43 protein-coding genes, 1 tRNA gene and 4 pseudogenes are annotated in these 50606 nt (G+C 42.9%); 25 read left to right on the top strand and 23 right to left on the bottom strand.

Features of this window, described 5'->3' with window-relative positions:
• Positions 1 to 125: 125 nt before the first annotated feature.
• Positions 126 to 539, bottom strand: a complete 414-nt coding sequence (locus OO184_RS17125; protein WP_265380205.1) for a fascin domain-containing protein — start codon at positions 537 to 539, stop codon at positions 126 to 128.
• Positions 540 to 998: 459 nt separating this feature from the next.
• The gene (locus OO184_RS17120; RefSeq protein WP_265380204.1) at positions 999 to 1412 is read right to left on the bottom strand and encodes a fascin domain-containing protein; all 414 of its coding nucleotides are present in this window, start codon (positions 1410 to 1412) and stop codon (positions 999 to 1001) included.
• A gap of 852 nt (positions 1413 to 2264) precedes the next feature.
• Here OO184_RS17120 and frdA point away from each other — a divergent pair.
• The 6 genes and pseudogenes from frdA (at position 2265) to OO184_RS17090 (ending at position 6638) form a co-directional block, all read left to right on the top strand.
• Positions 2265 to 4061, top strand: coding sequence for a fumarate reductase (quinol) flavoprotein subunit (frdA, locus tag OO184_RS17115; protein ID WP_265380203.1), 1797 nt, complete (start codon positions 2265 to 2267; stop codon positions 4059 to 4061).
• Positions 4054 to 4788 (top strand): succinate dehydrogenase/fumarate reductase iron-sulfur subunit, encoded by a 735-nt coding sequence (locus OO184_RS17110; protein ID WP_265380202.1) that lies wholly within the window; start codon positions 4054 to 4056, stop codon positions 4786 to 4788. The genes frdA and OO184_RS17110 overlap by 8 nt, the downstream gene beginning before the upstream one ends.
• Positions 4789 to 4803: 15 nt before the next feature.
• Positions 4804 to 5196, top strand: a complete 393-nt coding sequence (gene frdC / locus OO184_RS17105; protein WP_265380201.1) for a fumarate reductase subunit FrdC — start codon at positions 4804 to 4806, stop codon at positions 5194 to 5196.
• Between the two features lie 16 nt (positions 5197 to 5212).
• Positions 5213 to 5566 (top strand): fumarate reductase subunit FrdD, encoded by a 354-nt coding sequence (frdD, locus tag OO184_RS17100; protein ID WP_265380200.1) that lies wholly within the window; start codon positions 5213 to 5215, stop codon positions 5564 to 5566.
• Complete coding sequence (locus tag OO184_RS17095) at positions 5556 to 5690, top strand: hypothetical protein (protein WP_265380199.1); 135 nt, start codon at positions 5556 to 5558, stop codon at positions 5688 to 5690. Before frdD ends, OO184_RS17095 begins: the two co-directional genes overlap by 11 nt.
• 143 nt (positions 5691 to 5833) lie before the next feature.
• Positions 5834 to 6638: pseudogene (locus tag OO184_RS17090) on the top strand (transposase).
• A gap of 739 nt (positions 6639 to 7377) precedes the next feature.
• Here the strand turns inward: OO184_RS17090 and OO184_RS17085 are convergent.
• Positions 7378 to 8391: an Abi family protein gene (locus OO184_RS17085; RefSeq protein WP_265380198.1), complete on the bottom strand. Its 1014-nt coding sequence runs from the start codon at positions 8389 to 8391 to the stop codon at positions 7378 to 7380.
• 514 nt (positions 8392 to 8905) lie between these two features.
• On the opposite strand from OO184_RS17085, the gene OO184_RS17080 reads away from it, so the two are divergent.
• Positions 8906 to 9052 carry a hypothetical protein gene (locus tag OO184_RS17080; RefSeq protein ID WP_265380197.1) on the top strand — a complete coding sequence of 49 codons (147 nt, stop codon included), beginning with the start codon at positions 8906 to 8908 and terminating at the stop codon, positions 9050 to 9052.
• Positions 9053 to 9481: 429 nt separating this feature from the next.
• Here the strand turns inward: OO184_RS17080 and OO184_RS17075 are convergent, their stop codons facing one another.
• The 3 genes from OO184_RS17075 to OO184_RS17065 all read right to left on the bottom strand — a co-directional run bounded on the left by OO184_RS17075 (position 9482) and on the right by OO184_RS17065 (position 12199).
• Positions 9482 to 9898 (bottom strand): helix-turn-helix domain-containing protein, encoded by a 417-nt coding sequence (locus OO184_RS17075; RefSeq protein WP_265380196.1) that lies wholly within the window; start codon positions 9896 to 9898, stop codon positions 9482 to 9484.
• Positions 9899 to 10140: 242 nt separating this feature from the next.
• Positions 10141 to 10971 carry a phosphoenolpyruvate hydrolase family protein gene (locus OO184_RS17070; protein ID WP_265380195.1) on the bottom strand — a complete coding sequence of 277 codons (831 nt, stop codon included), beginning with the start codon at positions 10969 to 10971 and terminating at the stop codon, positions 10141 to 10143.
• On the bottom strand, positions 10952 to 12199 hold the full coding sequence (locus OO184_RS17065) for a Tm-1-like ATP-binding domain-containing protein (protein WP_265380194.1): 1248 nt from the start codon (positions 12197 to 12199) through the stop codon (positions 10952 to 10954). The genes OO184_RS17070 and OO184_RS17065 overlap by 20 nt, the downstream gene beginning before the upstream one ends.
• Positions 12200 to 12339: 140 nt before the next feature.
• Here OO184_RS17065 and OO184_RS17060 point away from each other — a divergent pair, with 140 nt between their 5' ends.
• Both OO184_RS17060 and OO184_RS17055 read left to right on the top strand, forming a co-directional pair.
• Complete coding sequence (locus OO184_RS17060; protein WP_265380193.1) at positions 12340 to 12960, top strand: TetR/AcrR family transcriptional regulator; 621 nt, start codon at positions 12340 to 12342, stop codon at positions 12958 to 12960.
• A 631-nt stretch (positions 12961 to 13591) separates the two neighbouring features.
• Positions 13592 to 13753 (top strand): transposase domain-containing protein, encoded by a 162-nt coding sequence (locus OO184_RS17055; protein WP_376712574.1) that lies wholly within the window; start codon positions 13592 to 13594, stop codon positions 13751 to 13753.
• Between the two features lie 432 nt (positions 13754 to 14185).
• Here OO184_RS17055 and OO184_RS17050 read toward each other — a convergent pair whose 3' ends face one another.
• From OO184_RS17050 to OO184_RS17040, 3 genes are all read right to left on the bottom strand, one after another.
• Entirely contained in the window at positions 14186 to 14407 is a 222-nt protein-coding gene (locus tag OO184_RS17050; protein WP_265380192.1) for a helix-turn-helix domain-containing protein, read from the bottom strand.
• Positions 14408 to 14688: 281 nt separating this feature from the next.
• Entirely contained in the window at positions 14689 to 14913 is a 225-nt protein-coding gene (locus OO184_RS17045; protein WP_265380191.1) for a hypothetical protein, read from the bottom strand.
• A 112-nt stretch (positions 14914 to 15025) separates the two neighbouring features.
• Positions 15026 to 15766: a Tm-1-like ATP-binding domain-containing protein gene (locus tag OO184_RS17040; RefSeq protein WP_265380190.1), complete on the bottom strand. Its 741-nt coding sequence runs from the start codon at positions 15764 to 15766 to the stop codon at positions 15026 to 15028.
• 140 nt (positions 15767 to 15906) lie between these two features.
• Here OO184_RS17040 and OO184_RS17035 point away from each other — a divergent pair, with 140 nt between their 5' ends.
• The 5 genes and pseudogenes from OO184_RS17035 (at position 15907) to OO184_RS25260 (ending at position 18110) form a co-directional block, all read left to right on the top strand.
• Positions 15907 to 16527 (top strand): TetR/AcrR family transcriptional regulator, encoded by a 621-nt coding sequence (locus tag OO184_RS17035; RefSeq protein ID WP_265380189.1) that lies wholly within the window; start codon positions 15907 to 15909, stop codon positions 16525 to 16527.
• A gap of 104 nt (positions 16528 to 16631) precedes the next feature.
• Positions 16632 to 16847: pseudogene (locus tag OO184_RS17030) on the top strand (IS66 family transposase); the annotation flags it as partial.
• 376 nt (positions 16848 to 17223) lie between these two features.
• Positions 17224 to 17565: a hypothetical protein gene (locus tag OO184_RS25270; RefSeq protein WP_376712573.1), complete on the top strand. Its 342-nt coding sequence runs from the start codon at positions 17224 to 17226 to the stop codon at positions 17563 to 17565.
• A 16-nt stretch (positions 17566 to 17581) separates the two neighbouring features.
• Positions 17582 to 17734 (top strand): hypothetical protein, encoded by a 153-nt coding sequence (locus tag OO184_RS25265; protein WP_376712572.1) that lies wholly within the window; start codon positions 17582 to 17584, stop codon positions 17732 to 17734.
• The gene (locus tag OO184_RS25260; RefSeq protein WP_376712571.1) at positions 17709 to 18110 is read left to right on the top strand and encodes a transposase; all 402 of its coding nucleotides are present in this window, start codon (positions 17709 to 17711) and stop codon (positions 18108 to 18110) included. Before OO184_RS25265 ends, OO184_RS25260 begins: the two co-directional genes overlap by 26 nt.
• Before the next feature lie 12 nt (positions 18111 to 18122).
• Here OO184_RS25260 and sugE read toward each other — a convergent pair whose 3' ends face one another.
• Together sugE and efp are read right to left on the bottom strand one after the other, a co-directional pair.
• Entirely contained in the window at positions 18123 to 18437 is a 315-nt protein-coding gene (gene sugE, locus OO184_RS17020; protein WP_265380188.1) for a quaternary ammonium compound efflux SMR transporter SugE, read from the bottom strand.
• 197 nt (positions 18438 to 18634) lie between these two features.
• The gene (efp, locus tag OO184_RS17015) at positions 18635 to 19201 is read right to left on the bottom strand and encodes an elongation factor P (RefSeq protein WP_036776062.1); all 567 of its coding nucleotides are present in this window, start codon (positions 19199 to 19201) and stop codon (positions 18635 to 18637) included.
• 38 nt (positions 19202 to 19239) lie between these two features.
• Between efp and epmB the strand changes: the two genes are divergently transcribed.
• Positions 19240 to 20268, top strand: a complete 1029-nt coding sequence (gene epmB / locus OO184_RS17010) for an EF-P beta-lysylation protein EpmB (RefSeq protein ID WP_265380187.1) — start codon at positions 19240 to 19242, stop codon at positions 20266 to 20268.
• A 59-nt stretch (positions 20269 to 20327) separates the two neighbouring features.
• On the opposite strand, the gene OO184_RS17005 is transcribed toward epmB, so the two are convergent.
• From OO184_RS17005 to OO184_RS16985, 5 genes are all read right to left on the bottom strand, one after another.
• A complete protein-coding gene (locus OO184_RS17005; RefSeq protein ID WP_265380186.1) occupies positions 20328 to 20672 on the bottom strand; it encodes a DUF4156 domain-containing protein in 345 nt (114 codons plus the stop codon).
• A gap of 867 nt (positions 20673 to 21539) precedes the next feature.
• Positions 21540 to 22427 (bottom strand): LysR family transcriptional regulator, encoded by an 888-nt coding sequence (locus OO184_RS17000; protein WP_265380185.1) that lies wholly within the window; start codon positions 22425 to 22427, stop codon positions 21540 to 21542.
• A 671-nt stretch (positions 22428 to 23098) separates the two neighbouring features.
• Positions 23099 to 24745 carry a chaperonin GroEL gene (gene groL, locus OO184_RS16995; RefSeq protein WP_049582776.1) on the bottom strand — a complete coding sequence of 549 codons (1647 nt, stop codon included), beginning with the start codon at positions 24743 to 24745 and terminating at the stop codon, positions 23099 to 23101.
• A gap of 49 nt (positions 24746 to 24794) precedes the next feature.
• The gene (locus OO184_RS16990) at positions 24795 to 25088 is read right to left on the bottom strand and encodes a co-chaperone GroES (RefSeq protein WP_036809429.1); all 294 of its coding nucleotides are present in this window, start codon (positions 25086 to 25088) and stop codon (positions 24795 to 24797) included.
• Between the two features lie 197 nt (positions 25089 to 25285).
• Positions 25286 to 25774, bottom strand: a complete 489-nt coding sequence (locus OO184_RS16985; RefSeq protein ID WP_265380184.1) for an FxsA family protein — start codon at positions 25772 to 25774, stop codon at positions 25286 to 25288.
• Positions 25775 to 26150: 376 nt separating this feature from the next.
• Between OO184_RS16985 and aspA the strand changes: the two genes are divergently transcribed.
• The 6 genes and pseudogenes from aspA to OO184_RS16955 form a co-directional block, all read left to right on the top strand.
• Positions 26151 to 27575, top strand: a complete 1425-nt coding sequence (gene aspA, locus OO184_RS16980) for an aspartate ammonia-lyase (protein ID WP_265380183.1) — start codon at positions 26151 to 26153, stop codon at positions 27573 to 27575.
• 140 nt (positions 27576 to 27715) lie between these two features.
• Entirely contained in the window at positions 27716 to 29017 is a 1302-nt protein-coding gene (locus OO184_RS16975) for an anaerobic C4-dicarboxylate transporter (RefSeq protein ID WP_265380182.1), read from the top strand.
• 184 nt (positions 29018 to 29201) lie between these two features.
• Positions 29202 to 30929 (top strand): protein-disulfide reductase DsbD, encoded by a 1728-nt coding sequence (locus OO184_RS16970; RefSeq protein WP_265380181.1) that lies wholly within the window; start codon positions 29202 to 29204, stop codon positions 30927 to 30929.
• Positions 30930 to 30945: 16 nt separating this feature from the next.
• A complete protein-coding gene (gene dicD, locus OO184_RS16965; protein WP_265380180.1) occupies positions 30946 to 31518 on the top strand; it encodes a division control transcriptional repressor DicD in 573 nt (190 codons plus the stop codon).
• 128 nt (positions 31519 to 31646) lie between these two features.
• A tRNA-Phe gene (locus OO184_RS16960) sits at positions 31647 to 31722 on the top strand.
• 163 nt (positions 31723 to 31885) lie between these two features.
• Positions 31886 to 31981, top strand: a pseudogene (locus tag OO184_RS16955) (Arm DNA-binding domain-containing protein); the annotation flags it as partial.
• On the opposite strand, the gene OO184_RS25255 reads toward OO184_RS16955, so the two are convergent.
• Positions 31936 to 32373, bottom strand: coding sequence for a hypothetical protein (locus tag OO184_RS25255; protein WP_376712570.1), 438 nt, complete (start codon positions 32371 to 32373; stop codon positions 31936 to 31938). The pseudogene OO184_RS16955 and the gene OO184_RS25255 sit on opposite strands and share 46 nt — an antisense overlap.
• 425 nt (positions 32374 to 32798) lie before the next feature.
• Here OO184_RS25255 and OO184_RS16945 point away from each other — a divergent pair, with 425 nt between their 5' ends.
• Positions 32799 to 33647, top strand: coding sequence for a hypothetical protein (locus tag OO184_RS16945; protein ID WP_265380179.1), 849 nt, complete (start codon positions 32799 to 32801; stop codon positions 33645 to 33647).
• Here OO184_RS16945 and OO184_RS16940 read toward each other — a convergent pair.
• Positions 33555 to 34274: pseudogene (locus OO184_RS16940) on the bottom strand (IS1595 family transposase). The gene OO184_RS16945 and the pseudogene OO184_RS16940 overlap by 93 nt on opposite strands.
• Before the next feature lie 130 nt (positions 34275 to 34404).
• Here OO184_RS16940 and OO184_RS16935 point away from each other — a divergent pair.
• Both OO184_RS16935 and OO184_RS16930 read left to right on the top strand, forming a co-directional pair.
• Positions 34405 to 35238, top strand: coding sequence for a hypothetical protein (locus OO184_RS16935; RefSeq protein WP_265380178.1), 834 nt, complete (start codon positions 34405 to 34407; stop codon positions 35236 to 35238).
• Between the two features lie 107 nt (positions 35239 to 35345).
• Positions 35346 to 37640 carry a hypothetical protein gene (locus tag OO184_RS16930; RefSeq protein WP_265380177.1) on the top strand — a complete coding sequence of 765 codons (2295 nt, stop codon included), beginning with the start codon at positions 35346 to 35348 and terminating at the stop codon, positions 37638 to 37640.
• A 186-nt stretch (positions 37641 to 37826) separates the two neighbouring features.
• Here OO184_RS16930 and OO184_RS16925 read toward each other — a convergent pair whose 3' ends face one another.
• From OO184_RS16925 to tnpA, 3 genes are all read right to left on the bottom strand, one after another.
• Positions 37827 to 38969: a Fic family protein gene (locus tag OO184_RS16925; RefSeq protein ID WP_265380176.1), complete on the bottom strand. Its 1143-nt coding sequence runs from the start codon at positions 38967 to 38969 to the stop codon at positions 37827 to 37829.
• 185 nt (positions 38970 to 39154) lie between these two features.
• The gene (locus OO184_RS16920) at positions 39155 to 40363 is read right to left on the bottom strand and encodes a multidrug effflux MFS transporter (protein ID WP_265380175.1); all 1209 of its coding nucleotides are present in this window, start codon (positions 40361 to 40363) and stop codon (positions 39155 to 39157) included.
• 802 nt (positions 40364 to 41165) lie between these two features.
• Positions 41166 to 41468: an IS66 family insertion sequence element accessory protein TnpA gene (gene tnpA, locus OO184_RS16915; protein ID WP_265380174.1), complete on the bottom strand. Its 303-nt coding sequence runs from the start codon at positions 41466 to 41468 to the stop codon at positions 41166 to 41168.
• 112 nt (positions 41469 to 41580) lie between these two features.
• Between tnpA and OO184_RS16910 the strand changes: the two genes are divergently transcribed.
• Positions 41581 to 41691: a SymE family type I addiction module toxin gene (locus OO184_RS16910; protein ID WP_265380173.1), complete on the top strand. Its 111-nt coding sequence runs from the start codon at positions 41581 to 41583 to the stop codon at positions 41689 to 41691.
• Positions 41692 to 41742: 51 nt separating this feature from the next.
• Here OO184_RS16910 and OO184_RS16905 read toward each other — a convergent pair whose 3' ends face one another.
• Together OO184_RS16905 and OO184_RS16900 are read right to left on the bottom strand one after the other, a co-directional pair.
• Positions 41743 to 42060 carry a hypothetical protein gene (locus tag OO184_RS16905; protein WP_265380172.1) on the bottom strand — a complete coding sequence of 106 codons (318 nt, stop codon included), beginning with the start codon at positions 42058 to 42060 and terminating at the stop codon, positions 41743 to 41745.
• Positions 42057 to 50606: hemagglutinin repeat-containing protein (locus OO184_RS16900; RefSeq protein ID WP_446500471.1), on the bottom strand; the 8550-nt coding region annotated here is incomplete at its 5' end. The genes OO184_RS16900 and OO184_RS16905, both read right to left, overlap by 4 nt.

Here is a 50606-nt window from a genome sequence, read left to right as displayed (position 1 = left end):
GTCATCTTTCAAGTTGCTTCTTTGTTGGCTGCACTCACTCACCCCGGTCACATAGTTATCTATGCTCCCGGGGATTCGCTCCTTTGCCGTCGCGATGCATCTTGAAATCCATTGGGTATATCCAATTACAATTTTATAACTTTAAACTGGCAATATATATCTAAATCGTATTTATCCGGTTTAATATAGTTAAAAATACCACCAGCATTGATCCGACTCAGATATTTCCCATTATCTGCACACAAAGCTACTACATTATCGTCGATATACTCTAAAGTAAAAGTAGAATAAACATCAATATCTGATTTTGTCGCTACTATATAATCACTACCTGCCAGAGAAATCCGACTTAAATAGAGGCCATTACTTGCACGAAGTGCTATCTTATTGGAACTAAGTTGTGTTGCAGAATATTTAGTGTAAATATCAATAATAGATTTATTAGCTTCAATAAAGTCAAATCCTCCGCCTCGATCAATTCGACTTAAATAGAACCCATTATCTGCCTGTAACGCAATAGGGCTACTTGATAATCCCATAATATTCTCCTGTTTAAATATATTTAATTTATTTTGGCCAACTATATTATTTATAGCGCATTAATTTAAATTCCACATTTTACTATTCCTGAAAATATAAAACACTTTCAATGAATATATACAACCAATATGATTGTTAAATACCAAAATATATTTTGGCATCTATTTTGAATGATATAATCATTTAAGATTTAACTATAACATTCATTAAACATAAATAATTTTCACATTTAAATTATAAAATTAAAAACTATAAACAAAATAAAAATTCATTTAAAATTATTAATTATAATATTATAAATAACAACAATTACCCGTTATTAGATAATTATATTAAAATAATTCATTGGTTTTTACATGGTATATTAAATGACGAATATTATTATCCAAAAATAAGATAAAATAATAGTGGCCAGTTTTACCTGGCCACCATAAAAATATTTAAGCAAAGATTATAATTTATGCAATCAGTGTGGTCACTTTAAAGTGGCAATACGCATCTAAATTAATTTTATCCGGCTTAATATAATCAATACCATTCAGAGTGACTCGACTTAAATATTTCCCGTTATCTGCACGTAGAGCTATCACATTACATCCGACATCCTCTACTGTAAACGTAGAATAAACATCAATACTTGATTTCGCTGCTTCAATATAATCACCACCGACTCGACTAACCCGGCTCAAATAACGACTATTATCAGCAAGAAGTGCTATCGTATTGGTGCTAAGTTGTATTAATTTATATCTTGAGTATATATCAATGGCAGATTTAACAGCTTCAATGTACTGAACTCCCGCCTGATCTACTCGACTCAGGTAGAGATTATTATCAGCTTGTAATGCAATAGTGATATTTGGTAATCCCATAATACTCTCCCATTTAAATATACCCGTCATCTTTCAAGTTGTCTCTTTGTCGGCTGCACTCGCTCACCCCAGTCACATAGTTTGCTATGCTCCCAAAGATTCACTCCCTTGCCGTCGCGATGCATCTTGAAATCCATAGGGTATATATTTTGATTTCTTAAACTAATTAAGTTAAATGACTTTAATCATGAAAAACTATTTAAATGTCACTTATCCCTATACCTGTAAAAACAAAACTCCTTTACTAAATATAGGTCATTAAAATAAAATAGCAAATTATATTTCCACATCTATTTTTAATGACATGGTTATTGTATTCTCAATTATAACATTCATAAAATAAACAGCGGTCATTTTTATATTTAATTTAAAGAATAATTATAGAAAATAAAAAAATAATTTAAAATTGCTAACTACAACATTATCAGAAAAAAATAAATCACTTGAATATCACTGAACTTACACAATTTCCAACACCGATAAAAATACCAGATAAGTTAAATTCACACTACACAGACTGTGACTTATCCCACCATAACACACCATTATTTTCCTCAAAAGGCCGTCTTGTTACCAGATCGGGATGAACGAAAGAAAAAAATAACTTATTCCTGTCTCAGATCATATTTTTGTAATTAAATCTGACAAAATACCCTTTCATATCAAATTTACCTCACCTAGAACTCGCTATACTTAATCCAATACAAATAGTAATAAATAGCTGCCCTTAATCGTTAAAGCACCAGATTTTACCTACAAAATTTTGCTATATAAAAAATAACAACAACATTGTAGGAAAGTTACGACGATTTTGCTCACTCATTAATTTAACTTAAACAATGGAGAAGCACAGTGCAAATCTTTAATGCCGATCTCGCGATTATCGGAGCCGGAGGCGCTGGTCTACGTGCCGCAATTGCCGCCGCTGAAGCTAATCCTCAAATGAAGATTGCTCTGATCTCAAAAGTTTACCCAATGCGTAGCCACACTGTGGCAGCAGAAGGTGGATCAGCAGCCGTCACCCAAGCTCACGACTCCTATGACTTCCATTTCAACGACACGGTATCCGGAGGTGACTGGTTATGTGAGCAAGATGTTGTTGAATACTTCGTCGAACATTGCCCGACAGAAATGATCCAGTTAGAGCAATGGGGCTGCCCGTGGAGCCGCAAAGAAGATGGTTCCGTCAACGTGCGTCGTTTTGGCGGTATGAAGATAGAGCGCACCTGGTTCGCCGCGGATAAAACTGGTTTCCATATGTTGCATACGCTATTCCAAACCTCCCTTAAGTACCCTCAAATCCAACGCTTCGATGAACATTTTGTCCTCGATATTCTGGTGGACGAAGGACAAGCACGCGGCTTGGTTGCACTAAATATGATGGAAGGCGCCAAAATTCAGATAAGAGCCAATGCCGTTATTATGGCAACCGGTGGTGCAGGCCGTGTATACCGTTACAATACCAACGGCGGTATCGTGACCGGTGATGGTATGGGCATGGCATTCCGTCACGGCGTACCACTGCGTGATATGGAATTTGTTCAGTATCATCCAACCGGTCTGCCTGGTTCCGGTATCCTAATGACGGAAGGTTGTCGTGGCGAAGGCGGAATTCTGGTCAATAAAGATGGCTACCGCTATTTACAAGATTATGGCCTCGGCCCTGAAACTCCATTAGGCAAACCCGAAAACAAATATATGGAACTGGGTCCCCGTGACAAAGTTTCTCAGGCTTTTTGGCATGAATGGCGTGCCGGTCGTACTATTTCAACTCCGCGTGGCGATGTGGTTTATCTCGATCTACGCCATTTGGGAGAGAAGAAATTACTTGAACGCCTGCCCTTCATCTGTGAACTGGCAAAGGCATATGTTGGTGTTGATCCCGTTAAAGAACCTATTCCGGTCCGACCTACAGCGCATTACACTATGGGCGGTATCGAAACTGATCAGAAATGTGAAACCCGCATTAAAGGGCTGTTCGCTGTCGGCGAATGTTCTTCTATTGGCCTGCATGGCGCAAACCGCCTTGGTTCCAATTCTCTGGCTGAATTAGTGGTCTTTGGCCGTCTGGCGGGTGAAGAAGCGGTAAAACATGTCCAACAAACCAAACCCGTTAATAACCGCCCATTGGATGCCCAAGCGCGTGATGTAGTTGCTCGTTTAAACAACTTACTGAAACAGGAAGGAACGGAAAGTTGGTCGAAGATCCGTGATGAAATGGGGATCTCGATGGAAGAAGGCTGCGGCATCTATCGCACCCCTGAACTCATGCTAAAAACGATCGATAAGATCGCTGAACTAAAAGATCGCTTCAAACGAGTGAAAATCACCGATAACACCAATGTGTTCAACACGGATCTACTGTACACCATTGAACTTGGCTTTGGCTTGGATGTCGCTGAATGTATGATTCACTCAGCGATAAACCGCAAAGAATCTCGCGGCGCTCATCAACGCTTGGATGAAGATTGTACTGAACGTGATGATGAAAACTTCCTAAAACATACACTCGCTTTCTATAAGCCTGAAGGTGTCCCTCACCTGGAATACAGCGATGTGAAAATCACCAAATCCACACCGGCAAAACGTGTATATGGCGGTGAAGCCGCGGCACAAGAGAAAAAATATAAGGAGCAGGAGAATGGTTGATATGAACACCCTGAGAATGGAGGTTATGCGCTACAACCCGGAAAGTGACCATAAACCCCATTTTATAACCTATGAGGTTCCTTATGATGAGCAGACTTCTCTACTTGATGCCCTAGGTTACATTAAAGACAATCTCGCGCCCGATCTCTCTTACCGCTGGTCTTGCCGTATGGCTATCTGTGGCTCTTGCGGCATGATGGTTAACCGCGTACCGAAACTGGCCTGTAAAACTTTTCTACGTGATTATCCTCAAGGGATGAAAGTTGGAGCGCTGGCTAACTTCCCTATCGAGCGTGACCTGGTAGTGGATATGACCGACTTTATTGAAAACCTGGAAGCTATCAAACCATACATCATCGGGAATGACCGCAAACCTACGGAAGGCCCAAATATTCAGACTCCAGCACAGATGGCGAAATATCATCAATTCTCCGGCTGTATCAACTGTGGCTTATGTTATGCCGCCTGCCCTCAATTTGGTCTGAACCCTGAATTTATCGGCCCGGCTGCGATCACACTGGCTCACCGTTACAATCTCGACAACCGCGACCACGGTAAAAAAGAGCGCATGCCGCACCTTAATAGCCAGAATGGGGTATGGAGCTGTACATTCGTTGGTTACTGTTCTGAGGTCTGTCCGAAACATGTCGATCCCGCAGCGGCTATTCAACAAGGCAAGATCGAAAGCGCGAAAGACTTCATGATCGCCATGCTAAAACCACAGTAAGGGGAGGAGAAAGTAATGACAACTAAACGTAAACCTTATATCCGCAGCATGGCGCCCAACTGGTGGCAGAAACTGGGCTTTTATCGCTTCTATATTCTGCGTGAAAGTACCGCAGTGACAACTATGTGGTTTAGTATCTTACTGATATACGGTCTATTCGCTCTAAAAGGCGGCGCACAAAGCTGGGATGCATTTGTCACGTTTCTACAAAATCCCGTCATCTTGCTGATTAATATCATCACTCTGCTAGGTGCTCTGCTACATACTAAAACTTGGTTTGAGCTAGCGCCGAAGGCAGCTAACGTAGTGATAAAAGGCGAAAAGATGGGACCTGAGCCAATAATCAAACTGCTATGGGCCGTCACTATTATCGTCACCACGATTATCTTAGGTATAGCCTTAGTTTAACCCCAAGGAGGATCTCATGAATAAAATACCTAAACGTTCCGATGAACCGATTTTTTGGGGATTATTTGGTGCCGGTGGTATGTGGGGAGCAATTGTAGCTCCAGCCATTATTTTACTGGTAGCCATCCTTTTACCATTAGGAGTAGCGCCGGAAGCGTTAAGCTACGCACGAATTCTGGCTTTCTGTCAGAGCCTTATTGGTCGTGCGTTCCTATTACTGATGATCATTTTACCGTTATGGTGCGGTTTACACCGTATCCACCACGGTATGCATGACCTGAAAATTCATATTCCCGCGAGTAAATGGATTTTCTACGGCTTAGCAGCAATCCTGAGTGTCGTCGCTATCATCGGCGTTTTTGCTCTGTAAAAGACGTCTGGAAGGTGAAAAACTGGCGGCATTGAAAATTGCCCGTTCAATGCCGGATATCGGCATCGAACGAGAAACAGTGATGAAAAGTCTCTATTTCTTGATTAAAAAATATTGCATATAAAAACTGCACTGCCAAAGTGTGGAGCCTTTGAAGTGCAGTTCAATATTAACTAACCTGAATTCTGGATAAGGAATTAACGAAGTGCCTGTTCCAAGAGCAAAGTTTTGGTGCACACCAAAAACCGCTCTGGGGAAGAACAGGCAATGAACAAATTAGTTGAAATTTTCTGCGATGTCGATGACTTTTTCGTTTTTTTATTCCTCAATGGGCGCAATTTTGTCTCGACAACGGGTATCGTCTGCGGCGCAGGCAAGGCCATATGTATCACAGTGAAATTATGACTATATTGATCCTCTTTCTCCTGTCGCATTACCGTAATTTGAAACATTTTTATCTGGATCATATTTGGAAATATCATCATCACAATTTTCCAACCTTGCTCAGTTATACCCGTTTTGTCAGTGTCGCGCCTTCCGTTTTGGTTCCACTGTGCAGTTATCTGACTCAATTAAAAGGAAAACCCACGGGAATTGCTTTTATTGATTCCACGAGTTTACGCGTGTGTCATAACATCCGTATTCCCCGGCATAAGGTGTTTGAGCGGGTAGCACAGCGAGGAAAAACCTCAATGGCTTGGTTTTACGGTTTCAAATGACACTTGATTGTCAACCATCAGGGCAAAATTTTTATGGTGACAAAGGCTATCTTAACCAGGAACTGGCGGACGATTTAGCGCAAACGGGTGTCACTTTCATCACGAAAAAACGCCATAACATGAAAGCGAAGGTACAGACAGAGTGGGATAGGATAATGTTATTAAAGCGTTTTATCATTGAAACCATTAATGGTCAATTAAAAGAAATTTCTCAAATAGAGCAGTCTCGCCACCGAAGTATAACAGGATTTCTGTTGACTGTTTTAGGCGGTGTGATTGCCTACTGCCTAAAATGGAAGAAACCATCACTGAAAATTTTCTACTCAGAAGAAGATGTTCCAGTGACGGTTTAAACGGAATTCGGGTTAAGTATTCATATTTTTAGCCTTCTGGCGGGTTGATGCATCGGAAAGAGTATTTCTTTGCGAAACTATCTGGGATATATGTCAGTATTTTTGTCTGGCATTTTGTAGGAAATAAGAGGTATTTAATTTAAATAATTTTCCAAAATGGCACCACACCTTACCCACTAATAATCCTATGTATAACAATTGGTTGAATAAAACCATGTGTAGCGGAATTATGAAACCTTATTTAATAGGAGAACATTTATTACATTTTTCACTCAGCTTGTTGTAGCATTCTATAAGCTTGGAATTATAACAAGAAAGTTTGTTAATAGTTTTGATAAGGCTTTTTTGTTATTGTTATTTAAAATAAAGCCCTCGTCTTTAAATAATCTAGACTTCTCAACTGAATATACTAGTACGAATTTAGGATCATAGTTTACAGTCGAATCAGTATTATCAATGAGGTCAGTTAATTTTATAGTTTTTGCTTATTGTACTGATTTAGATGAGTATAATAGATCATGGGGCTGTCCTAGGCATTATTTTTCTTGAGAATCCTGTTATCACCATTATTATTACTAGAATCGTCAGTATTTCTATATATGTATCATGTAGCCAAGCTGCGGCAAGAGTTTCTTCTGCATGCGGCAAAAAATGGTCAACTTAACTACTTCAGTTAGATGTAAAATATAAAGTTTGTTAGTATATTTCCACCTTTTTACTTAGCTTTAAAAGGCCGTTGTTATTTTCTTCTAACATTTTTTGCAACCCATGTGCCACTTGTATTGTCTGGCTCAAAATTCACGTTGATACCTATTTCGTGAGGTAAATTCTTTTCATGATTTCCGTAAGCATCGAGAACAAATAGATTACTCCGATGTTTAAATGCTTTTATTGAAACCACTTTACCTTCAACCTTTACAATTACACCATCCAATCTTGTCTCTGCAATGTTTGTATTATACCAAACCTCTATATCTACTGGATGTACTTGATCAAAATCTTTGGCTGCCTGTTTGAATCTCTCAATAGTTTCCTTTTTACACAGTTGTGTTATTTGCTCTATACTTTCCATAATAACAATTGTTTTGAGATTAGACGGGTTAATATATTTAATTAAGTTCAAGCACATCTTAAAACTATTGAGTACTGTATTAATATGACCTTCAACTGAGAAACTTTTCTTATTATGCCATATAGGCTCATGATGAGCGATTCTATTACGAAGAGAATTAAGTTTTTTTATGTCGTTGGTTATATGCTTGAAAGTCACTTTTTCACCTGGGAATGCAAAATCTATCATTTCTGGCCATATTTTAAGGGACCCCTGTTTATCAGATTTATGATGATTGGAGCAAATGTTACTCCATACACCAAATGTAAGCTTTGCAATTAATTCATCCGGTATTACTTCTCTTTTTTCTTCTTGGACAGAAGAAAGAGCATTTTCCACTGCCTCACGGCTTTTTATAAATTTGTTATCTTTCGTATTTAAATAGAAATGTTGAATCCAGTTTCTGTCTATTGCCATTTCAGCAGCGGCAGGGGGAAGCCCGCTATCTATAAGTTTTTGCCGTTGATATGCTAAGTGACCATAGTATAAACTGTTTCTTAACGAAACTTCTAAAAGTTGTAATACAGGAAAAAAAGTGGCGCAGAGCCTTTTATTCCATATATAGAGTCCTAAACATTCAGCTTCATTTTCTGTGTTAAAACCTCTTTTGTAAGTTGATATACGTCTTTCTGATATTGACATTAGAACACTTTGGACTGTCATTGTAATTTATATCCTTTTCTTACATGATTTAAAATAATATAATAATGATTGTGATATTTCACCTATACTTTTCACTTGTTTCTTTTCCATTCTTTGTGATTTATAACAGGGCTGCTGTTTTAGTAGCGGGATGCTTGACGCTATCTGTTTGTTGCTGTAGCATTCTACCTGCTGGTATTGCCGCCAGTAACGTGCTAGGGTCACAGATGATGGAAATCATGCTGCTGATGCCGAAAAATATTTGGGATAAGCCCTTGTTGAGAAATCAACAGGGGCTTTCTCGCCCTTTTTTAATTAAAGGGGCAGAAATAAGTATACGCAAGCCTAATATGCTGGCATTTATTAGTACTATAATTGTACATCTTTGTCTCAACAGAGAGTACATTCATTAGGAAAACTTTAAGTCATGCGGTTTCTCAGCATCATGAACATCAGAAAAACACAGATTTTTGGTTTTTATAGCTGTAGCACTAAGTGATGATAGGAGAAGGTTATGCAATCAAAACGCCAAGTTTCTGAACTTAAGCAAATGTCTGTAAAAAAGCGCAAAATTGAAGGTATGCGTCGGGTTAAGGCAGCTTTTGATCTGGCTGAACGTACAGGTATGTTAACAAAGCGTTCTGTTATCATTTATCATTGAGTGCTGATTTCTTCGTTAAATTGATAAAGCTTTGTCAATGATTTCCCTTTTGAGTGTTGGTGAGTTTCTAGGTTGGTTTACTTGGTTTGCAATTACTCTTCGGGTGTTCTACCCAATTGAACCCGCACACTTACTTCTCCATGTTGCTTCTTAATGTGCTGCATGTTTACTTGGTTATCCAGTTTGGCTAAGTGAGAATTGAAAGGTATCGGCATTCTGTACCTTGTGTTTAACTCTACACTATTATGATCGCTAATTGACTGTGTTTAATTTTTTTCTTGACTTATCAGTGTAGTAATGTAAAACAAGATTTCTTTATCTGTTGATTCATTCCCAGCTAAAGCTATCTTTATTGCTTGTTTGAGGTTTTTTCTAATAGGCAATTCATTGATGGTATTTTCAATTGTAGATGTTTTGGTTTTAGGCGGTTCAGCAAGTATCCCTTCTATAACCTTTACGATGAATTAATTTTATTAATACATCCACATCCCTATCTTCCAATGAATCTAAAATAGATTGCCATGCTGTGCTTCTTTCCGTTGAGCTTTTTAGTTGTTCATGAATGGTTGTGGTTTGATTATTAGGTTGTGACTGATGATCACCAGTTGCAAGCCAATCTAGGGTGACACCTTCAATATCGCAGATTGATTGAGCTACATTGAGAGCAGGGATTGAGTCCCTTATGATGTAATTGTTCAGTGTTGAATACGATAATCCCCATTCTTTAGCTACAGTTCTTACACTACGGTCTCCAATAAGATAAAGAAGCCTCTCCTTGAAGGTTTCTTTTTGGTCTTGCTCAAAAGAGTCCATATTATGCTGTGCTTCCTTTCTCTTTTTAACCATATAACCACCTGAAAAAAACAGATTTCCTGAAATTAATAAGTGAAATTTTCTCAATTGAGTTAATATTTTCTTTTCAAGGTCTTAATTTAGATCTATACCATACTCTAGTACAAGTAATCCTATAAATATGGATAGCTTGCACTGACAACCTTTTTGAGAAAAAGAAAACAATGCGTCATCATAACGTAACCGATATTACGGTTGTAGTACTCAGTTTCCACATAGCTTAAGTATAATTCTCACTAACCCCGATTAATTTCTTTAAATTTCTGGATCGTATATTTGATGGCTTGTTCTGTTGGCAAACGCTCCATTGCACTGGCGCCATAGAATCCATGACAATCGGGGCAATGAGCTAAAATATAGGCTACATCTTCCGGTTCCGAAATTGGGCCGCCGTGGCACAAAATAATAATGTCATTTCGGACAGTTTTAGCCGCCGAAGCACAAGCATTAACGATTGGTATACAAGATTTCAGATCATATGATGTATTAGCACTAATATCGCCGCTAGTGGTTAGTCCCAGATGTACGACGATGATATCAGAACCTGCTTGTGCCATAGCTTCAGCCTCTTTTGCATTGAAAACATAAGGCGTGGTAATCATTCCTTTTTCATGTGCCAGGCGGATTAGCTTCACCTCCAGTTCATAGCCCATGCCTGTTTCTTCCAGGTTTTTTCTGAACTTTCCATCAATAAGTCCTACTGTTGGGAAGTTCTGAATACCAGCAAAACCTTGTGCCTTCAGTTCATCTAGGAAAAGAGGTAAATTACAGAATGGATCAGTACCACAGACACCCGCCAATACAGGTGTTTCCTTAACTATCGGCAATATTTCATTACCCATTTCTCTGACAATTTCATTTGCATTACCGTATGGCATTAATCCGGCCAGTGATCCTCTGCCAGCCATTCTGAAGCGTCCAGAATTATATACGATAATGAGGTCTGCACCTCCAGCTTCCTCGCAACGCGCCGAAAGACCAGTGCCTGCACTCGCTCCAATAATAGTTTCGTTACGTTCGACTTTTTGTTTTATAGTTTTAATAATCTTATTGTATCTTTTCTTCATAAGAAATTCCCTGGTGTTCTATAATTTCCTTGAATTGTTGTATTACAAGAGTACAAAATTGTGGTGAATTTATGTGAAAAGGTGTTTTTATAACTTTTCTCAATTCTGTTTGTTTTACTGTTTTTTTTAGTCCATGACAGAAAGCCTGTGTTGATGTAGGTAAATAAAAAAGTTGTTCAGGGCAATCTAGCGCAGAGAATCCGCCTTCCGGAATAATGAATCGAATAGGTCCATTACACTTATTAAGTTTGTTCCCTATCCAGATACCAAGCTGATAGTTTTCTTCAGGTGTGGTTCGCATCAATGTCACCTGAGAATTGTGCTCAAAAAACAGCCTGTTGCTGTAACGTTCTGGAATCGTGTCCTTTGCGCCAAAGTTAACTATGTCCAAAGCACCAGCACTGCCAATCCACGGAATGCTTTTTTTTGCAATGACGTCTAAACGTGTGTCAGGGCAATCCAAGACGCCCCCAAATAACAGATCGGCAATTTCGGTTAATGTAATATCTAAAACACAAACTAATTTGCCGTCCTTAGCCAATTTTTCCATGCTTGTTCCACCATTGCCGGTAGCATGAAAAGCCAGGCAATCGTATTGAGTATTTAATTCAGTAGTGAGCTGATTAATGCACGGAGTCGTCATACCAAACATCGTTAACCCTAAAGCGGGTTTATGAATATCAGCCAATGGCGTAAAATAATTGACAGAACCCGCCATCATGTTTGCAGCATTAGACAAGACTGAACGAGAAATACGGTTTAGTCCGTTGAGATCGGTTACCGTATAAAGCATGGCAATATCGCTGGCTCTAACGTAGGCTGAGACATTCCCTGACGCCATAGTGGATACCATGATTTTAGGCAAACCGATAGGCAGGCTTTGCATAGCCGGAGTAATCAGCGCTGTTCCGCCTGAGCCGCCGATACCAATCACCCCCGCAATATCGTCGATTGAACTGTTCAGGAAATTCGTGAGGGCGACAGACATCGCTGTTATCGCTTTATTCCGCACGCCACAAAAAACGGAGTCAGCGCCAGCGGGATGATACTCAGCCACCTGAAGTGAATGAATATCTATCTTTTTATTCTGATGATTTTTCCCGGGAGTTGATGTAGACACATCAATGATGATTGAATCAACTCCGGCGAGGTGTAAACAACATTTCAGCCAGGCCAGCTCGTCCAGTTTTGTGTCTGCTGTGCCAACGACAACCACAAATCGTGTCATAGTGTTCACCCCATGTGACATACCCAGTTCAAAGATGGATGTAAACCTATTGTAATATTTTACAACATGCAAGTTACTTTTTATCATTAGTGATATTTTTTATTATTAATGCTATACGGTTAAAATTTTAAGGGGTTTAAATGATTCTGTTTGATGAAGAAAAGCTGTCGCCAGTCCGGCGTCGTACCCTGGAACGTATCACTCATTCAGCGCTGAAGTTATACCGTGAAAAAAAATTTCCGTCTCCTGAAGAGATTGCCAGTGAAGCTGAATATGCGAAGGTCACGTTGCGCAGCTACTTTTCAACCCATAGTGATTTTGTAGAGTATGTTGTAAAACAAGTCATTGGGTCATTCGTTGTCCCCTCTATGGGCAATAATGCAGAGGAAAATATTGAGAAATTATTAAGATGGGGCTATGAAGAAATAGAAGCCAATGAGGCGCTGATGAGGGATGCTTTACGCATTTCTCAGTTACGCTGGCAGGAATCTTTATCCGGTGAAGGTAACCCCGAACGACCCGTTTTGAAGAAAAAAAGTAACCGTAAAGAGACACTTTCTACGGCGTTAGCGCCTCTAAAAGGTCAGCTTAAAGATGATACAATACATAAGATTATTATGTTGATTTCCGTTTTATATGGTACAGAGGCTATGACTATTCTGAAAGATACTTTTGGTTTAGAAAATGATGAAATAATCGACTTAACGAGTTGGGCCGCAAAGTTGATTGTTCGGCAGGCCATTAATGAGGAGCTAAAATAATCAGAAGACCATTTTTTTAACATTAAGGTAAAGAACCGGGCATGAGGCCCGGTAAAAGTTTCTTTTGGTGCCGATAACTTTTGTCGCCAATCTTCTGATTAGATATAATCTGAGTTCTGGATAAAAAAATTGAACTAAATGCCGTTTGAAAAATAGAGTTTTCGATCAAGAAAGAACCGTCCCTGAATATTCCCATACATGATGAACGCTCTCGTTAAATGAATATAACTATTTCATTTTGGTACAATTGACACCATGTGGGACGTCCATTTTATCAGCTCAGGTCTGAGCTAGGCATCAAACCGCACAGAAAAAAACGGGTTGTAACTCCAGGTACCTTAGAAAAAATCGGGTTTGGCGTCAATCTTCACTCCAGGGAACGTTGTTGCGTAAGCGTCCGGAGAACTACATTTTACTTAGCATCATTTTCCATGGCAGTAGTTTTTCTAAATCCGGGGCTGGCGATGACAACAGTCAGCGATTCTTTGTGAATATCCAGGCCGACATAAGCTGAAGGGATATCGTGTAACATAAAGATCTCCAGTAACGCACCGATATTAAAGTGATGATATAAAGGTCATACCATCGGGCTCTTCGCAGGCTCTGCAAAGGTGGCGAACGAGCAGCCCTTCTGAACAGTTTTATCGGTACCTGCCAGCTAAATAAAATGGATCCTGAGGTCTGGCTACGCCATGTCATCAGTCATATTGCGCACTGGCCTGCAAACCGGGTACATGAACTGCTTCCCTTGGAAGGCCGATCTTATTGTTTAGCCACCGTTAATACGGCCTGAATGCGCCACTTACATATGGGGAGTGGGATTATTTGAATATTCATCATTATCAATAAATCAGAGTCATCACCAAAGAAAGCGCTACCGACCTTGATTCAGAGATATAAATAAAGGTTCAAAGGTAGCGCTTAAATTATATTTACAATTTTCTCATATAAATTCTTAAAAGAGTTTTAACCACCCCTGGATTATTAATAACATCAACATCTTTTTCCTCATTATACGCGACAAGAGTACGATAAATTTCTTGATTTATATCACACGACAATGTAATAAGACCTGATAAGGGTTATAAACATTCTTTAGCTACTTTTTTAAGGATCACTTCATATAAAGAAGTTGCCAGAACTGATATATGTATATCATTGATTTAATGAAATCTGTTTTTTATAGTATCCCCTCTAAACACACAAAAATAATAGTGGATTTAAATTAGGACTGGATAGTATATCGACTGGGCCAAATTTTTGAAGGATGTACTCCTAGTCTGTCCGCAATAATCCTCTCCCCTTTAGGCCACCGGCGTATTAATGCATTAGATAGTGTCGATGGACTTAGCCCCGATTCCCTTGATAATGCAGCAAGTGTTGTGCCGCGTTTACGCAATGCTGCAATAATATCTGCCGGATGCCAGTCATTTTGAGTCGTTATCATCTCTGTTTACTTCCCCTAATTGATTTATGGTGGCTATTCAAATAGGATGCATGAATCAGTGTTCATTTCCGGCAAGCAAAACCAAAACCTTTCCCGCCAGAACCGCCATGAAAAGGCTAATAACAGACAAATAGGCAAAAAATTTCTTACCAATGTCCATGAACACAGGACCATGATTCCTAGTTATTTATCAAATTACTATTACTAAAAAACGTCCTTGTCATTCATGACCATTACTGTTGCAAGTAATGTTTTGCGTTATTACCCTGTAAGAATAATTTTCATTTTGATTCCAAAAAGTTTTTCACTTTATTATGAGATAAGCTTGGACTATTGGTGCATTTTAAGGGCAAGACTAAAGCTGAACATCTTTGTTCAAAGTGAACAATATCTTTATGCCCTGAAGTACATGAACGTCCAATCCCAAAAATATCGGCTAATGCCGATGGTTTCATCAATGGATCTCGCTTGAGCCGTTTTAAAATTTCTTTCTGATTATCTGACATATCAAATCATTAAAACTCTTATCTCACATGGATGTTTTTATTTTATTGATAATCAACAGTAAAGATAATTTTTTATTTCTATTTTAATTAGAATAAAAAATAGTAAATTTAATTAAAGGGATTTTATATTAAAAATGCATTCAGATTGCTTCCACGCTTTATTTCCTATTAATTTAGGTTCAACGATCAAACTTAATTCGCGGACAATAATCTGAACAGCAACCAAATAATCTTTAATGTTAGTCTGATCAATGCACGGAGCCGTCATACCAAACATCGTCAACTCTAAAGCGGGTTTATGAATATCAGCCAATGGCGTAAAATAATTGACAGAGCCCGTCATCATATTTGCAGCATTAGACAATACTGAACGAGAAATACGGTTTAGTCCGTTGAGATCGGTTACCGTATAAAGCATGGCAATATCGCTGGCTCTAACGTAGGCTGAGACATTCCCTGACGCCATAGTGGATACCATGATTTTAGGCAAACCGATAGGCAGGCTTTGCATAGCCGGAGTAATCAGCGCTGTTCCGCCTGAGCCTCCGATACCAATCACCCCCGCGATATCGTCGATTGAACTGTTCAGGAAATTTGTGAGGGCGACAGGCATCGCTGTTATCGCTTTATTCTGCATGCCGCAAAAAACGGGATCAGCGCCAACGGGATGATACTTAGCCACCTGAAGTGAATGAATATCTACCTTTTTATTCTGATAATTTTTCCCAGGAATTGATGTAGATACATTGATGATGATTGAATCAACTCCTGCGAGGTATAAACAACATTTCAACCAGACCAGCTCGTCCAGTTTTGTGTCTGCTGTGCCAACGACAACCACAAATCGCGTCATAGTGTTCACCTCATGTGGCATATCTAGTTTAAAGACGAATGTAAACCTATTGTAATATTTTACAACATGCAAGTTATTTTTTATCATTAGTGATATTTTTTATTGTGAATGCTATATGGTTAAAATTTTAAGGGGTTTAAATGATTCTGTTTGATGAAGAAAATCTGTCGCCAGTCCGGCGTCGTACCCTGGAACGTATCACTCATTCAGCGCTGAAGTTATATCGTGAAAAAAAATTTCCGTCCCCTGAAGAGATTGCCAGTGAAGCTGAATATGCGAAGGTCACATTGCGCAGCTACTTTTCAACCCACAGTGATTTTGTAGAATATGTTGTAAAACAAGTTATTGGATCATTCGTTGTCCCCCCTATGAGCAATAATGCAGAAGAAAATATTGAGAAATTATTAAGATGGGGTTATGAAGAAATAGAAGCTAATGAGGCACTGATGAGGGATGCTTTACGCATTTCTCAGTTACGCTGGCAGGAATCTTTATCAGATGAAGATAACTACAAACGACCTGTTTTGAAGAAAAAAAGTAACCGCAAAGAGACACTTTCTACGGCGTTAGCGCCTCTAAAAGGTCAGCTTAAAGATGACACAATACATAAGATTATTATGTTGATTTCCGTTTTATATGGTACAGAGGCTATGACTATTCTGAAAGATACTTTTGGTTTAGAAAATGATGAAATAATCAACTTAACGAGTTGGGCCGCGAAGTTGATTGTTCGGCAGGCCATTAATGAGGAGCTAAAATAATCAGAAGACCATTTTTTTAACATTAAGGTAAAGAGCCGGGCATGAGGCTCGGTAAAAATTTTTTTGGTGTATGGGCCTATGCATTTTGTGAGAGGTTATGAGGTTATGTAGTGGCGTATGTCACCGGCCCCGATACCTCGCCGGCGGTGGGGTACTGTGAGCCGCATCCCGGTCACAGTGGCCGTTATGCACAGAGTGTGCTGAAAGACTGGTCGGGTGGCACGTTGGTAACGGATGATTATGCCGGTTACAACGTGCTGCATGCCCGGGCTGATATCACCGAAGCGGGTTGCTGGGCCCATGCCCGCCGCAAGTTCTTTAAAAAACGCCGGTTATTGGGTGATCTCCGAGGACGAAAATACGCAACTGGCTGGAAGCGGTGGGATTTCCCACAGGGCAGGCAGTGCAAGTTACCATTGAACGAGGGCAGTTCACTAAGGTTGGGATCTTGATATTAACAAGACAGTTGATCCAGTAAGGCACTTACTTTGTCTTTATCTTCCGGATGTAGTTGAAGATACTTTTCACATGCCAACAACGCATTCCATTGCGATTTAGGAGCAGTTCATTTTGGCCGGGATTTATGTTCCTAACATCAATAATTAACCTGAATTCTGGATAAGGAATTAACGAAGTGCCTGTTCCAAGAGCAAAGTTTTGGTGCACACCAAAAACCGCTCTGGGGAAGAACAGGCAATGAACAAATTAGTTGAAATTTTCTGCGATGTCGATGACTTTTGTCGTTTTTTCATTCCTCAATGGGCGCAATTTTGTCTCGACAACGGGTATCGTCTGCGGCGCAGGCAAGGTCATATGTATCACAGTGAAATTATGACTATATTGATCCTCTTTCTCCTGTCGCATTACCGTAATTTGAAACATTTTTATCTGGATCATATTTGGCAATATCATCATCACAATTTTCCAACCTTGCTCAGTTATACCCGTTTTGTCAGTGTCGCGCCTTCCGTTTTGGTTCCACTGTGCAGTTATCTGACTCAATTAAAAAGAAAACCCTACGGGAATTGCTTTTATTGATTCCACGAGTTTACGCGTGTGTCACAACATCCGTATTCCCCGGCATAAGGTGTTTGAGGGGGGTAGCACAGCGAGGAAAAACCTCAATGGCTTGGTTTTACGGTTTCAAATGACACTTGATTGTTCACTATCAGGGCAAAATTTTGGCACTCAAAGTCACCGCCAGTAATATGGATGATCGAGAACCTGTTCGCGATTTAGTAAAAGAATTAACGGGTTCTCTTTATGGTGACAAAGGCTATCTTAGCCAAGAACTGGCGGACGATTTAGCGCAAACGGGTGTCACTTTCATCACGAAAAAACGCCGTAACATGAAAGCGAAGGTACAGGCAGAGTGGGATAGAATAATGTTATTAAAGCGTTTTATCATTGAAACCATTAATGGTCAATTAAAAGAAATTTCTCAAATAGAGCAGTCTCGCCACCGAAGTATAACAGGATTTCTGTTGACTGTTTTAGGCGGTGTGATTGACTACTGCCTAAAATGGAAGAAACCATCACTGAACATTTTCTACTCAGAAGAAGATGTTCCAGTGACGGTTTAAACGAAATTCGGGTTAACTAGACAATTTCAGACCGATAATACCGGCGATAATCAGAACAAAGCTTAGGATTCTGGCAAAACTTGCAGATTCACCGAACACAATAATGCCAAAAATGGCAGTGCCCACTGCACCTATTCCAGTCCACACTGCATAAGCTGTACCTATTGGTAAACCTTTCATAGCATAAGCAAGCAGCCCCATACTGAGCGCTACAGCACCGGCTGTAATAAGGCTCGGCATCAACCGGGTGAAACCATGTGTATATTTCAGACCAACCGCCCAGACGACTTCGAATAAACCAGCAATAACAAGCACAAACCAGGACATATCAAAGCCCCATAATAATTGAGAGGTCGTCCCCAGAAAACGGTAGCATATCCAGGTCGTCCCGGATAACCATTAGAAATAGAGGCAAATTATAGTCGCGAAAAATTGCAGTATCAATAACGCAGCATTATGCGCTAAAAAGAAAAACCACAGTCTGTTGCCAGAACTGTGGCTTTTATTGAATACAGAGTCGATGGTTATTTTACGCGGGAAACGTATTCGCCAGAACGAGTATCCACTTTAATTACTTCACCGATTTGAACGAACAGAGGTACTTTAACCACGGCGCCAGTGCTCAACGTTGCGGGTTTACCCCCGGTACCTGCGGTATCACCTTTCAAACCGGGATCAGTATCAGTGATCTCTAGTTCAACAAAGTTTGGTGGAGTGACAGAGATAGGCTGACCATTCCACAGCGTCAGGATACATTCAGCTTGTTCAACTAACCATTTCGCATTATCGCCAACGGCTTTTTCATCAGCAGCTAATTGCTCGAAGGTTTCGTTATTCATAAAGTGCCAAAACTCACCATCGTTATACAGGTAAGTCAGGTTCATATCCATCACGTCAGCGGATTCCACAGAATCCGTAGATTTGAAGGTCTTTTCCAACAGTTTACCGGAAATTAGCTTACGAATACGGACACGGGCAAACGCCTGGCCTTTACCCGGCTTCACGAATTCACTTTCAAGAATAGCGCACGGCTCGCCATCTAACATGATTTTAAGACCTGAACGGAATTCATTGGTACTATAAGTAGCCATGGAGATCCTCTTTCTAAACAAAATGGCTTAGCCAAAAAATGGCGCACATTATAACCCCAAAGATCATCATCAGAGAAGACTGGTTGAAACAACTGACAGATGTTATTACCGATCCTGATGAATTATTACAATTATTATCTTTAGATAAACACCCGACATTGAGTAAAGGTAGCGACGCACGTCGCCTGTTTCCATTACGGGTACCCAGAGCTTTCGTTGCCCGTATGCAGGCAAACGATCCTCATGATCCGTTGTTGCTTCAGGTTATAACGACACCAGAAGAATTCACGTTTACGCCGGGTTTTTCTACCGATCCTCTGGATGAACAGCGCAGTGCTGTTCCCGGTCTATTACATAAATACCGTAATCGCGCATTATTATTGGTTAAAGGAGGATGTGCAGTTAATTGCCGTTATTGCTTCCGCCGTCATTTTCCATATGAAGATAATAAAGGCAATAAACGCAATTGGCAGCAAGCATTAGATTACATTCAGCAACATCCTGAACTTGATGAGATTATCTTCTCTGGCGGCGATCCCTTAATGGCCAAAGATCACGAACTTGACTGGTTAATCAGCAATCTGGAAAAGATTTCCCATATCAAACGACTGCGTATTCACACTCGTCTGCCTGTGGTTATTCCTGCCCGGATTACAACAACGCTTTGTAATCGGCTGGCGCAATCGAGATTACAGGTACTCATGGTGACACATATCAATCACGCTAATGAGATCGACCAATCCTTGCGGAACAGTATGATGTTGCTGAAACAAGCAGGTATTACATTACTAAATCAAAGCGTGCTGTTACGCGGTATCAATAATCATTCTGATACTCTGGCTGATCTGAGCAATGCTCTGTTTGATGCAGGTATTCTGCCTTATTACATTCACGTACTGGATAAAGTACAAGGAGCCGCTCATTTTATGGTCAGCGATGAAGAAGCCAAGGAGCTTATTCGGGAATTGCTGACAAAAATTTCAGGTTATTTAGTACCACGTCTGGCAAGGGAAATCGGTGGAGAACCGAGTAAAACACCTCTTGATTTGGGATTAAAACAAAATTAACAAAAAATTCATGCCCGGATACTTTTCAGCCGGGCATATCACTCAAATTCTGAATGCTATTACTGGCACTTATAGACCTGACCAATCATCTTACTGTCTAGTGGGGCAAAGCTAGATAACAGACTTTCACTCGGACTGGTCACCCCATAAATCACATTTCCCCCCATGACTGCGGCTTTATTGCGTAAATCATTGGCTGCCCCACGCATTGAGCTGCTTTCATTACTTACACCAGTCATCCAATTGCTTTGGGTACCTGTTACTTCACCTAATAGCTGACATTCACTTCCCGGCTTAGTGTCAACAAATCGAACCTGTGAACCTTCAGAAGTTAATTGGTTAGTGGTTGTACACCCAGCCAACACTAACAATACCGAAGCACTGAGCAAAACTTTAATTCGCATGTTTTTCCTCACTCATTGTTGGAAATTCGACAATTAATCATCAATATACCTTGTTGTGCACCAATATCGCAAAAAATAATTTAATAAAGTCATCCTTTAGGTAAAGTGTTTAGGTCAAGAATCTTTTATACCAAGGTGAATCCAGTAAAAAGTAGGGAAAATAATCGAATAAATAACACGAATAGACTCAATAAATTACTTTTCCCATAAAAAAGTAACTCACTAATCAAGCCATTGGTTATCTACCCAAAAAATCTTTTATTCATTATATTAATTACCTGATAGGATATTCATAATACTATAATCACCAAAACTAACATAGATTATAAATTTTCCTATATCTCTCTTAATTTAAAAAATCCATCTACAATATTAAAAGCATAATGTAAATATTTAACCAATTCGTTAGCTTCCAAGAAAGTCTTAAATAAATTTACAATATACCCTATGGATTTCAAGATGCATCGCGACGGCAAGGGAGCGAATCCCCGGGAGCATAGATAACTATGTGGCCGGGGTGAGCGAGTGCAGCTAACAAAGAGGCAACTTGAAAGATGACGGGTATAAATTCAATTCCTATGTTGCGAATGATATTAAACTTAATATCACCTCATTAAAAATACGATTAGAACACCTTTCAACAGTTTTGAATTGGTAATATCTCACGACAATTTTCTATTAAGTAATTATCTGATGTTATATTCCATAAAAATTCCACTTACTGAGATGGCTTAGACATTATATTCATGTGGATTTTTTATGTATAAATAATTATGTTTCTTTAACACAGATTTAACTTAGATACAGATATTCCATTGACACCACAATAACACCCACTCAAATGTTCTCGTGGTGTCAATTTTATGGCTATTGCCATCCATCACCAATATGGATGTGCTCTGTTAGATAGTCGAGAAATACCCGTACTCGTGATGGAAGTTGTCTATCTGTTCCGACAAAAACGGCATATATTTCTTCTTGATCGCCAGGATTATAGTTCTCAAGTACAGGTAGCAACAAACCAGCCTGAATATCAGCATTCACATGGAAACGGGCCAGTCGAGCTAAACCAAGCCCTGCTAGCGCAGCTTTACGCATGGTTTCTCCATCACCAAGCAACAAGTTCCCTGAAGGCAATTGTTGCACCCACTCTTCCGAACCGATGAAAGGCCAAGCTTTCGCATGGCGGGTGAAACCAAAACCAAGTCGATTGTAACGCCCCAAGTCGCAAGGCGTAGCAGGCATCCCCACTCTTTCAAGGTATGAAGGAGATCCTACCACAACCATTCGACTTGACCCCAACCGGCGCACCATGAGACATGAGTCGTCCACAGGAGGGCCAATACGAATTGCCACATCGCTACGATCATCAAGTAAATCCACTACCAAGTCACATAATGAAATGTCGAGTGTGATCTCCGGATAGCGTTGCAGGAAATCCGGTAATAAAGGCATCAAGCAATGTTTTCCAAACGCAACATGACAATTAACACGTATCCGTCCACACGGCGCTGTTCCCTGATTTACTTCTTGTTCTACGGCTATGATGTCCTCCAAAATCCTGACACTACGCTCATAGAAAACAGAACCTTCAGCCGTTAACTGGAGTTTACGTGTTGTTCTATTCAACAGCCGTACACCAAGTCGCATTTCCAGTCGATTAATAAGTTTACTGACGGCTGATGGCGTCATGTCGAGCTTGCGAGCAGCGGCAGAGAGACCTTCCGATTCAATTACCTGAACGAATACAGCCATTTCTGTAGATCGATTAAATTTGTGCATAGATATTTGAATTATTTTCCAAAATCCTATGAATAAATGAATTTTAGTCTAATAAGCTCATTTTTTCTAAAACTTAAGGAAATATTTTTTTCCTTAAGAATTTGTCCTATGCCAAATTGCTTTTATTACTTAACCCATTGCGTGTTATATGGCCAATGTCTACGGGATCAGCATGATCGAATGTTGTTAACTCCTATCTGGAATTTAAATAAATATTTTACTTATTGCTATTGGGATTGACGCTGTTAACGAACAAGATAATGGAACATCAAGTCGCTTTTTAAGCTGATAAAGGGGCTAGTCACTTTGTAAAGTCATAGCTTCACACAGGGAAGGTCAGTGGTGTACAAACTTTAAATCACGAACATGGCCTGACAGAGAGAATATAGAAGAGAAGAACGCTACAGCAAGAGAACTCTTGTGCCGTTCATCGGAACGTCAGCAAAAACAAAATTGACGGGAAAGCACTCCAGCTATCCTAATAAACCGATCACTTAATAAAACGGAGACCAATATCCGGGCTTAAACCTCAGCCCGAATATTGGATTTTACCAAATGCTATTTCGGCGGGAAGATAATGAGCACAACTTTAGTTAGTACCCACTTTTGGACGTAACCCACCAGGCTAGCGACCTACGCGACTATTACATCATGCCGCCCATACCGCCCATGCCACCCATACCGCCTGCTGCGCCTAAATCAGCTTTATCGTCTTTAGGCAGATCAGTGATCATACATTCAGTAGTGATCATCAGGCCAGCAATAGATGCTGCAAATTGCAGTGCAGAACGGGTTACTTTGGTTGGATCCAGAATACCCATTGCGATCATATCGCCATACTGTTCGGTAGTTGCGTTATAACCGTAGTTGCCTTCACCTGCTTTCACGCTGTTTGCGATAACAGATGGCTCTTCACCTGAGTTGTCAACGATCTGACGCAGAGGAGCTTCCATCGCGCGCATTGCAACACGGATACCTACGTTTTGATCTTCGTTGTCGCCTTTCAGACCAGCAATAGCGGCTGCAACGCGAACCAGCGCAACGCCACCACCAGCTACCACGCCTTCTTCTACTGCTGCGCGAGTTGCATGCAGAGCATCATCAACGCGAGCACGTTTTTCTTTCATCTCAACTTCTGTTGCAGCACCAACTTTAATAACAGCAACACCGCCAGCCAGTTTAGCTACGCGCTCTTGCAGTTTTTCACGGTCATAATCAGAAGTGGACTCTTTGATCTGCTGATTGATCTGAGCAACACGGCCTGCAATTGCATCTTCTTCACCAACGCCATCAATGATGGTAGTGGTATCTTTGTTGATAACGATACGTTTTGCCTGACCCAGATCTTCCAGAGTTGCTTTTTCCAACTCCAAGCCAATCTCTTCAGAAATAACATTACCGTTAGTCAAGACAGCGATATCTTGCAGCATAGCTTTACGGCGGTCACCGAAGCCAGGCGCTTTAACCGCAGCCACTTTGACGATGCCACGCATGGTGTTAACAACCAAAGTAGCCAGTGCTTCACCTTCAACATCTTCAGCGACAATCAGCAAAGGCTTGCTTGCCTTAGCTACACCTTCCAGAACTGGCAACAGCTCACGGATGTTGGAGATTTTTTTATCTACCAGAAGAATATATGGGTTTTCTAATTCAACAGAACCGTTTTCTGGTTTGTTGATGAAATAAGGAGAGAGGTAACCACGGTCGAACTGCATGCCTTCAACGACATCCAGCTCATCTTCCAAGCCTGTACCTTCTTCAACGGTGATTACACCTTCTTTACCGACTTTATCCATCGCTTCTGCGATCAATTTACCCACAGTTTCATCGGAATTCGCGGAGATAGTACCTACCTGAGCAATAGAGGTGGAATCTGAGCAAGGTACGGACAGCTTTTTCAGCTCTGCCACCGCTGCAACTACGGCTTTGTCGATACCGCGTTTCAGATCCATTGGGTTCATGCCAGCGGCTACGGCTTTCAGACCTTCAGTAACAATAGACTGAGCCAATACAGTTGCTGTCGTTGTGCCGTCGCCCGCAGCATCATTCGCTTTAGAGGCAACTTCTTTCACCATCTGAGCGCCCATGTTTTCGAACTTGTCTTCCAGTTCAATTTCACGAGCTACGGAAACACCGTCTTTAGTGATTGCAGGAGCACCGAAAGATTTATCCAGCACAACGTTACGGCCTTTAGGACCCAAAGTCACTTTTACTGCATCAGCAAGAATATTCACACCACGTAGCATCTTAACGCGAGCGTCGCTACCAAATTTTACGTCTTTAGCTGCCATTGTTTCTTTCCTTTAAATTCGTTCAGTTAAGAAGATCTAAGCGCAACAATTACGCTTCAACAATTGCCAGAATGTCGCTTTCAGACATGATCAACACTTCTTCGTTGTCGATCTTCTCTGACTTAACACCGTAACCATCGTTAAAAATAACGATATCTCCAACTTTCACACACAGTGCTTTCACATCACCGTTTTCAAGGATGCGGCCATTGCCCACAGCCAGAACTTCACCACGAGTAGATTTACCCGCAGCTGTGCCAGTCAGCACAATACCGCCAGCAGATTTTGATTCAACTTCTTTACGCTTGACGATCACACGATCATGCAATGGACGAATATTCATTGATAGCTCTCCTATAAGAAAGTCCATATCAGGTAAGAGGATTGATACCAGTATGCTTTCATTAAACTAGTATCATAATAAATTAAGTGGGGACTTATTTATGATACTTCAAGGGCAGGCAAAAAAATATTTTACTTTTTTCTTGCCGACAGAAAAAAACCTATAGTTAAACCAAACATTTAGAAAATAACCGCTTATTAATGAGGCTTATGCTCGTCATCATCGGGCTTATGTTCTCTCAATGAACGGGCGGGATCATCCTGCTTACGCTCATATTCTCCTTCGAAGGTGTTGCTATCCCGTTTAAACCCGCCACTATTATGAGGACGATAGAAATTGATATGCGGCATCAGTTTCATCACTAATTTTTTCTGAACCGGCGGCAGTAACAACAGCAATCCAAGGAAATCCGTAAAAAAGCCGGGGAGGAGTAACAGGAAACCCGCCAGTAACAGGGAAACGCTTTTTATCATTTCTGCTGCCGGGCTCTCTCCGGTAACTAGCTTTTGCTGGATCTGGAGAAAATTCTTTATGCCCTGACTGCGAACCAAAGAGATACCGACACAAGAAGTAAACAGCACCAGTAATAGCGTAAACAGTACGCCTAATTCAGAGGCAACACGCACAAATAGGGTTGACTCGATGTAAACAAGCAAAAATATTAGGATAAATGGCAACCAACGCACTTGGTGCTCCTTCAATTGATTTGGATGAACAGGTTGTATCCTGAATAAATCATATCAACAAAATCCAAGGGACAACCAAATTAACTTTTTTTAATTTATTAAAGATATAATTGGGGTCACAGTTATCGTTTTCAATCCGCTGAAAATTTTGCTAATTAGACACGCAATTGTGATAAATATCACATATATCAAATCAGACTAAACAAATACCACTATAAAGTGATCCAGATTCAATGCATTTATTGCTAACCAGCATATGATCACGCGGGCAATCTGGTGATAAAAATTTCACATCATAACTATTGCTGTTGGCAACATAATAATTGAATAAACGCATAATTAGACAGTAAAAACGTCATCTAATAAGAAGGTTCTCATGTCAAACAACATTCGTATCGAAGAAGACCTGTTAGGTAAACGAGAAGTCCCTGCTGAAGCCTATTACGGTATTCACACCTTACGTGCGATTGAAAACTTCCACATCAGTAACAACACCATTAATGATGTACCCGAATTTATCCGTGGCATGGTGATGGTAAAAAAAGCCGCAGCCTTAGCTAATAAAGAACTGCAAACTATTCCTAAGAAAATTGCAGACATCATCATCAAAGCATGTGACGAAGTGCTCTATAACGGCAAATGCATGGATCAGTTTCCAGTCGATGTGTTTCAGGGCGGCGCCGGTACTTCACTCAACATGAATACCAACGAGGTTCTGGCAAATATTGGTCTGGAACTGTTAGGCCATAAAAAAGGCGAATATGAGTACCTGAATCCGAATGATCATTTGAATAAAAGCCAGTCAACTAACGACGCCTATCCAACCGGCTTCCGTATCGCAGTTTATAACGCCATCCTGCAACTGATCGAGTCTATTGAACTGTTAATTGCAGGCTTCGATAAAAAAGCCAAAGAATTCAGCGACATTTTAAAAATGGGTCGTACCCAGTTACAGGATGCTGTTCCTATGACACTGGGGCAGGAATTCAATGCATTTTCTATCCTGCTGAAAGAAGAAGTTAAAAACCTAAACCGCACGGCTGAGTTACTGCTGGAAGTTAACCTTGGCGCTACTGCTATCGGTACCGGTTTGAATACCGCGCCAGGTTATCAGAAATTGGCGGTTGAAAAATTGGCTGAAGTTTCAGGTCTGCCTTGCATACCGGCCGAAGACCTGATTGAAGCAACCTCCGACTGTGGAGCTTATGTTATGGTCCACGGTGCTCTGAAGCGCCTGGCTGTCAAACTGTCTAAAATCTGCAATGACCTGCGTTTGCTTTCTTCTGGCCCTCGCGCTGGCCTGAATGAAATCAACCTACCAGAATTACAGGCAGGCTCTTCTATTATGCCGGCAAAAGTGAACCCGGTTATTCCAGAAGTTGTGAATCAGGTTTGCTTCAAAGTTATTGGTAACGATATTTGTGTTACTATGGCATCCGAAGCAGGCCAGTTACAGTTGAATGTTATGGAACCTGCTATCGGTCAGGCCATGTTTGAATCTATCTCCCTGCTAAGCAACGCTTGCTGCAACTTGGTAGAAAAATGCGTTAATGGCATCACGGCTAACAAGGAAGTTTGCGAAAACTTCGTATTCAACTCGATCGGTATTGTCACATATCTGAACCCATTCATCGGTCACCACAATGGTGATATCGTTGGTAAGATTTGTGCCGAAACTGGTAAGAGTGTTCGTGAAGTCGTGCTGGAACGAGGCCTACTGACCGAAACTGAATTGGATGACATCTTCTCTGTAGAGAACCTAAAATGTCCATCTTATAAGGCAAAACGCTTTGACGATTAAGTTGTTGAATATAATAAAAAATAGCTCTTAGCAATAAGGCACGCGATTCCAACTGGATAGCGTGCCTTTTTACTTCCCTACATGCACAAAGTATTAACCTAAAATTTTCAAATTTTTAATTATTTCAAGGAGTCACTATTATGTTAGCCGTAGAATTGATTATCGTTCTGCTGGCCATCTTCCTGGGTGCAAGATTAGGGGGAATTGGCATTGGATTTGCCGGCGGTCTTGGCGTTCTAGTGCTGGCTGCAATTGGCGTTAAACCAGGGCATATTCCATTCGATGTTATTTCCATCATTATGGCAGTTATCGCCGCTATCTCTGCAATGCAGGTTGCCGGTGGTCTGGATTATCTGGTCCAGCAAACTGAAAAACTGCTGCGTAAAAATCCAAAATACATCACGATACTCGCACCTATCGTTACCTATTTCCTGACGCTGTTTGCAGGTACGGGTAATATCTCTCTATCAGCACTGCCTGTAATTACTGAAGTTGCGAAAGAACAAGGCATTAAACCATGCCGTCCGCTTTCCACGGCAGTTGTAGCAGCTCAAATTGGCATCACTGCTTCACCTATTTCCGCAGCGGTCGTTTATATGTCTTCTCTGATGGAAGGCCACGGCGTCAGCTATATCCATCTGCTGATGGTGCTATTACCTTCTACGTTCGCCGCGATCGTTCTGATGTCTTTCATCATCGCCTGGATGTTTAATTCCAAACTGTCTGATGACCCCGTTTATCTGAAACGTCTGGAAGAAAACTTAGTAACTTTGCGTGGCAGCAAACAGATTGAGATTAAACCCAGGGCTAAAGCTTCTGTTCTGTTATTCCTATCGGGTGTTATCAGTGTTGTTATTTACGCTATCGTCAACAGCCCAAGTATCGGCCTGATTGCAGAACCCCTGATGAACACCACTCACGCTATTCTGATCATTATGTTGAGTGTTGCAACTATCACCACCATGTTCTGTTCAGTTGATACTGACGCCATCCTGAATTCCAGCACCTTTAAAGCAGGTATGAGCGCATGTATCTGTATTCTGGGTGTTGCATGGCTAGGTGATACTTTTGTACAGGCAAACATGGATTGGATTAAAGGCACCGCTGGAGACTTAATCCACTCTCAACCCTGGTTGCTAGCGATCATTTTCTTCTTCTGTTCCGCCCTACTCTATTCTCAGGCGGCAACCGCAAAAGCATTGATGCCGATGGCTTTGGCTCTGAATGTCACACCATTGACCGCCATCGCTTCTTTCTCCGCGGTTTCTGGGTTGTTTATTCTACCTACTTATCCAACCTTGGTTGCCGCAGTTCAGATGGATGACACCGGCACTACCCGTATCGGCCGTTTCGTATTTAACCATCCATTCTTTATCCCTGGCACCATTGGAGTTGCTCTGGCTGTTGCCTTCGGCTTCCTATTCGGCAGTATGATCCTTTAATTCTGCCTACCAATAACCGCTTAATACAGGGGCGTATATCGCCCCTGCATACCCTCCCCCCAAATGATATATTTTCTCTAAAAACCTTCGATAACTGTTTCAATCTTAACCAGAACACTTTCTGGCCTGGCAACCTTCGGTTATAGTGCTGAATCTGTTCACTCAATTAGCGATCATTATCTTTATGATTAAACGTACTCTGATGCTATTTTTGCTGCTTTGCAGCATCCTCTTTACCTCAATGGCAGCGAATGCGCTGTTTGAACAACCGGGGCAAAATCTATATTTGCCAGTAGATCAGGCATTCATGTTTGATTTTCAGCAAAAAGGCGACAAATTGACCTTAGACTGGCAAATCAAACCGGGTTATTACCTTTATCGCAAACAACTTCATATTGAGCCGCAACAGGCCACACTGGGTAAAATCACGTTGCCACAAGGTACAGCTCATCGAGATGAGTTCTTTGGTGAAACTGAAGTGTATTTCCAACAACTCATCGTCAATGTTCCTGTTACAGAGGCGAACAACAATTCTAATATCGTTGTCACTTATCAAGGCTGTGCCGCCGCAGGATATTGCTATCCACCTGAAACCCGCCTTGTTCCATTGAGTGCAGTTATTCCATCAAAAACAACTGACGCAACCCCTAATGAACCTGCCCAGAAAACACCAGAAAGCGCATCAAATGATCAACAGCATTTACCTTTCTCACCACTCTGGGCAATCTTGATTGGCATCGGTATCGCCTTTACACCTTGTGTACTACCGATGTACCCATTAATTTCCGGCATTATTCTTGGCAGCCAGCGCCCCAAGAGCCTAAAACAGATATTTTGGTTGGCGTTAAGCTATGTTCAAGGCATGGCGCTCACCTACACGCTACTTGGGTTGATTGTAGCGGCTGCGGGCCTACAATTTCAGGCCGCACTGCAACATCCGTATGTACTGATTGGCTTATCAGTATTGTTTATCCTGCTGGCCCTGTCGATGTTCGGCCTCTATTCTCTGCAACTGCCTTCCGCTGTTCAGACGCGCTTAGTCAACTGGAGTAACCAGCAAAAAAACGGTTCACTCTTCGGCGTATTCGCTATGGGTGCGTTAGCGGGATTAATTTGCTCTCCTTGTACTACCGCGCCGTTAAGTGCGATTCTGCTCTACATCGCTCAAAGTGGTAATACCGTAGCAGGTGGACTAACCCTTTATCTTTACGCTTTGGGAATGGGATTACCGCTCATTGCCGTCACGCTATTTGGTCATAAACTCCTGCCACGCAGTGGACCTTGGATGCAGTATGTTAAAGAAGCTTTTGGCTTCATTATCCTCGCGCTACCCGTTTTCCTGCTGGAAAGAGTTATCGGTGATACCTGGGGAATACGGTTATGGAGCCTGCTGGCAGTCAGTTTCTTGGGATGGGGATTTGCTCTGACAATTAGAAGTCAAAACGGTTGGGTACGAGTCATACAACTGATATTGTTAATTCTGATGCTGATAGCTACCCGTCCGTTGCAAGATTGGTTTTGGGGTACAACAGTTACACAACAGTCGCAACACAGCCTCAACTTCCGCCAGATAAGTAACTGGCAGGAGTTAGAAGATATAATGACACAAAACAGCCATAAAACCGTTATGCTTGATTTCTATGCTGACTGGTGTACCGCATGTAAAGAGTTTGAAAAATATACTTTCAGCGATCCACAAGTTCAGTTACAACTGCGGGATACCTTACTGTTACAGGCCAATGTCACGAATAACAGCCCGCAACAGAAACAGCTTTTAGAAAAACTTAATGTTCGGGGATTACCGACTATTCTGTTTTTTGATGCTCAAGGAAAAGAGATCCCCGATTCACGGGTGAATGGTTTTATGAATGCCGCCCGCTTTAACGAGCATTTGCAGCATCTGCCAAAATGATCTGAAGGAGAACACCGTGCAACGAGAACAAATCCTTAGTCATGCCTTAAACTTACTAGAGCAACATGGCTTATCCATCACAACTGAGATACTTTTTGGCTCACTCAACATGGATATCGAATATCTCAAGCAGTTCTGGCCTGATCGGGAAGCGTTGCTTTATGACTGCCTACGTTATCACGGCCAACAGATTGAAATCTGGCAACGACAGATATTACTGGATGAAAATCTGACGCCAGAACAGAAACTACTGGCTCGTTATGCAGCCCTAGATGAAAAAGTAAAAGAGAAACGCTACCCTGGTTGCCTGTTTATCGCGGCCTGTAGCGAATTCCCTGAATCTGACCACCCTATTCATCAATTAGCTGAATTACAAAAACAGAGTTCCTCCCGCTACACCACCGAGCTATTACATCAACTGGATATTGAAGATTGCGAACTCGTTGCCAAACAGATGGAGCTGATTCTGGAAGGTTGCTTAAGTAAACTACTGATCAAACGGAATATTGATGATATCGCGACGGCAAAACTACTGGCAGAAGATGTTTTAGCTATTGCTTTATGCCGCAAGAATGGCGCGTTAAGTTAACAAAAATCAGCCTAAGATGAACAACCACACAAATTCCGGGCAAAAAGAAAGCAAACAATCCGCTTTTATCATTTTTTATCAGAAAGGCATTGACGACTTAGGCTGAATACGGTTTAATGCGCCCCGTTGCCCGGATAGCTCAGTCGGTAGAGCAGAGGATTGAAAATCCTCGTGTCGGTGGTTCGATTCCGCCTCCGGGCACCAAAATTTAGTTTCATGGCGCGCCTATACGTCCTGAAACGTTAAAAAATCAGTAAGTTGCAAAGAGCCTGGAGCATCAATAGATACTTCCAGGATTTTTGACATTCAGAGTTTTGGGGGGCTTAATTGGGAGCCTGTTGGTTCGATAAACTCTGGAGCCCCCACCATGCCACTCACCGATACCGCCATCCGTAACGCCAAGCCGCTCGATAAACCCTACAAACTCAGCGATGCGCAGGGTCTGTACCTACTGATTAAACCCAACGGTTCTAAACTCTGGCAACTCAAGTACCGCTTTGGCGGCAAGGAGAAGAAGCTGGCGCCGTACTCAGCGCGGGCGACGATCCGGGGGCGAAAAAGCAGCAGGAGAAGCAGGCGAAGAAAAGCGGTAATACCTTTGAAGAGGTCACCCGTAAGTGGCTGGCGGGAAATATCCGCTGGACGGAGCATCACACGGCGAAGATCCTGCGCTCGCTGGAGCAGCGTCAGACAGGCATTGATCCTGCCGCAGAGCGCCATTTTTAACGCTATATCTTTACTTTCAATCAGGGTTTCGGCGAAGTTTTCGCAGTGATCGGCAAGGACGGTGAAGTCCGTGGCGGCATTGAAGGGAATAGCAAGTAACGGGTGTGTTTGAGTGGGGATCGTAGCCATAGTGGCAGCCTCCAGTAAGTGATTAATTGAACCACCACCGAAGAGACCAATCTTGCGGGTGGTGGAACCGGACGGAGTTGGTCTTACCGGCCTTACTGGACACCGGCGCGTCTTGTGACGCCTCCGCCCGGCCCACCATTGGGATGTAGCCGGATAAACGACATAAAAAAGACGCAAAGCGCGTCATATGCCGCCAGTAAGGAATATCTTCAGGAGACCAATCCCGGCACCTGAATTTGCACCGCGATTAGCAGTTAACAGCAAGTGAGGTTATGGAAGGCTTATCGCAAAAATAACTCTCTCTTACCTGCAAAATTAATCATTCGTCTTTCTCATCAAACAAAAGACTAAAGTTTCATTTTTTCCATTTTATTCAATGAGTAATCGGGAATATAATCCAGAAAACACACTTTAAGGATCTCAACATGAGGATCACCGCGACCCAAATTGAACAGTGGGCGGACACAAGAGACGCTCAGGGAATGTTGCCCATTTTGATCCGGAGATTAATTAGCGCGACCACAACAATAACAGCATTGAGCATGCCCGGCGGTGATTCTGTTTCAAGCAGCGGCTGGGATGGTATTGTCCAGGCTGACAAAGGCAACATTTGGGTTCCTGATGGTGCCTCTTTCTGGGAAATGGGCTGTTCCTCCGACATCATTACTAAAGCCCGCTCAGATTTTCGGAAAAGAAATCAACAAATTTCACCACAGGAAGCAGCTCAAAGTCGCTTTGTCTTCGTATCACCACGCCGGTGGTCCAAAAAAGATAGCTGGCTCAAAGAAGCACAGGCTGAAAACATCTGGTCCGGCGTTTATGCTCTTGATGCTGACGATCTGGAGGCGTGGCTGGAAAACACTCCGGCTGTAGCTCTCTGGTTCAGTGAAATAACAGGCCATACTGGCGCAGGCATTGAATCCATTTCCCATTTCTGGGAACGATGGTGCAATCAGTCACAATTTCCGTTAACAAAAGACACCTTACTGGCTGGCAGGGAAGAGGAAAAAAACACACTGAACGACTTTCTATCAGATAAAAAAGAACAAATTATTATCCGGGCAGACAGTCAGGAAGAAGGTATCGCTTTTGCCTGCGCCAGCTTAATAGAGATGGGACATGAAAATATATCAGCCTGCATAACTACTGATGATGGATGGCACTTTATTGATAAAAATCCCTCAATTCAATTTTGTCTGGCGATGAACAGTGATATTTCCAGACAAAGCCGACACCAGCCTGAACGAACTATTTTTATTCCCTTTTTGTTTTAGAATGCATAATTGCTCTTTTACACCCGGTGTATTAAATCTCCACTCACATTCCTTGAGAAACAACTCAAAATGCTCCTTTGGTATGCCATTAAATTTACGCATATGACGTTTGGCTTGGTTCCAAAAATTCTCTATCCCATTGATAGGGTTTTGACCATTTTTAGCGTCTACAAACTCCGTACTATGGTTGATTCGGTAGTGTTTAAAATCGGACACGTCCAGCACATCATAGCTGGCAAAATTGTCTGTGTAGACCAGGCTATCAGGCTTAATTTTCGCTGTGATTATCGGCATCAAAGTATCGGATTTAGCGTTAGGTATTAGGCGGGTTTAAACCTTACCACCCCGCTTTAGAAGCCCGAAAATAGGGACTTTTCCGGCTGAACCCCGCCCGCGTTTTCCCTTACGTTTACCTCCGAAATAGCTTTCGTCTATCTCGACTTCACCTTCAAACATGGAGTGTTCATCGACATAATCAGCGATAAGGACTCTGAGGCGGTGAAAATAGTAAGCTGAAGTCGTTTTGTTGACACCCACTAACTCTGCCGCAGTGCGAGCTGTAGCCCCTGCCACAAAGAGCTCCTGAAGACGTTTTTGCTTGTATTGGCTAATCCGACTTTTTCTCATTGGGGTATCCTAGATCAAATGACTTATCTAGGGCAGCCCCATTTTTTATGGTAGCTCAGTCGAACGCTTATATGATTATATTAAAGCTTTTGAAATTAGATACGCAGAATATCCAATTATTCTTAAGCAAATGGAAAATGTTCTTATTTTACAGAACCAGTTTTTATCAGGCATAAATCCAGTTGATACACTCTCAGAACAAGAGTTCTCACCCGGTCATGTCGAAATCCCTCCAGAAACGTTCTGGAAAACCTGCCATCAGGCTTTAACGGATGCCAGTCATGCGTTTGAGGAAATAATAAATCAGACAGAAAATATATTTATTAAAAAACCAGGGGAATTTAAAAGCATTAACTCCACCACTGAATTATCAAATATAATAATGGAAGGCATAGCGCTCCCTGCTATTGGTATCAATATTGGTGATCGTGTTTATCCATTGTCATTCAGGAATATGGCAAATGTAATTATTGAGCACTATGCTTCCCAGAAAATGGATATCGATTGTTCAGATGCAATTTCAAATTTCATATCCCAGCGTTTTGAAAACATTATTGAGGGACCATTTCTGCTTCTGAATCAAAAAAAGATCCTACCTTATAAATTCGCTGGGATACTACAGGGAAATGATAAGTATTATTTATTTGTACCTTTTGATATTAATCCAATAAACAAACTAAAAAAGATAGAAGAAGATGTTTTCGAACTTTTTAGCCAAGGAAAATGGGCTTTATCACCGATTTCATCATCACAACTATTAGGTATTCGAAATGGCTCAGGAAAGCAACTTGCAATTGATGATATTGAGTTTATTTTCATAAGCTCTAATCTTACTACTGCTATGCTTCCTTTTAAGCCACCGCAACTAAAATATAGTTATCATATTCTTTTCTTGGTAGAATTTATTGCATTATTTGACTCGATAGATAACCTGAGTGAATTGTCATCATTTTTTCATATCTAGAGCAATATAAATCCAAAATAAATCCGTTTTTTATTTCTGTAATAGATAAATTTGCATCATTTAAAGGAACTCATTCTGTATTAGAAGATGGTGCTATTAATTTCAACATGATTACTCTTGATCCTCATTGGGGATCTAACTGGAGATATGAAGAACTGGAAAAATACTGGTCACAGGTCCCTTCAAATTTTCCTGATGTCAATGTAAAATGGAATATCAGTAATACTTACCAAGGAAATATTTCATTAATATCAAAAAGTCATTTCTATGTATGCTGGTGCACAAAAATAAATAACTGCACAATGCATTTTTGTGCCGATCGCAAACCACTACTAAATGAAGATCATCTTAACGGTCAGCTTCTGACATTATTTTTAGAATGCACTTGTGATGCGCTATCGCAACGAAAAGATATTTTAGAGAATATATCATTCCAAAATATAAAAAGAATTACCGTTCACTGCACTATTGAAAAAAAATATCTGGTCGATAGTAATTCCGACATTACAGAAAATTTTGATCCTGAATTGTTCACTCACGTGTCATTAATTAACAAAGATAATTCTTCTGCAAATATAAAAATTCACATTAATTTACCTCTCATGCAATATCGTCTTAACAGACCTCAAAATGCCAGTTTCCAGGCTGATGTTTGCATTGCGTTCTTACAATCGCTCTCCCAAATACTTCATATCGAGTTCTCCGAAGATATTAGGCAACAGATAATCAATACAGGGAACAGACCCGCAAGGATGGCAATATCCAGAGAAAAGCGCACCTTTGATACTTTAGAAATAAAACCAAACATTCCTGAAGCCAAACACTTTAAACTAGCCAGAAAAACATTGGCTAACTTAATTAAAGAGTCTGGAGTTCAGGAAGGTAATTATGAGTTACAAAAGGCCAAGGATATTATTAACCCTTTAGCCGATTTTTTCAGAGAAAAAATTCACGCAACAATACGCTCAATGAACAGGGAGCACTTGCTACAATTTGTAATTGAAAACTATGATGCTTATGTAGCCGAAGATCATAGAAAAAAGCAAAATATTATGTTAAGCCTTCAACATGAGGTTAATTATAATAGAACAGAAAAATTAGCAAAACAGAGTACTGAGTTCAACCGTATGTCAGCAAATTATAGATATTTGCTTGAATGCGCTTTGAGTCTTAACAAAAAAAGTAAAACCATACCTGCTACCGATGATATCTTACAATTACTTGCTGATATTGATTGGTTAATAGTACTTTATAATGCAAGTGACATCTTGCATAACGATATTGATGTAGGTGGTTTGAATATAGATAATTTTTACATCCCACAAGTATTTTTTTCCGAAGATCGTAAGATTAAAGAAGATAAGTTTAGTGAAGAACAAGCAGGCTATAAGTTAGGTTATAATTTAAATGATAATGACTCAGTAGAATCCGACATTATAAATAAAAATTTAGATGTTCTTGATCGTATATTTCAACAAGATCTCGGTTTCAAATACTCGAGTTTACTTGCTGTTTTCTCTATTCTTTTTCAATGGGCTCGATTTAACCAAATTGAATTAAATCTTTCATATCAGGCGACAAGGGCTGATATGATAACTACATTACTTAACAATAATACAAACCTGATTAATGAAGAAGTAGAGAAAATAATAGATTTTCTTATTCTTAATCCGAATAAGATAAGAAAATTGCTGGGTGCTGATTCTGAATATTTTGATGTACCCATATCCGATCATAATAAACGAGATCACCGATATAATATTCGCCCACTAATAGAAATTAGTAATAATAATATAATCTGGGGAGCTGCGGCAGCATATCGGGCAGGCACAATATGGATTTCCCATATTGCAAATGGATATCTTCCTGCCGAGTTCGAATGGAGCCACATTTCACATGAAGTTGGTAAAATAAAAGAGAGTATTGAAAAGCAATTAGAAATAACCACTTTTGATATTGTAAAAAGGTTCACAACCCAAATTGAACTTGGCATCGACTTTAAGAAACGCTTTCCAAAGAAAAAATTTCCTGATGTAGGTGATTTTGATACCTTAGCCTATTTTCCTGATAGCAATACCTGGTTGAATATAGAGTGTAAGTATAATCAGCCCTACTATTGCATTAAGGATATGCGTCGTTTACGAGAGAAAATATTTGGTAGAGGTGATAAAAGGGGACAGATTGGGAAAATAGAAAAAAGGATTAATTTCCTAGCAGAAAATTATAATAATCTTCGTACTCTACTAAACTGGAGTGAGCCAGCAGATAATCACGAAGTTAAATTTATCCATTTATATATTAGTAGACAAATTTACTGGTGGTTAAGATATCCGCCATATGAAACTAATATTAATTTTGTACAAGTAGATGCGTTAGAAGCTTGGTTACAAGAAAATTTATAGTATATTAACCAACCGCTATGAAATTAAGGTGGTTTAGAAAATAACCACCTTAATTTCATACCCATCTGAACACCACCCTCTGGGACGTTATCAATGCCCCCTTCTATGAAGGGGGGCTTTTACAGAAGAAATAAACATGTGTCAAAAAAGCTATCTACATTGTAAGTAACAATTTGCTCATTAAGATTATAGGTTAGGAATAAACCCTTCTTCCCGCAGAACCTTAATCACCCCACGAATCAGATATGAGTTAGAAAACTTCGCCGTATAGGTACGAGCCCCCTCTTCTACTGGCTGAAGCAGTCCCCGTTCAATCAGCTTACCAAGCTGATAAGTCACCTGCGTCGGTTTAAGATCAGGCAAAACGGCGCGTAGATCGCCCGCTTTTATCGTCCCCAGCTCAACAACGCGTTTCAGAACCTTCGATTCCAGCAGGTTTATCAGCCCTCTCTCCGATGAGAAATCGATGGCCGGATACAGGATCTTTTCGCTCAGGAAAGCGTGGTTTGTCAGTTGATCGACTTTCTTCAGCTCAGAGGAGATCCCCGAAAGCACATATAAGCACCATTCTTCCAGCCCCTGCTCTGTTCCCTTATCGGCTAACGAAAGCATGGCGTAATAGCGTTCACGATCGTTGCAGAATACCGCTGTCGGATTGAGAACCCGCCCACCAGCCTGAACATTAAAACCATACTTGATAAGCAATGCATAGGTCAGCAATCTGACCGTTCTGCCATTACCGTTGCCAAATGGATGTATCCAGCCAAAGCGGTGGTGCACCAGTGCAATCTTCATCAGATCGTACTTTGGCTTATCGGCACGATTAATAAAGGCGGTCAGTTCCGCCATATAATCAGGAACGCGGATGTGGTCCGGCGGTAAATGGTCAGACAGAGCGATGCTGACGTTATGTTGCCGATATGCGCCGGGCGTTCTGTCGCCTTCCTGTTGCAGCCCGGCTACCGCCAGACTATGCAACTCGCGGATAAAATATTCTGTTATGTCATCGCCGTTGCTTAGGTATTCGTCGATGTACTCCATCGCGGCTTCAATATTGTTGATTTCTTTGAGTTGGTCCGTCGAACTCTGCGTTCCTTCAACCTTGCTTTCAACATAGTCGGCAAGCGTGGTGTGGTTTCCCTCAATCCTTGCGGAGCCAAGACTCTCCAGCATGTGGAAAACGGCCTTCAACTGCGCAAATAGGATAGGGTGAACATCAGTTTCCAGCCGCAGGTGTCGGAGTAACTCCAGTTCCGTCAGCGCATCGACCAAAGGGGAGTCAAAGCTGGGGTTCAGAAGCGAGAGTTCAAAGTGATTAAATTGAACCATGATGTTTAGTTATCTCAACTGGTGAATAAAAACATCTCAAAAGTATAGCAAAAATAGTAATAGAATCTATATCTTAGAAAGAACACTGTTTCTGATTATCTCAAAAACCGTTGTTCCAACATATCAAATGTAAGTTTGAAAGATGTTCAATTATATTATTAACCATTTTTCATTCCTATTTTAGTTTATATTGTTTGTTTCTTACTTATTTCTTTATTACCTCTATTACCAGTTATATAAATAATGCTACCGACCAAGGAAACAACGGTGATGATAGATGCCACTTTAATCGGTTCATGGTGAGATATATAACCAATAAGCAATGATGCCAGTCCTGCACTACCTAATTGCAATGTTCCCATTATGCCGGAAGCTGTCCCGGCCGCTTGAGAATGAGTGGCAATTGCCGATGCAGTACCAAGCGGCAGCAAAAAACCATTACCGAAAGTCAATACTGATATTGTTAGCACAGAAGTTATCAATGGGTAGGAACTAAAAAACATTTGTATCGTGAAAGCGATACCTCCAACAGCAAAGATGAGATAGCCATGAGAAATCGTCTTTCTCATGCCCTGCTGGCGACTTAATTTCTTAGCAGTAAGATTACCCAACACGTAACTCAAAGAGAGCATTATATAGGTGTAACCAACATATTTTTCTGGTAATCCCATAGCTGTAAGAATAAATGGAGATTCAATCAAATAAGAAAAATATGCCGTATAAGCGAAACAAGGTATTGCTGCATAGTAAAGAAACTCTTTATTTATGATCACTTGGTAAGTACTGACCAATATATTTTTAACACTCAATTTTTGACGCTTTTTTATTGGCAGTGATTCTTTCAGAGCTAGCAAGCATAATATAAGCGTGACTGTTATAAATAAAGTAAGAAATAAAAAACAGGCTTTCCAACCATAATGTTCACTTAACACACCTCCGATCATTGGTGCGACAGCGGGCGACATTCCCACAAAAGGGAAAATAATCAGATACAAATTGGCTGCCTCTTCTTTCCCCATCAAATCATTAATAATGGCACGACTTAATGTAATACCAGCACAAGCGCCCATTCCCTGGAATAATCGCAATAATAGCAATTCACTAATATGCGTACTGTAAAAAATACCGATTGTTGAAATTAGCCATATAATCATTCCAGAAATAAGAATCTTTTTTCTTCCTAAACAATCACTCAATGGCCCATAAATAAGTTGAGAAAAGGCTATACCAAATAGAAATATAGCTATTGCACTTTGTATACTAGATTCGCTAACGTGATAATAGTTCCCCATTTTACCCAAGGCGGGTAGGAATATATCCGATGAAACCAACCCTCCCATAGAAAGAAAAGCCATTAAAACGATAAATAATAAAGACGAAGATTTATTGTTCATGGACTATTAACCAATCAATATAATAAACATTACCCCAAAATAAATTCCGTATAAAATAAAAAACATGCACCAGTTAAATTTACACCAAATGCACACAATCACTTACTTAATGAATAAATTAATAAAATCAAAATAATTTTAATTTCACATTGGCAAATTACACATTGGCATAGCTATTAATTTATACAATCTCTTTAATAATTAACATTTATAAAAATAAACTCATGTAAATATCAACTAAAAATATAGTAACATCAATAACATTTTTTAGTAAACAAAAAAACATAAAATTTAAATTCAAAAACAAAACACAAAACACAAAACACAAAACACAAAACACAAAACACAACATATAATACTGAAAATAAAGTCATTATTATTATAAATATAATAACTAATGTTACTATATGAGCAATGATATATTTTTAAAAACTCACAACCTAGTAATACCAAATCACATTTCCCTACCATTGTTAAGACACGCAGACTGAGGAGGTACACATGCTAATTTCCGGTAGTTGTCACGGTTAAGAATAGCCTGTTGCCATCAGTCAGATTAACGGTCGCGATTATGCCGTCGTTAACGTCAATACTTTTGAAAACGTTGATCCTTCACTGCTTAAGTATGTTTCTGCTAAGCTCACTGACGAAAGCGAGCAAGCTCAATTGACACGCAGTCAACAAAACTAAATTGTTAATGTTGGGACTAAACACAAATTCAATCCCTCGAGGTGTTGGGTCAGGGCATCAATGCCCCGGCGCATGTCGACGGGCTCTCGCACCAGAAAGAGCTGTTGCGGTTTCAGCATCGGGCCAGTACCCGCATAACTTCAGGCAACAGCGTCAATGGACAAGCAATGGCATAACCATCTGGGGTATGCAGGGTAGACGGTCTGCTCGTCGTCAGGCTGGAGAGAAATCGGCAAGATGCGGGCAGTGTCTGGCTGAGATGTTGGCGTATTTTATGACTGTCGGTAATCCAGTCACGGAAAGAGGAGAAATTCAGCTGATGCTGTTCACAATACTGTTTTCGGGTCAGGCCACTGTGCCGCCATTGGGTCACATGGTGTTGTTTTTGCTCCGGGGTATATCGGCTACGGCTCATGGTGTCAATCTCCAAGTGAAGATAAGGAAGCTATAGCGTGCAGGAGCCGGAGGGGAAGGTGAGATGACCGGAGTATTACGCTGAATCCCCTAAATTACCCACAGTAGACGGAATGCATTTAAAGGGTAACTGGTTGCAAGAAGCAGGATTTCCCACCGGGCAACCAGTGCAGGTCAGCATTGAGCACGGGCTGTTGATTATCCGGCTTATTGAGAAGGACTGACGATTAAAAGAAGAAAGATCCCAGCCACATTGAAGTGACCGGGACTTCTAATTAACAAAAATCCTGTTCTATATTGCCTTCCGCCTTTAGGATTTCCAAAAAGCGTTGATAAGTAGTTTCATCTAGCTCAAGAAGATCATCTAATAATTGTTCTTCTATTAATGCCCAATGATGTACACTCTTAGCATCATCATTCGAGAAAAAAACAGTTCTAAAATCTATCGTTGTATCAATAACTGAGACTTCATTAGATTTATATGCCTGTAAACCTCCATAATTTGGTGGTAACCCATAAAAATATGTTTCATCACCAAACCAATATATGGCAAAAACATCAACAATAGAGCCATCTGATTCTTTTATTTTCATTTAACATTATCCTTTATTGAATCTATTACCTTTTTAGAATCCTGTTGGATTCTCTGAGGAGTAGTAATTTTCATATCATAGGCTTTACCAGTATTTGAATTGTACTGGTAATGTATAGTTATTGTTTGTCCATTAGGAAGCCTATGTTTCGCCTCCATTTTCTGAAAACCAGCTGCTGTCGGAAAACGGGGATCTTTATTCATACCTAACAATTTACTTCCCTGTAACGGATTTGATTCAACTTGTTTCCAGAAAGTTTGTTCATTCAGATCCCTTGGTGCGGCAACTTGTTGCCCTGGTTTTGCCGTTGATATCTTCTCAGCATTTTTAATAAGCTGTTGATGGTAAACAGTATTAGCCGATTTATCACCCAGATTCGTTGTGCCTTTACCGTTTTGCCCAATCTTTTCCAGTGCCGTTTTCTCTGTATTAACAACTGCACCTGTGCTTCCTTTTGTCGTTGGCGATGATTTCGGTCCTTTACTACCTTCAACAATCACAGGCAGCGTCATCGCCATCGCAGCGGCAGTCTCCTTACTCATACCCATCGCTTCAAAGCGTTTTGTCCAGCCGAGTTCACCCACTTTGCCTGTGGCAGCCTGACCTAATGTATTCACCGCCGACAGGTAATTTCTGAACTCAACCGGCAATGTTCCATCCCGGTCCATATTTTTGAGGGTACGCTCAAACACAGGCCACTGATCAACCAGATAACCATACTTCTGCGCACATTGGTTCGAGTTACTGTTACAGAAGTCCATCATTTCCTGTTGATTACGGATATTGGTATCAACCATATCCTTGATCACCTGCTTACAACTTTCCCCTTCACAGGTTCGGGCTTGGTGCGCAAAATTGTCCAGCTCATTGACACTCAGATAGTTATTCTCAACCGCATTCTTAGCCGTCTGCGCCCCGGCCACACCACCTGCTGTCGAATCCGTCGCCAGTCCCGCCGCCAATCCTCCCGCCAGTGTCGCTAGGTTACTGATTTTCTCCTTCTCATCCAGCGACAGCTCACCCTGCTCCTTATCCGGGTAGAGCACACTGGCAATGGCAGACGCCGCTAATTCACCTCCTGCCGCGCCTACCGCCCCCGCAGCGGCAGAGCCGCCCTTCATTTCGGCAATCACCCCGCCTAAAATCGCGTGGGCCGCCAGATTGGTGGCTTTTTCTTCCGCCGTCAGCTCATCATAATGTTTTTTACCATTATAGGTCAGGTCTTTTACCGCATTCGCCAGATACGGTGCCGCCCCAGAGGCAATCGCCGCCTTAATATCCCCCCCAGCCAGTCCCTGAAGTGCGCCAACCACGGCTGTGACAGCCTGACGTTTCGAGCTGCCAATATCGGCACCCTGATCTTTGATTGCACCGTCATAAGCTATCTTATACGCCCGCTCAGCAAGGCTTTTAGCATCAATTGCCTTACCTTCCTTCTTCAGTTGCTCTTCAGCATCCTGTTTCAGTTTCAACTGCGTTTGTGGATCTTTCAGCTTTTCCGTCGCGGTTTTCGTCGCCTTAATCGCCTCATGGGTACTGTAAAGATCCATCACCTGAGCACCGATTTCGGCGATAGCCTGCGCCTGCGCCAACCGTCGCTGCTCTTTCTCCTTGTCGAAAATAGGTGTCAGACCGTTGGCGGCATTTTTCGTATCACGACTCAGCTCTGCTACATCCTGTTTCTGCCTATCCTTATCACGCACGATAATCGTGCCATCTTCTACTGCTGCATAAGTCGTGGATGATTGACTGTCACTCTTATTGATGCCAGACAACATATTTGACGCCATGTTGGACGTCAGCTGGCTGCCAATCGCGCCACCTGTGCTAACCCCCACACTCTGGTGTTCAATCTTATACTCCGCTTTATTTTCGATATTGCTAAAGCCCAACGTCCCCGTCTCCAGACGGTTTTTATCTTTATCTGCCGTACTGGCAATCACAGCACCATCCAGCTGGGTATGCTCACCAACCTTGACATCAAAACCGCCCTGACCTGCAAAGATACCCGTCTGCTCCTTCACTGAGTCAAACCTACTGTGCATTTTGTCACGGCTAGTATTCACACTTGCCGAACCACTCATCGAACCATAGGTGAAGCTGGCTCCTGCGCTGACATTCTCCTGCTTGCTGTCGTAATTGTCTTTGTCCTGTTCGCTTTGCAGGTGCAAGTTACGGCCCACATCGGCAGTTACTTTATCCCCGCTGATCTGTGCCCCTTTCAGCGTCGTATCCTGCCCCGATTTTAGGATGACCTGATTACCCGCATCGACCAGTGTTTCAGTGTGGGTCACCCCGTCACCTTTTTCATGGCCTTTGCCTGCATTGACGCTGGCCGAGAATTTAATGCCGTAACCGCCCTGCCCGACAGTCAGTCCCACGCCGACACTGCCACCTTTGCTGCTGTTTTTACCTCTGGTGGTCTGGGTATTTTCGGCAGATTCCAGCACGATATCACGCTTCGCGTCCATTTCAATATTGTGACCCGCTTTCAAGCTGCTGCCTGTCACTTGGATATTACCGCTGTTTTCGATGTCTGAACTGCCTCCGGTCGCCTTAATACGGATATCCTGTCCAGCATTCAGGCTGCTGCCCTGAGATTCAGTCTGTTCACTGCGGGTTTCCGATTTCGCGGACTGGCGGCCATAAGAAAGCTGAATGCCGATGGTATCATTCGGTTTGTCAGCCTTACCGCCCGCTTGGTTGATGGCATCGGCTTTCGCAGACTCCGCCTGACTGAGCTGCCAAGCCTGATAACCTTGTGCACCGGACAGAGCTGCTTTAGTGCCTTGCAAGGCCTTGAGTCGCCCGTCACTTTCTTTTCTGGCCTGCTGTGCCGTGCTGACCGCGGTATTGAGAGCACTGCCCACCGTCCCTGACAACGCTACGGTTAACCCACTTTGCTTCGACTCAAACGTCTCCTCCCGGGTGCGCTTGTCATACCCCGGGTCAATCTGCACGCTGTCGCCGGTAATACTGAGATCCTTGCCCGCCACCAGATCAGCACCACCGATATGTGCGCGATTGCCAGCTGTGATGCTCACATTGCCCTGACTACTGCCCACCGTACTGACGCTCTGGCTTTGTGTAGTGCCGTCTTCATTGACCTGATGACGAGTGGACTGACTGCCCACGGTAAAACCAATACCCCCGCTGCTAAGCAATCCGCTCTTTTTCTTCTCTTCCAGCAAATAGTGGGATTGAGTTTCGGTAGCCGCAGTGATATCGACGTTGTTGCCCGCCTGCAAGGTCACATCCTTATCACCTGCTATCGCTGACCCACTCACCGCCAAGTCGTTGCCCGCCGTGATGCTGATGCTGTCTCCACTGAGTAGAGTGCCTTTCTCGCGGGTGACGCTGTCTTCCTGTACCGTATGGCTGCTGCTCTTCGACAAGAAGCCTTTTTTCTCCGAACGCTCTTCCGAGAATTGGTAGTCACTCTCAGTGGCACTGTTAAGCGTAATGTCCTTTTTCGCCCGCAACGCAAGCGCGCCCTGCTCACTGTGCAGCGTACTGCCCGTGACTGTGATATCCCCCTCACGGGCCACGACTGTAACGCCGTCACGCCCGCTAAAGGTGCTGCCCACAACGCTATCGCTGACAGTCTCCATTTCCCTCTGACTTTTCGTACTGCCTTCGCGTTTGCGCTCACTATCCTTGTCGGTAATGCGCTGACGGGCGTCTTTAATGGTAACCGCTTGTGCACTCAAACCGATACTGCCCGATTGACTGTCAACCTGCGCCCCTTCGGCCACCAGGCTTTCTCCCACCCGAATTGTCACCCCTTTATCACCGCTCAGTGTACTGAGGCGTAGTCGGTCTTCCTCGCGATGATTACTCACCGATGAGGTGCTGCTATTGGCCTCCAGATACGTGCGGTTAGTAGTGGTTTCCGCCAGTAATTCCACGTCCCCGCCTGCCTGCAATCGGGTGGTCCCCCCAGCTTTAGCCTGACTCCCTTGCAGGGTAATGTCCTGCCCCGCAGCCAGACTGAGATTGCCATCAGCATTCAGCGTACTACCCAATGCCTGTTGCCACTCACCGCTGACCTGCGCCATACGCTTTCCGGGGTCCTCCATACCGTCACTGGTGCGATTGCCCATCGCTCCCGAAATCACCTCAAGGTCAGCCGTGGTACTACTTCTGGCCGCAGTGATATCCAGATTGTTGCGCGCGTGCAGACTGAGGTTCTGCGTGGAGCCAAGTTTGGCCCCTTGCAGCCGGATATCCCCGCCGCTGAGGCTGAGTTCACGTGCACTCATCGTCGCCTGACGCAACGCATCCTGTAGATTAGTGCTCAGGGTAAGAGTATCCGCCTGCACATTAATACTGTCTGCACGAATATCGCCACCCTGATGTAGGAACTGACCGGCGTCAATGTTAAGCGCCTTATCAGCAAACAGATTACCAGCGTTGTTGAGACTGTTCGCTGACAGGTTCAGATTGCCTCCGCCAATCAGGGCGCCGTCACCCGTGAGCCGCAGCGTGGTGTTGGCAAGATAGACCTTGGGCACCCACACTGTCTGCGGGCCGGCGGCAGTCTCGACCGTCTCACTCACCAGCCAGATGATATCCTGCTGTAACGCCGCAATCTGCGTCGGCGTCAGCGCCACCCCTGGTTTCAAGTGGAAATCTTTTGCCACCTTGACACCGTTGTTCATCAGCGACTGGTATTGCGCCATCGCATCTTCACCGCGCACGGAAGGACGACCAGTCAGTTTGAGCACCTGCTCACGTACCAGACGTTGTTCATAGAACCCATCACCTAAGCGTTTATGCACTTGCATCGGGTCATATCCCACTCGCTGCAACAAGTAATCGCTGCTGATAAACCGGCTTCTGCTGGTAAAGCGTTCGTCGGTCACCACCAGATAAGGATTCCCTTCAGCCGGGTGCTGACGGAACAGGCCGTTATTGGGGACAAATGTTGCCACACTGCCGAGATGTTGTTTATTGGTCAGTGCCAGTTCGGCCGGCGTGAACGGCCGGTTGCTCGGTGTAAGCGGTTGACTGCTCGGCGTAAGCGGCTCAATGTCCGGTGTAAGCAGCTGACTGCTCGGCGTGAGCGGCTCAATGTCCGGTGTAAGCGGCTGACTGCCCGGCGTGAGCGGCTCAATGTCCGGTGTGAGCGGCTGGCTGCCCGGTATCAGTTTCGTATCTCCCATCTGCCAGTCTGCCCCATCAACCGTCACCGCCAGTGGATTGCGTTCCCATTCCGCACGTTCGGCCTCTGCCGCCTTCTGTGCCGCATCAATGCTACTGATTTGTGCTTGATTGACCGTGGTGTTTTCCAAATGTGCGCCGTTGATGGTGACATTACCATGCCCGGTGATAATACCGTCAATGGTAGCCAACGCTCTGGTTTCGTCACGGTTGAAGGTAGGATACCAGTGCCTGGTGTCCCTGTCGTAGTGATCGATAATGTACTCTTGATACCGTTCGTTCACCGAATAGCCCTGGTTGGTGACCTTGCCGTTGCCTTTCATCAACAGATCGCCGTTGGCACTGAGGGTGCTGGCGTCATTGAGCAGCTGATCGGCAATGCGCAGCATCATGTTGCCGCCCGCCAGAATATGGGCACCGATACCCGCAAACACCAGTTTGTCCCTTGTCACCGTCCCGGTTGTCGAGCGTTCACGGAAATTGTTGTAGTCAGTCACAAAGGGCACGTCCGCAATGTCGACATGCTTCTCCGGATCCCATTGCTCAATCCGCCCCCGGTTGTGCTCGCGCCAGACCGTGTTGTGATAAGGTGTCGGTACCGCACGCTGACGAAAACCGCGCGTCTCGTAAAATGTCATGTCGTAGCCGCCATCGCTGCCCGGCGTCAGAGCTAGGTAGTTCACCCACAGCTCACGCATCTTCCCCCTACTATCCTTCACTCGCACCTGCGCTCGTTTGCCGGTGGCATCGATAGCCAGTAGAGTACCGTAACGATTATTTTCCGCCGCAGCGTCATCGCGGAACGTCAGACGCTGTGTAATAGGCGTCATAGTGTTTTTGTCGGGATTAACCGTCGAGCCGTAAGAGCGCCAGTTGTAGTTGTAACGATGCCATTTGTAATCGTTTTTTTCCGCCTCGCGCGTGATGTCAAGCCCTTCGCGCAGGTTATCCAACTGTTTGGCCTCAACCCAAATATCCCCGTCAGACTCAATGCGGCTCGCCCGATTCTCAATCCGGCCGTCACTGCCAAGGTGCAAAGTACCGCTGCTATAGATCAGGCTGCCATCCCGGTTGGTCAGACTCTCGCTGGCATGCAGGTTCAAACTCTCCGTAGCGGCGATTACCGCATCTCGCCCATAGTTGTCGATGACCCGGCTACGCACCGTGATCTTATCACCCATGACGGTCGCCGGATTGTCCAAGGTGTCGCTGGTGAGCATGATGCTGTCAGCTTCCAAGCGCCCCAGATTGCGCAGTGTCCCAGTGGTCAGTTGCAGCGTTTTCCCGACCAAGGCACCCAGGTTGGTGAAATGGGTACTGTTGACAGCTAGGTTACCCGGCAACAACCAGTCGGTCTGATTAGTCAGCACACCGGCAACAGAGAAGGTCACCGCCCCGTTACTGCTCAACGTATCGCCGATCCGGTGGGTGTAGTCCTGCTGCACAGCAAGCGTCAGCGCCTGCTGGCTGAGCAATGTCCCGCCTTGGTTATTCAAGGTACGGGCATTGACCGTAATCTGTTCCCCACTCTGAATGGTACCGCCCTGATTGAATAGTGTCAGCACAGAAGGCGCGCTGGTATTACCGGCATTGATGTTGAGTGTTTTGTTAGCCAAGAGATACCCCTGACGATTGTCCAGCACATCAAGGTGCGACAACATCAGGGCTCCGGCGCTTTGCAGACGCCCTGCGGTGTTGTCCAGCTCGCGGGCAGTCACGTCGGTGTACGTCGTACCCAGCAGCAGCCCGCCTTCGCGGTTGTTCAGTCGATCGGCCTGCACAACCAGCGCATCTTGGCTGGTGATTTTCCCCTGCCCGCCGTTATTGAGCTGCTTACTGCCGAGACGCATCGCCTTAGTTGATATCAGCTGTCCTGCCTGATTGTTCACCTGTTCGCCACTAAGTATCAGCGTGTCGTTGCTGTGAACTTTGCCCTGCTGATTATTGAGCACGTTGATGCGGTAAATACCGGTACCTTGGCTGATAATCATACCGTCCGGGTTATCAAGCCGACTCGCGGCAAGCTCAAGCGCTCCCCGGCTGCTGAACACCCCTTGCCGGTTATCGACCCGTTCGGCCGATATCTGCTGGCCGCCGTTGCTTCTCACTACTCCCCGGGTATTGTCCAACAATCCCAGAATGCGCAACCCAAGCTGCTGCTGACTGTCCATCGACCCCGTCTCGTTCAGCAGCGATTGCGCACCAAGCTGCATATCCCCACCGCTTTTCAATTTGCCCTGACGGTTATCCAAGATATCGCTTAAGGTCAGCCGCATCTGCTTCTGGCTGTAGAGTAGGCCGTTTTGGTTATCCACACCCTGTACCGTCACAACAAGACCATCGCCGGCCTGTAGCTTCCCGCCGACGTTCTGTAATCTACCGGCCGCTACGTCCTCTTTGGCCCCCTGTACATCTAACCGTCCTTGGGAGCTGATTTTACCAGCCCGGTTATCAATATCCTGTGCCACACGTAGCACCAGCGCGCCCACCGACTGTAAGATACCTTTTTGATTGTTCAGCGCGCTTACTGCAACCGTTGTCTCCTGCTGACTCAACACGCTGCCCTCTCGGTTGTCAAACCGGCTACCCGTGGCGAACCAGCTACCCTGACTACCTATCCATCCTTGGGCGTTAAGAATATCTTCCGCATGTAGGGACTGCTTCAACCTGCTGAAGATACGACCGTTGCTGTTATCTAGTGCACGAGTGAATTGCATATCAAGCGTGTCCAGCACCTGAATTTCCCCCTGCGCATTGAGGAGGCTCTGAGCATTCACCGTACTGCTCCCGCTACTGGCCAATTTTCCGCCCTGATTGTCCCAACTGCCTGTTAGATTCAACATCAGTTCTTGCAGGCTTTGAATAAACCCCTTCTGGCGGTTGATCAGCTGCCCGCCTCGCAGCGACATCGCACCACGGCTGAACAATTTGCCCTCGTCATTGTTCAGTCGGCTGTCCGTACCACCCTGCCAGTTGAGGTGTTGCTGCGCCGTCAGGGTACCTGCCTGATTAATGACATCCCCCGTACTGTTGAGCGCCAGGTCGCCACCCGATTGTAATTTGCCGTCAGTGTTGTCGATGCCATGCACGGAAACCACAACCTGCTTGCCCCCTTGTGCGATACCGCCGCGGTTATTCCAACTGCCGTCGGTGCGGATATCCAGCACATCACCGGCCTCGACAAATCCTTGCTGATTGTCAATCGATTGATGGGCGCCAAGCTGCAAACGCTCCTGACTGATCACCTTGCCTTGCGTATTATTCAAGCTCTCCGCCGTCAGCTTCAGGTGTTCGCCGCTCATTTCTCCGGACTGGTTATCAACACTGCCGGTAGCGTTCAACGTCAGTTCCTGCTGGCTCTGAATAAACCCCTTCTGACGATT

This window comes from Photorhabdus aballayi (assembly GCF_026153155.1).
GTDB classification, from domain to species: domain Bacteria; phylum Pseudomonadota; class Gammaproteobacteria; order Enterobacterales; family Enterobacteriaceae; genus Photorhabdus; species Photorhabdus luminescens.
The sequence above is the reverse complement of the archived record's forward strand: the minus strand, read 5'-3'. Positions and strand labels throughout refer to the sequence as shown.

Bases quoted from the DNA above. Each gene is read 5' to 3' on its own strand.
- OO184_RS17125 (WP_265380205.1), bottom strand. From the start codon at position 539: ATGGGATTATCAAGTAGCCCTATTGCGTTACAGGCAGATAATGGGTTC.
- OO184_RS17120 (WP_265380204.1), bottom strand. From the start codon at position 1,412: ATGGGATTACCAAATATCACTATTGCATTACAAGCTGATAATAATCTC.
- OO184_RS17110 (WP_265380202.1), top strand. From the start codon at position 4,054: ATGGTTGATATGAACACCCTGAGAATGGAGGTTATGCGCTACAACCCG.
- frdC (WP_265380201.1), top strand. From the start codon at position 4,804: ATGACAACTAAACGTAAACCTTATATCCGCAGCATGGCGCCCAACTGG.
- frdD (WP_265380200.1), top strand. From the start codon at position 5,213: ATGAATAAAATACCTAAACGTTCCGATGAACCGATTTTTTGGGGATTA.
- OO184_RS17085 (WP_265380198.1), bottom strand. From the start codon at position 8,391: ATGTCAATATCAGAAAGACGTATATCAACTTACAAAAGAGGTTTTAAC.
- OO184_RS17080 (WP_265380197.1), top strand. From the start codon at position 8,906: ATGCAATCAAAACGCCAAGTTTCTGAACTTAAGCAAATGTCTGTAAAA.
- OO184_RS17075 (WP_265380196.1), bottom strand. From the start codon at position 9,898: ATGGTTAAAAAGAGAAAGGAAGCACAGCATAATATGGACTCTTTTGAG.
- OO184_RS17070 (WP_265380195.1), bottom strand. From the start codon at position 10,971: ATGAAGAAAAGATACAATAAGATTATTAAAACTATAAAACAAAAAGTC.
- OO184_RS17065 (WP_265380194.1), bottom strand. From the start codon at position 12,199: ATGACACGATTTGTGGTTGTCGTTGGCACAGCAGACACAAAACTGGAC.
- OO184_RS17060 (WP_265380193.1), top strand. From the start codon at position 12,340: ATGATTCTGTTTGATGAAGAAAAGCTGTCGCCAGTCCGGCGTCGTACC.
- OO184_RS17050 (WP_265380192.1), bottom strand. From the start codon at position 14,407: ATGATAACGACTCAAAATGACTGGCATCCGGCAGATATTATTGCAGCA.
- OO184_RS17045 (WP_265380191.1), bottom strand. From the start codon at position 14,913: ATGTCAGATAATCAGAAAGAAATTTTAAAACGGCTCAAGCGAGATCCA.
- OO184_RS17040 (WP_265380190.1), bottom strand. From the start codon at position 15,766: ATGACGCGATTTGTGGTTGTCGTTGGCACAGCAGACACAAAACTGGAC.
- OO184_RS17035 (WP_265380189.1), top strand. From the start codon at position 15,907: ATGATTCTGTTTGATGAAGAAAATCTGTCGCCAGTCCGGCGTCGTACC.
- OO184_RS25270 (WP_376712573.1), top strand. From the start codon at position 17,224: ATGAACAAATTAGTTGAAATTTTCTGCGATGTCGATGACTTTTGTCGT.
- sugE (WP_265380188.1), bottom strand. From the start codon at position 18,437: ATGTCCTGGTTTGTGCTTGTTATTGCTGGTTTATTCGAAGTCGTCTGG.
- efp (WP_036776062.1), bottom strand. From the start codon at position 19,201: ATGGCTACTTATAGTACCAATGAATTCCGTTCAGGTCTTAAAATCATG.
- epmB (WP_265380187.1), top strand. From the start codon at position 19,240: ATGGCGCACATTATAACCCCAAAGATCATCATCAGAGAAGACTGGTTG.
- OO184_RS17005 (WP_265380186.1), bottom strand. From the start codon at position 20,672: ATGCGAATTAAAGTTTTGCTCAGTGCTTCGGTATTGTTAGTGTTGGCT.
- OO184_RS17000 (WP_265380185.1), bottom strand. From the start codon at position 22,427: ATGGCTGTATTCGTTCAGGTAATTGAATCGGAAGGTCTCTCTGCCGCT.
- groL (WP_049582776.1), bottom strand. From the start codon at position 24,745: ATGGCAGCTAAAGACGTAAAATTTGGTAGCGACGCTCGCGTTAAGATG.
- OO184_RS16990 (WP_036809429.1), bottom strand. From the start codon at position 25,088: ATGAATATTCGTCCATTGCATGATCGTGTGATCGTCAAGCGTAAAGAA.
- aspA (WP_265380183.1), top strand. From the start codon at position 26,151: ATGTCAAACAACATTCGTATCGAAGAAGACCTGTTAGGTAAACGAGAA.
- OO184_RS16975 (WP_265380182.1), top strand. From the start codon at position 27,716: ATGTTAGCCGTAGAATTGATTATCGTTCTGCTGGCCATCTTCCTGGGT.
- OO184_RS16970 (WP_265380181.1), top strand. From the start codon at position 29,202: ATGATTAAACGTACTCTGATGCTATTTTTGCTGCTTTGCAGCATCCTC.
- OO184_RS25255 (WP_376712570.1), bottom strand. From the start codon at position 32,373: ATGGCTACGATCCCCACTCAAACACACCCGTTACTTGCTATTCCCTTC.
- OO184_RS16945 (WP_265380179.1), top strand. From the start codon at position 32,799: ATGAGGATCACCGCGACCCAAATTGAACAGTGGGCGGACACAAGAGAC.
- OO184_RS16935 (WP_265380178.1), top strand. From the start codon at position 34,405: ATGGAAAATGTTCTTATTTTACAGAACCAGTTTTTATCAGGCATAAAT.
- OO184_RS16930 (WP_265380177.1), top strand. From the start codon at position 35,346: ATGATTACTCTTGATCCTCATTGGGGATCTAACTGGAGATATGAAGAA.
- OO184_RS16925 (WP_265380176.1), bottom strand. From the start codon at position 38,969: ATGGTTCAATTTAATCACTTTGAACTCTCGCTTCTGAACCCCAGCTTT.
- OO184_RS16920 (WP_265380175.1), bottom strand. From the start codon at position 40,363: ATGAACAATAAATCTTCGTCTTTATTATTTATCGTTTTAATGGCTTTT.
- tnpA (WP_265380174.1), bottom strand. From the start codon at position 41,468: ATGAGCCGTAGCCGATATACCCCGGAGCAAAAACAACACCATGTGACC.
- OO184_RS16910 (WP_265380173.1), top strand. From the start codon at position 41,581: ATGCATTTAAAGGGTAACTGGTTGCAAGAAGCAGGATTTCCCACCGGG.
- OO184_RS16905 (WP_265380172.1), bottom strand. From the start codon at position 42,060: ATGAAAATAAAAGAATCAGATGGCTCTATTGTTGATGTTTTTGCCATA.